The organism is Bradyrhizobium sp. LVM 105 (assembly GCF_003957705.1).
GTDB lineage: Bacteria > Pseudomonadota > Alphaproteobacteria > Rhizobiales > Xanthobacteraceae > Bradyrhizobium > Bradyrhizobium frederickii.
Genome location: NZ_QZMV01000014.1, coordinates 115,343 through 171,589, shown reverse-complemented (window position 1 = coordinate 171,589; position 56,247 = coordinate 115,343). Strand labels below are relative to the sequence as shown.

The window sequence follows — 56,247 nt, the reverse complement described above, 5'->3', positions numbered from 1 at the left end:
GGCCGAGATGTACGATCGCGCCGGCGAGGGCTCGACCTTCCCGCAAATCTGGATCGGCGGAACGCATGTCGGCGGCTGCGACGATCTCTACGCACTCGACCGCGAAGGCAAGCTCGACGGCATGCTCGAAGGCGTGAAAGCCAGCTCATGAGCGAGAACCGCACGTTCACCGCCGCGATGGTGCAGATGCGCACCGGCCTGATGCCGGGGCCGAGCCTCGAACAGGCCACCAAGCTGATCCGGCAGGCGGCAGCCAGCGGCGCCGACTACGTGCAGACGCCCGAAGTCAGCAACATGATGCAGCTGAACCGCAAGGCGCTGTTCGAGCATCTGCAGAGCGAGGAGGACGACACCTCGCTGAAGGCTTACCGGGCGCTCGCTCAGGAGCTGAAGATCCATCTCCATGTCGGCTCGCTGGCGCTGCGCTTTTCGCCGGAGAAGGCGGTCAACCGCTCCTTCCTGATCGGGCCCGAGGGCAATTTGCTCGCGAGCTACGACAAGATCCACATGTTCGACATCGAGCTGCCGGACGGGGAGAGCTACCGCGAATCCGCCAATTACCAGCCCGGCGAGACCGCGGTGATCTCCGACCTGCCCTGGGGCCGGGTGGGCTTGACGATCTGCTACGACGTGCGCTTCCCCGCGCTTTATCGCGCGCTGGCCGAGAGCGGCGCGTATTTCATCACCGTGCCCTCGGCCTTCACCCGCAAGACCGGCGAAGCGCATTGGCACGTGCTGCTGCGTGCACGCGCGATCGAGACCGGCTGCTTCATCTTCGCCGCAGCCCAGGCCGGGCTGCACGAGAACAAGCGCGAGACCTACGGCCATTCGCTGATCATCGATCCCTGGGGCGAGATCCTCGCCGAGGGCGACGTCGAGCCCGGCATCGTCATGGCCAGGATCGATCCGGCCAAGGTCGAGACCGCGCGCCGCGCGATTCCCTCGCTCCAGCACGGCCGCCGTTTCGGCGTGTCCGACCCCAAGGCGGGGCCGGACCATCTGCACCTCGTGCGAGGATCGGCATGATCCGCTACGCGCTTCACTGCGACCGGGACCACAGCTTCGAGAGCTGGTTCCAGAGCTCGTCGGCCTATGACCAGCAGGTCAAGCGCAAGCTCGTGACCTGCCCGATCTGCGGCTCGGCCAAGGTCGAGAAGGCGATCATGGCGCCGCGCATCGTCGGCAAGAAGGACCGCGGGCGTGCGACGCCACCGCCGGAAGCAACGGCAGCTCCCGCGCCCGAAGCCGCGCCGTCAGGTCCGACCTCGCTGCTGATGGCGCAGGAGAAAGAGCTGCGCGCCAAGCTGAAGGAGCTGCGCGATCACATCGTCAAGAACGCCGACAATGTCGGCGAGCGCTTCGCCAACGAAGCCCGCGCGATGCATTACGGCGACAAGGAGCACCGCCCGATCTACGGCGAGGCCTCACCGGAAGAAGCGAAATCGCTGATCGACGAGGGCATCGAGGTCTCGCCACTGCCGACGCTACCGGAAGACCGGAACTGACGTCCTCTCCTCTTCGTCATGGCCGGGCTTGACCCAGCCATCCACGTCTTCCATTCCGACGGCACAAAGAACGTGGATGCCCGGGACAGGCCCGGGCATGACGGCGGTTGAAAGAATCAAACCCCCACCAGCACCGCCACGCCGATCACGATCAGCGCGATGCCGAGCAGCTCACGCGGCGCGACCGGCTGCTTGAACGAGTAATACGCCACGGCTTGCGCGAACAGCACCTCGATCAGAGCGAGCGTGCGGACATTGGCGGCAGCCGTCAGTGCGAAGGCCAGAAACCAGAATTGCGAGGCGAAGGCGCCCGTGAAGCCCGCCAGCATCGACGGCCGCCACAACCCAAGGATTCCCCGCAGCACGTCCGGCGCCCGCCAGAGCAGGTAGATCGTCAGGATCAGCGTCTGCACGAACAGGCCGAGCACCAGCGTGACCGACGCCGCGGTCACGAAGGAGACATCCGGCACATTGATGATGGCGCCGCGGAAGCCGACCGCGGAGAGCGCGAAGGCCGCCGCCGCAACGAGGCCGGTGATGGTCGGCTTCAGCTCCGCAAAGCTCTTCTCGCCGCCTGGCCGGAGCGCCGTGATGACGACGCCGATGGTCGCGATCACGATCGCCAGCACCTTCAGCCAAGTCAGGTGATCGCCGAGGAAGACGAAGCCGAAGATCGCGGTCTGGATCGCCTCGGTCTTGAGGTACGCTGTGGTCACCACGAAGGAGCGGTCGTTCATCGCGAGCAGCATCAGGCCGGTGGCGACGATCTGGCTGAGCGCCCCGAGCAGCAGCCACGGCCAGAACGCGGTCGGCGGCATGCCGAGACGATCGCCGGTCGCAACCACCACCACGCCCAGAAACAGCACCGAGAACGGAAAGCCGAACAGGAAGCGGATATTGGTCGCGCCCCAGGTCCCCAGCGGCTTCGTCAACGACCGCTGCATCGCATTGCGCACGACCTGCCCGAGCGCGGCAATGATGGTGAAGGGAATCCAGAGGCTGGCGACGGTGAACATGGGGTGGTGAGCGGGGGTGGGGCCGAAGACTTTGGCCAACCTGCCGTTAGCCGCGAAGCAGGTCAATCACGCCCACGTCATAGGAGCGATGCTCGCCCTACTTACAGCCCTCACACCATGGCTTCGGCCACCACCATGTAGTTGACGTCCATGTCCGAGGAGAGCGACCATTTGTCGGCGAAGGGTGAGTAGACCACGCCGGTCTGCTCGGTGATGACGAGACGGTTGTCGAGCAGATATTTCGTCAGCTCGTCCGGGGTGACGAACTTGTTCCACTCGTGGGTGCCGCGCGGCAGCCAGCGCAGGACGTATTCGGCGCCGACGATGGCGAGCGCGAAGCTCTTCCAGTTGCGGTTCAGCGTCGAGACCACCATGAGGCCGTTCGGCTTCAGCATCGAGGCGCAGCGCTTCAGGAAGACGCCGACGTCGACGACGTGCTCGACCACTTCCATCGCCAGCACGATGTCGAAGCGCTCGCGCGGGTCGATCTCCTCGACCGTGGTGCAGCGGTAGTCGATCGCAAGATGGCCCCTGTCGGCATGCAGCTTCGCCGCGGCGATGTTGCTCTGGGAGGGATCGACGCCGATGACCTGCGCGCCGAGGCGCGACAGCGGCTCGCACAACAGGCCGGCGCCGCAGCCGATGTCGAGCACGCGCAAGCCGGCGAGGCAGTTGAGGCTGCGCACATTGCGCTCGAACTTGCGGCAGGCGGCATCGCGAATATAGCCGAGCCGCAGCGGGTTGATCCGGTGCAGCGGCGCCATCTTGCCATTGGGGTCCCACCACTCCGCCGAGAGTTTCGAGAATTTGGCGATCTCGGCGGCATCGACGGTCGAGCCCGGCTGCGGGCCGGCGGAGAGGGAAGTATTTTGCTGCATGCTCATGGTTGCGCGCGGTCCTACCGCGTGGTGATCGAACTACGGAAGGCGAGCGGCGAGGCGATGGTCTTGATCGTCTCGAAGCCCTCGCCGACGCCGCGAATCGTCACGTCGCCGTAGTTGAGAATACGCCCAAGAATGGTCTGGTCGACGTCGACGCTCTCGACCTTGTCCAGCGCCATTTCGAAGGTGCGGCGCTTGATGAAGCCGGTCTTGTGCACGACCCGGAGATTGGTGACGTCGGTCTCGGTGGTGAAGCGGTGGAACCAGCCCTTGACGGTCCAGTACAGGGCCGCCAGCGCCGCGACAGCTGCGGCCGCGAGACAAAACAGAACGAGCCAGTCGACGATCGCCTGGCGCGACAGGATCAGCAGGGCCAGCGTCACGATCCAGGCCAGGATGGCCGGAAAATAAAAGATCCAGTGCGCATTGGTCGAATACAGCACCCGCTCGCCCGGTTGCAGGATCTCGTCAATATAGCGCGCCATAACCTCGATTGACCCATTGCCCGGATTGGCCGGAGCAGGAACCCGCTTGCCCCCGGCCCCGCCCCTCTGTATACGCGCGGTCGGTGTCCGCCAGGCCCGTCCAGTGCGGGCCACCATACTGATCCTTATGAGGGAATGCACGCGTCGTCATGAGCCGCCTCGTGATGAAATTCGGCGGCACATCCGTCGCCAACATCGAACGTATCCGCAACGTCGCACGCCATGTGAAGCGTGAGGTCGATGCCGGCCACGAGGTGGCCGTGGTCGTCTCGGCGATGTCCGGCAAAACCAACGAGCTGGTGGCCTGGTGCACCGAGGCCTCGCCGATGCATGACGCGCGCGAGTACGACGCCGTCGTCGCCTCGGGGGAGCAGGTCACCTCCGGCCTGCTTGCCATCGTGCTTCAGGGCATGGGCATCCAAGCCCGTTCCTGGCAGGGCTGGCAGATCCCAATCAAGACCAGCGAGGCCCATGCCTCGGCCCGGATCGAGGGCATTGACGGCAGCGAGATCATCAAGCGCTTTAAGGAGCGCAAGGAGGTCGCGGTCATCGCCGGCTTCCAGGGCATCGAGCCCAAGACCAATCGCATCACCACGCTCGGCCGCGGCGGCTCCGATACCTCGGCCGTGGCGGTTGCCGCCGCCGTCAAGGCCGACCGCTGCGACATCTACACCGACGTCGACGGCGTCTACACCACCGACCCGCGAATCGTGCCGAAGGCCAAGAGGCTCGACAAGATCGCGTTCGAAGACATGCTGGAACTGGCCTCCCAGGGCGCCAAGGTGCTCCAGGTCCGCTCCGTGGAACTCGGCATGGTCCACAACATGCCAATCTTCGTCCGCTCGAGCTTCGACAAGCCCGAGGATATCGACCCGCATGCCAACCAGCCGCCCGGCACGCTGATCTGCAGCGAGGAGGAGATCATGGAAAGCCACGTCGTCACCGGTATCGCCTTCTCCAAGGACGAGGCCCAGATCTCGGTGCGCCAGATCGAGGACAAGCCGGGCGTTGCGGCCTCGATCTTCGGCCCGCTGGCGGATGCCAACATCAACGTCGACATGATCGTGCAGAACGTCTCCGAGGACGGCAAGACCACCGATCTCACCTTCACGGTGCCGGCGGCCGATTATACCCGCGCCAAGGACACGATTACCGCCGCCAAGGGCAAGATCGGCTATGCGCGGCTCGATACCGCCACCGACGTCGCCAAGATCTCGGTGATCGGCAGCGGCATGCGCAGCCACGCCGGCGTCGCCGCCCAGGCGTTCTCGGCCCTCGCGAGGCGGAATATCAACATCCGGGCCATTACAACCTCCGAGATCAAATTCTCGGTTTTGATCGACGCCGCCTATACCGAGCTTGCGGTGCGCACGCTGCACACGCTCTACGGTCTCGATCAGGCCTAGACGAATTTTCTCTTAGCGGTCGCAGCAAACGCCGAGGTGTCCACACTTTCGCGTTTGGCAGGCGTTTTGCTTGGCAAAACAAGCCCCAATTCGCTATACGGCGAACAGGGTGGGCTGCCAGAAACTGTGCCCCAGTTCAGGCGGTGCTGATTCGGCTCAGGCAACCGCCTGAGCCGGCGCCGGACGAGCAAGCTTGTTGTTTTTCTGGATACTGGGCGAGCAGCCGCGGCCCCTTTCGGCCCTGGCAGACGGAGGAGATTGACGGTTCATGCGGAGCGCGTCGGGAGGTCCCCGCGTCTTGTTGAGACGGCTCCGCGAAACCATGGCGGAGCAGGTCTCGGCCCAGGAGCGGCTGGACAAGATCGTGGTGCTGATCGCCGCCAACATGGTGGCCGAGGTGTGCTCGGTCTATGTGCTGCGCATCGACAACACGCTGGAGCTCTACGCCACCGAAGGCCTCAACCGCGCGGCGGTGCACCATACCGTGCTGAGCGCCCATGAGGGCCTGGTCGGCCTCGTCGCCAGCGAGGCGACGCCGCTCAATCTGAGCGATGCGCAGAGCCACCCGGCCTTCTCGTTCCGCCCGGAGACCGGCGAAGAGATCTACCATTCCTTCCTCGGCGTGCCGATCCTGCGGGCCGGCAACACGCTCGGCGTGCTGGTGGTGCAGAACCGCGCCAAGCGCAATTATGTCGAGGAAGAGCTCGAGGCACTGCAGACCACCGCGATGGTGCTGGCGGAGCTGATCGCCTCCGGCGAGCTCTCCGCGCTGGCGCAGCCGGGCCACGAGCCCGCCGCGCGCCATTCCGCGCAGAAGGTCGGCGCCATCCTGTCGGAGGGCATCGCGCTCGGCCACGTCGTGCTGCACGAGCCGCGCGTCGTCATCAAGGACTACATCGCCGAGGACCTGCCGAAGGAGATCAAGCGGCTCGACACCGCGCTCGCCAAGCTGCGCGCCGATCTCGACCGCATGCTGGAGCGCGGCGATGTCGCCGAGGGCGGCGAGCATCGCGAGGTGCTGGAAGCCTACCGCATGTTCGCAAACGACCAGGGCTGGTCGCACAAGCTGCACGAAGCGGTCGCCACCGGCCTCACCGCGGAAGCCGCGGTCGAGCGCGTGCAGTCCGACACCCGCGCGCGCATGCTGCGCTCGACCGATCCTTACTTGCGCGACCGGCTGCACGATCTCGAGGATCTCGGCTACCGCCTGATGCGGCAGTTGGTCGGCCAGGACCACGCGCCCTCACGCGAGCAGCTGCCCGACAACGCCATCGTCATCGCGCGCGCGATGGGCCCGGCGGCGCTGCTCGACTACGACCGCAAGCGCCTGCGCGGCATCGTGCTGGAGGAAGGCACCGCCAATTCCCACGTCTCGATCGTGGCGCGCGCGCTCGGCATTCCCGCGGTCGGCGAAGTCCCCAACGCGCCCGGCATCGCCGATCCCGGCGACGCCATCATCGTGGACGGCACTTCCGGCTCGATCTACGTGCGCCCGTCGCAGGAGGTCGAGGCGGCCTTCGCCGAGCGCGTGCGCTTCCGCGCCCGCCGCCAGGCGCAATATCTGGCGCTGCGCGACCGGCCCTGCGTCACCAAGGACGGCCAGAAGGTCGAGCTGATGATCAACGCAGGCCTCGCCATCGACCTGCCGCATATCGAGGACACCGGCAGCGCCGGCATCGGCCTGTTCCGCACCGAGCTGCAATTCATGGTGGGCCAGAGCCTGCCGCGCACCAGCGACCAGCTGGCGCTCTATCGCACCGTGCTGGATGCCGCGGGCACCAAGCCCGTCACCTTCCGCACCCTCGATATCGGCGGCGACAAGGCGCTGCCCTATATGGAAGCGGTGATCGAGGAAAATCCCGCGCTCGGCTGGCGCGCGATCCGGCTCGGGCTCGACCGCCCAGGCCTGTTGCGCGGCCAGATCCGCGCGCTGCTGCGCGCCGGCGGCGGCCGCGCGCTGCGCATCATGTTCCCGATGATCTCGGAGGTCGCCGAATTCGACGCGGCCAAGGCGCTGGTCGAGCGCGAGCTCACTTACTTGCGCCAGCACGGCCACACGCTGCCTGAAAGAATCGACATCGGCACCATGGTCGAGGTGCCGGCCCTGCTCTATCAGCTCGACGAGCTGCTGCGGAAGGTCGACTTCATCTCGGTCGGCTCCAACGATCTGTTCCAGTTCCTGTACGCGGTCGATCGCGGCAATGCCAAGGTCTCCGAACGCTTCGACACCATGTCGGCGCCGATCCTGCGCGCGCTGCGCCAGATCGCGCACCAGTGCGATGCAGCGAAGAAGTCGCTCTCGCTCTGCGGCGAGATGGCGTCGAAGCCGATCGGCGCGCTGGCGCTGATTGCGTTGGGCTACCGCTCGCTGTCGCTTTCGGCGACCGCCCTCGGCCCGGTCAAGGCCATGGTGCTCGATCTCGACGCCAAGAAGGCCGAAGCCATGCTCGGCCCGCTGCTCGACGCGCCGGCCGGCAGCGTCTCGATCCGGCAGAAGCTGACGGAATTTGCCGAGGCCGAAGGCCTGGCCTTGTAGCGGGCCTGTCGCCGCTTCCTGCCGCCTCGCCTCTTTCCGCCATTTGAGACTGAACCGATGTCGTCACTGCCCGAAGCCAAACTGGACGTCCTGCTCGCCCATCACGCCTCGCTCGAGGCCGAATCACTGGGGCAGCTTGCCTCCGAGCGCTACGTGCAGATCACGCGCGAGCTCGCCGAGATCACGCCGCTGATCGAAGCGGTGAAGGCCTACCGTTCCGCCGTCAAGGAGCTCGCCGACACCGAGGCGCTGATCGCCGATCCCGCGACCGATGCCGAGATGCGGGCCATGGCGGAAGCCGAGCGCGACGAGCTGGCACCGAAGATCGAGGAGCTGGTCCAGAAGATTCGCGTCGCGCTCTTGCCCAAGGACGCCATGGACGATCGCAACGTGGTGCTGGAAATCCGCGCCGGCACCGGCGGCGACGAGGCCTCGCTGTTTGCCGGCGATCTGTTCCGGATGTACGAGCGCTTCGCCGCCTTGCAGGGCTGGAAGGTCGAGGTGATCTCGGCCAGCGAAGGCACCGTCGGCGGCTACAAGGAAATCATCGCGGAGGTGCAGGGCCGCGGCGCGTTCTCCAAGCTGAAGTTCGAATCCGGCGTGCACCGCGTCCAGCGCGTGCCCGACACCGAGACGCAGGGACGCATCCACACGTCTGCGGCCACGGTCGCCGTGCTGCCGGAGGTCGAGGACGTCGATGTCGACATCAAGAACGACGATCTGCGCATCGAGACCATGCGCGCGCAAGGCGCCGGCGGCCAGCACGTCAACAAGACCGAATCGGCGATCCGCATCACCCACATCCCGACCGGCATCGTGGTGATGATGCAGGACAGCCGCTCGCAGCACAAGAACCGCGCCTCCGCCATGAACATCCTGCGCTCGCGCATCTACGACGCCGAGCGGCAGCGCGTCGATGCCGCCCGCTCGGCCGAGCGCAAGGAGAAGGTCGGCTCCGGCGACCGCTCCGAGCGCATCCGCACCTACAATTTTCCGCAAGGGCGCGTCACCGACCACCGCATCAATCTGACGCTCTACAAGCTGCCACAGGTGATCGCGGGCGAATCGCTCGGCGAATTGATCGACGCGCTGACCACCGAGCACCAGGCCGCGCAGCTCGCCGCACAAGGCGTGGCGGCGTGACGCGTGAGTAATCCCCTCACCGGACAATCCATCGAGAGCGCGCGGCGCTCGCTGGCTGGACAGCTGAGATCGGCGGGAATCGAGGAGGCCGAGCTCGATGCCCGTATCCTGGTCGGCGCGGTCCTCGGCCTCGATCTGACCGGCCTGATCGCGCAAGCCGCCCGGCCGCTCACGGACGCCGAGGCGTCGCGGCTCACCGAGCATGCACGGCGCCGCAGCGCCGGCGAACCGGTGGCGCGCATTCTCGGCACACGCGAATTCTGGGGCCTGCCGTTTCGTCTGTCGGAAGCAACCCTGGTCCCGCGCCCCGATACCGAGACCGTGGTCGATCTCGCGCTCGAGATCCTTCGCGAACGGAAAGCCGCACCGCCTCCGCGCATCGCCGACATCGGCACCGGATCGGGCGCGATCCTGCTCGCGCTGTTGCACGAAATTCCCGATGCGTTTGGCATCGGCACCGATATCAGCCTGACCGCGCTCAGCACGGCGCGTGACAATGCCGTCGCTCTCGGTCTCGGCGGCCGCGCCGCTTTCGTCGCCTGCTCCTATGCGTCGGCGCTCCGCGGCCCGTTCGACCTCATCGTGTCGAACCCGCCCTATATTCCCTCGGCCGAGATTCCGACATTGAGCGTCGAGGTGCGCGAGCACGATCCGCATCTGGCGCTCGACGGCGGCAACGACGGATATGACGCCTACCGCGCCCTGATCCCGCAGGCGAGCGAGCGCCTCGCCCCCGGCGGCGCGCTGGTCGTCGAGGCCGGCCGGGGCCAGGCGAAAAATATTGAAACCCTCATGGCGGCAGCGGGGTTAACGATGGACAGGCCACCCAAGGCTGACCTGGCGGGCATTCCGCGGGCCGTTTCGGCCCGAAAAATGCCCCCATAAAAGCCGGATTGGCTTGCAAAAAGCTCTTGGAATATCCCTTGGGAACGACTACGTTCCGATCAACACATCGGTGCCGGCCCCGTAGACTTGCGGGTGAAAGCCGGGCTCTCGGGCGAGAGCTTTACTGATTATAGGTTCCAAGCCGCAGGTCCTGTGAAGCGCGATAGCCAGTGGAGCTGCGCTGCTCTCCGACCGCAACGTGAACGAAAGCCTGATATTGCGCTTGAAGACTTACGCAACACCGCTGGGCTTGTTTCGGCAAGCGAAATGAATGGATTCGCTGGCGATCAATGCTGGCGGGTGGGGAACGCGTCCTTGTTGAACGCGACGGTCGACGAACATTGGCAGGGTTGGATCCGCTCTTGCGCGCGGTGCGCGCATGCGACGTGAAACCGCTGTCACCAGGTCACTCCTAGCAATCAGTAATGCGTGCAACCTTTAGGGCTGGAATTAAAGGCAGGACATGAGAAACGGTCAGAACAAGCAGCGGATGCGCAACCGCAACAACAATAACAACAACAACCGGCGCAGCCAGAACCCGATGACCCGGGTCTACGAGTCCAACGGACCCGACATCAAGATCCGCGGCACGGCTTCGCACATCGCCGAAAAGTACCTCCAGCTTGCGCGCGACGCCCGCTCCTCCGGCGACCCCGTTGCGGCGGAGAACTACTACCAGCATGCCGAGCATTATTTCCGCCTGATCGCGGCGGCGCAGGAGCAGTTCCGCCAGAACCAGCAGCCGCGCGGTGACGAGCCCATCAGCAGCCCCAGCGGCGACGATGAGGACGACGGCGAGAATTTCTCGAATTTCGGCCAAGAGCCGGGCTTCGTCCCGCAGCCGCCGCAGCAGCCTTTCGCGCGCGACCGCGACGGCCAGCGCGATCATCACCAGCGTGATCATCAGCAGCGCGACAACCAGCAGCAGCCCTATCAGCGCGACCAGCAGCCGCGCGAGCACCGCGAACGCGATCATCGTCCGCAGCCGCAATATCAGCCGCAGCCGCTGCCCGCCAACCAGCCGCAGCCCGTCATCGCCGATGCCGGCGTCGATCGCCTGCCGTCCTTCATCACCGGCCCGCAGCCGCAAGTGAATGTCGGCGCAAACGGCGGCCAGCCCGGCTTCGAGGCTGGCGGCGGCGGCGGTGGCGAACGGTTTCCGCGTCGGCGGCGCCGGCCGCATGGCCCGCGCCCCGAGCGCGAGGCAGCGCCAGCTGCCTCGAGCGACGATCTCGCGACCGGCGAGTAAGCCTTTTCTGCTTTTCTGATCTGAACTCGTCCCGGCCTCGCCGGGACGAGTTTTTTCAGCCGCGCGTCACCGTCGAGGACGGCACCAGCACGGGCTTGGCGAGCGAGGGAATCAGCCGCGCCCGCTCGCGCTTGGCGGGGATCGCACGATAGACCTGCTTGGTGGCCTCGACGATGTGCACGCCGGCAAAAGGCAGCGACAGCGCCGCACCGGCGCGCTCCCACATCTGTGCCGATCTCAGCACCCAGCCGCCGGCGTAGGGCGGCATGAACAACGCCTCACCCCACGCGGTCGGCGTGAACCAGGTCTGTCGCAACAGATCGGTGATCTGCGAGCGCGAATAGGGCCGGCCGTGACCGAATGGCGTGCTGTCGGTGCGGGTCCACACCCCGCGCCGGTTCGGGATCACCGCGATCACGCGGCCCGAGGGCGACAGCACGCGCCACACCTCGCGCAGCAGCGCGGCCGGATCGTCCGACATCTCTAGCGCGTGAACCAGCAGGATGCGGTCGACCGCGGCGTCGGGAAGCGGCAGCGAGAATTCGTCGACCAGCGAGGCCAGCGCCGGCCGCCCCGTCGGCCATTTCAGGACGCCCTGGGCCGCCGGCATGAAGGCGATGCAGCGCTCGGCATCTTCGCGGAACAACCCCAGATAGGGCGTGGGATAGCCGAGGCCGAGCACGCGCTGGCCCTCCGCGCCCGGCCAGCGCTCCCTGATGCCGCGATTGATCATTTGCCGCGCCACGATCCCGAGGCGGCGGGAATAGAACTCGCGGAGATCGACGACGTCGATGGTCATGACCGCAATGTAACATGCGCAGGGCCGCGCCTGCGCGCGGAATATTGCATTGCCTGCGCAACGTTAACGCCATATTTGTCTGGCGGGGCTGAGCCCGATGGAGATGACATGGCCGCCGAAATTCGTACTTTCACCTGTTTAAACGACAATTTCGGTTATCTGATCCACGATGTGGAAACCAAGGCGACGGCGTCGATCGACGCGCCCGAGGCCGGCCCCATCATCAAGGCGCTGGAGCGCGAGGGTTGGCAGCTCACCGACATCCTGATCACCCATCATCACGGCGATCATGTCGGCGGGGTCGCCGAACTCAAGCGGAAATACGATTGCCGCGTCGTCGCGCCGCACGACAAGACCACCGCGATCGCGAACGTCGACCTGCGTGTCGCCAATGCCGACGTGGTCAAGATCGGCAATTTGCTGGCGCGCGTCCTGGAGACGCCCGGCCACACGCTCGACCACGTCTCCTACGTGTTCGACACCGAGAAGACGGTCTTCGCCGCCGACACGCTGTTCTCGATCGGCTGCGGCCGCGTGTTCGAGGGCACCTATCCGATGATGTGGGATTCGCTTCTGAAGCTGCGCGCCCTGCCCGACGACTTCAGGCTCTATTGCGGCCACGAATACACCGCCTCCAACGTCAAGTTCGCGTTAACCGTCGAGCCCGACAATGCGGCGCTCCAGGCGCGCGCGGCGGAGGTGGCGAAGCTGCGGGCCGAGAACAAGCCGACCATTCCCACGCTGCTGGGCGAGGAGAAACGCGCCAACGTATTCCTGCGCGCCGACGAGCCACAGGTCGCCGCCAAGCTGCACATGAAGGGCGCCGATGCCGCCGCGGTGTTCGGCGAGCTGCGCGAGCGCAAGAATAAATCCTGACGCTCAAGTCCTGAAGAACAAATCCTGACGAGGATCGATGCCGACCGCAGCCGAGATCATCGCGCGCCTTGAACTGCGGCCGCATCCCGAGGGCGGCCATTATCGCGAGACGTTTCGCGATCAGGCCACGGACGCCAACGGCCGTTCGCGCTCGACCTTGATCTATTTCCTGCTCGCCCGCGGCGAGCGCTCGCACTGGCATCGCGTCGATGCGGTCGAGACCTGGCATTATTATGCCGGCAGCCCCTTGAGGCTGCGCATCGCCCATGACGGCTGCTCCCAGCACGAGGTGCGGCTCGGCACCGACCTCGCCGGCGGCGAACGGCCGCAGGCCATCGTGCCGGCGCATGCATGGCAGATGGCGGAAACATCAGGCGAGTGGACCCTGGTCGGCTGCACCGTCGCGCCCGCGTTCGAGTTCGCGGGCTTCGAACTCGCACCGCAGGGCTGGGAACCGTAACTTCGCACCGTCATTTCCGGGTTCGCGCTTCGTGCGCCCCGGAATGACAATCATCGCTTCCTCAGCACCATATCCTTGGCCGCGATCAGGCCACCGCCGGCAATCAGGATCGCTGCGATGGCGATGTTGGCGCTGGCCTTGGCGAAGCCGGCGGCGATGAGGAAGCCGGTCGAGAGCAGCGGCGTCGCGTAGGAGGCGGCGCCGAGCACGCGGATGTCGCCGCGCTTCATGCCGATGTCCCAGGCGTAGAACGCGGCGCCGACGGGGCCGATGCCGAGCGCGATCACCGAGAGCCATTGCAACGCGGTCTCCGGCCAGACGGTGGTTTCGAACAGGCCATGCATCAGCGCGGCCAGCACGGCGGTGGCCAGGCAGAAGCCCGCGACCGCATCGGTCGGCACGGCTTTCAATCGGCGCGACAGCACCGAATAGGTTGCCCAGACGAACGCGGCGATGAAGGCCGCGATCAGTCCCGGCACCGCTCCCGGCGCGAAGCCGGAGGTGTTGCCGGCGAACAGCAGCACGGTGCCGACGAGGCCGAGCACGGCGCCGACGATGTGATGCAGGGCGAGCCGCTCGCCGGGCAGGAACGACGAGAACAGCACGATCAAGAGCGGCCACATGTAGTTCAGAAGGCCGGCATCGGCCGGCGGCGCGAAGCGCAGCGCGAGGAAATACAGCGCGTGATAGCCGAACAGGCCGCCGACGCCGACGACCCAGACGACCGGCGGCTGACGCAGGCTTTTCGCCGCATCGCCGCGCCCGATCCAGGTGAGCAGGCCGACCAGGCCGCCGATCGCGAAGGTCATTGCGGCGAGCTGAAACGCCGGGATCTTTCCGGTCGCCACCGTCATCACCGAGAGCAGCGACCACATCAGGATCGCGGTCAATCCGATCAGCGTCGCGGTACGGGGAGTCATTCCAGGGCCTCGTCGTTCCGGGGCGGCTCGAAGAGCCGAACCCGGAACCTCGAGATTCCGGGTTCGCCGCTGGCGCGGCGCCCCGGAATGACAGGGCATGAGGCCCGGGACAAGCCCGGGCATGACGATGTGAGAAATATCAGCCGGCGTGATGCGCTCGCATCACACCATGTACTGGCCGCCGTTGACCGTCAGCGTCGATCCCGTGATGAAACCGGACTCGTCGGCGGCGAGGAACACGACCGCGCGCGCGATCTCCTCGGGCTCGCCGAGCCGAGCGGCCGGAATCTGGGGGATCACGTTCTTCTCCAGAACGTCCTTCGGCACCGCCTGCACCATTTCGGTGTTGATGTAGCCGGGGCAGATCGCATTCACGGTGATGCCGCCCTTGGCGTTCTCCAGCGCCAGCGCCTTGGTGAAGCCGATGTCGCCGGCCTTCGCCGCGGAGTAATTGACCTGACCGAACTGCCCCTTCTGTCCATTGATCGACGAGATCGAGATGATGCGGCCGAACTTGCGCGCGCGCATGCCCTCGATGACCTGGCGCGTCATGTTGAACAGCGATCCGAGATTGGTGTTGATGACAGCGTTCCACTGCTCGAGCGTCATCTTGTGGAAGGCGGTGTCGCGGGTGATGCCGGCATTGTTGACGAGCACCTCGACCGGCCCGAGATCGGCCTCGACCTTCTTCACGCCTTCGGCGCAGGCCTCGAAGCTGCTGACGTCCCATTTGTACACGGCAATGCCGGTCTCGGCCTTGAACTTCTCCGCCGCCGCGTCGTTGCCGGCATAGCTCGCCGCGACCTTGTAGCCGGCCGCCTTCAGCGCCTTGCTGATCGCAGCACCGATGCCCCGCGTACCACCCGTGACCAATGCAACACGTGCCATGTCGTATTCCTTCCCTTGGACTCTTCGGACGTTTCTGACGTGATCGCTTTTTTAACGTTGGATTATGCGGTTGGTTTGACGGACATCAAGAGCAAAACGCCCGGCGTCGAGCCGGGCGTTTGTATTTAGTCGAGGCCTGCGCGGTTGCGAAGAATATTTGATTTGCAGCCGCTGCCTTTTTAATCGCGTGCAACGCACTCACTGACGTGTGCAGCGCACGCGCAAACTGCGCGTAAGCTGCACGTCGGCGATCGTCAGTCGCGCGCGATGCACATCGCGATGCCCATGCCGCCGCCGATGCACAGCGTGGCGAGGCCCTTCTTCGAATCGCGCTTCTGCATTTCGTGCAGCAGCGTCACCAGCACGCGCGCACCGGACGCACCGACCGGATGGCCGATTGCGATGGCGCCGCCATTGACGTTGACCTTGGAGGTGTCCCAGCCGAGGTCCTTGTTGACGGCACAGGCCTGGGCCGCGAAGGCTTCGTTGGCCTCGATCAGATCGAGATCGCCGACATTCCAGCCCGCCTTCTTCAGCGCGGCGCGCGAAGCCGGGATCGGGCCCGAGCCCATGATCTTGGGATCGACGCCGGCCTGCGCCCAGGAGACGATTCGCGCCAGCGGCTTCTTGCCTTCCTTGGCCGCCTGCTTGGCGGTCATCAGCACCACGGCGGCAGCGCCGTCATTGATGCCGGACGCAGAGCCTGCGGTGACCGTGCCGTCCTTCTCGAAGGCGGGACGGAGCTTGGCCATCGCGTCGAGCGTTGCGCCATGACGCGGATATTCGTCGGCGCTGACGACGACGTCGCCCTTGCGGGTCTTGATGGTGACGGGGACGATCTCGTCGTTGAACTTGCCGGCCTTCTGCGCCGCCTCGGCCTTCTGCTGCGAGGCCACCGCGAACTCGTCCTGCTGGGCGCGGGTGATCTGCCACTGTCGCGCGACGTTCTCGGCGGTATTGCCCATGTGGTAGCCGTTGAAGGCATCCCACAGACCGTCCTTGATCATGGTGTCGACGAACTCGACGGGTCCCATCTTGACGCCGCCACGCAGATATTGGGCGTGCGGGGCCATGCTCATGGATTCCTGGCCGCCTGCAACCACGATCTCGGAATCGCCGTTGAGCAGCGCCTGGTAGCCGAGTGCGACCGTGCGCAGGCCCGAGCCGCAAAGCTGGTTGACGCCCCAGGCCGGGCTCTCCACCGGAATGCCGGCGGCGATCGAGGCCTGGCGGGCGGGGTTCTGGCCCTGCGCGGCGGTCAGGATCTGCCCCATGATGACTTCCGAGACCCGGCCGGGCTCGATGCCACCGCGCTCCAGCGCCGCCTTGATGGCGATGGCGCCGAGATCGTGGGCGGGAAGGGTCGCGAACGCTCCGTTGAAGCTACCGACCGGGGTGCGGGCGGCGCTGACGATGACGACATCGTCTGACATGGGCATCTCCTGAGGCTTGAGGTTTTTTAAAGGGGGCAGGCGGAGCTTTACGAGAACGGCTCGCCAGTGTCGTGAGCCATCCTGTTAACGTCGTTGAGGCATGTCAATCGGCCGGCGACCGAATTCATGCCGCAGCGCATTCAAAATAGCGTTCTTGGCGCTTTCGCAAGCACGATTTTGCTCTGCGATTAACCGTGCCGCACAAAACGGTAGCGTGCCCCCTTTGAAAATGCTTATTTTGTTGCGTTGCGTACTCTTCCCGCCCTGCGGCATGGCCCGCCGGGTTCCCGTTCTCCGCGCTTGCAAGTGAGAGCCCATGGCGAAATCAGACCAACCCACCACCATCAAGAAATACGCGAACCGCCGGCTCTACAACACCGGAACGAGCACCTATGTGACGCTGGAAGACCTCGCCGCGATGGTCAAGGAAGGCGAGGATTTCCTGGTCTATGACGCCAAGACCGGTGACGACATCACCCGCTCGGTGCTGGCCCAGATCATCTTCGAGCAGGAGAACAAGGCCGGCCAGAACCTGCTCCCGACCACCTTCCTGCGCCAGCTGATCCGCTTCTACGGCGACAGCATGCAGATGGTGGTGCCGAAATATCTGGAGCAGTCGATCGCGACCCTGACCCAGGAGCAAGAGAAGTTCCGCAAGCAGATCGCCAATACCCTGTCCGGCACTCCTTTTGCTCCTTTGGAAGAACAAGTCCGCCGTAACATGGAGCTGTTCCAGCAGACCTTCTCGATGTTCAAGCCCTTCGTCCCGCCGCGCCCGGCGACCACCGCCGAGGCGGGGTCCGACGCGAATGCTGAAACGCCGAAGGACAGCAACATCGACGATCTGCGCCAGCAGATGAAGGAAATGCAGGAGCGCCTGGAGCGGATGTCGAAGAAGGAGGAATAGCTCCTCCTTCGTCCCGGCATCCGGTTGAGCCGGAGAATACGAGATGTCCGACCGAAGCTCGCATTGGGACAGCGTCTACGCCACCAAGGGCGAGAACGAGGTCAGCTGGTTTCAGAATAGCCCGTCGACCTCGCTCGCGATGATCCGGGCCACCAATCCCGATCGCGGGTCGGCCATCATCGATATCGGCGGCGGCGCTTCGCGTCTGGTCGATGCGCTGCTGGCTGACGGATATCGCGACGTCTCTGTGCTGGATCTTTCCGCCCATGCGCTTAACGCGGCGAAGAAGCGGATCGGCGCAAGCGCTTCGATGGTCGACTGGATCGTTGCCGATGCCACCAGATGGCAGCCGGCAAAGACCTACGAGGTCTGGCACGACCGCGCCGCGTTCCACTTCCTGACCGACCCGGGCGACAGGGCGGCTTACGTCGAGCGCCTGCGGTCTGGGGTCGCGCCCGGCGGCCACGTCATCATCGCGACGTTTGCGCCCGATGGTCCGGAGAAATGCAGCGGCCTGCCGGTGCAGCGCCATGACAGCGCCAGCCTCAAGGCGGAGCTCGGGCCGGAGTTCGAGCTGATCGAGACGCGCCGCGAGACGCATCAGACACCGTGGGATTCGACGCAGGCGTTTCAGTTCAGCCGGTTTCGGAAGCGTAGCTCGTAAGCGAAGCCCGCAGGCTCCACCAACTCGTCATTGCGAGCGCAGCGAAGCAATCCAGACTGCCGCCGCGGAAAGATCCTGGATTGCTTCGCTGCGCTCGCAATGACGGAGGAATCGGCGCCTACGCCGCCAGCTTCACCGCATGCGCAAAGTCCCAATAGAGTTTTCGCGCTTTGGCGTAGAACGGACCCGGCTTCAGCTCGCGCGCGTCGATGCGGATCACCGGGGCGACCTTGGCGAAATTGCCGGTGGAGAAGATTTCGTCGGCAGCGAGGAAATCGGCATAGCGTAACGTCTTCTCGACCACATTGACGCCGTCGCCGCGGAGCAGGCTGATGACGCGCTGGCGCGTGATGCCGTCGAGGAACGTGCCGTTGGGAACCGGCGTGTAGACCACGCCGTCCCTGGCCATGAAAACGTTGGAATTGCCGAACTCGGCGACGTTGCCGAGCATGTCCAGCATCAGCGCGTTCTGGAAGCCGCGCGAGGCGGCTTCCGCCAGCGCACGCGAATTGTTCGGATAGAGGCAGGCCGCCTTCGCCTCGACCGGCGCGCATTCGGCGGTGGGCCGGCGGAACGGCGACAGGGTGATGGCGTTGCCGACCGGCTTTGGCATCGGCGCCTCGTAGATGCACAGGCACCAATTGGTGGTTTCGGGATCGAACAGCACGCCGCCGCCCGAGCCGCTCTGCGCCCAATACATCGGACGGACGTAGAGCTCGGCATTGGCCGCAAAGCGTGCGATGCCTTCGGTCGCAAGCCCGAGCCAGGTGCTGGTATCGACCACCGGCTTCAGGCCAAAATTGATCGCGGATTGATTGGCGCGCGCGAGGTGACGGTCGAGATCGGGCGCGACGCCCTCGAACGCGCGCGCACCGTCGAATACCACCGAGCCGAGCCAGGCCGCGTGCGTGCGCGGGCCCATGATCGGCACGTTGCCGTCGTGCCATTTACCCTCGAAGAAGGTCCAGCTCGGCGAATATTCGATCGGCTTCTTGATCTCGGCCATGACGGCCTCCCCTTGGAAATATCCGGGCACTATTGTCCCAATTTCTAAACGATTTGCTGCCGGACCTGCACCCTCCCCTGGAGGGTAAAACGCGCCAAAAAGGCTATAATGCGGGCGATGATACGGAGATTGCCATGCCGCTCGATCCGCTCGCAAAGCGCTTGTTGACCATGATGGCCGCGGCTGCGCCGCAGGCGAAAAGCCGGCCGAGCGTGGAGGCGCGGCGGCAATCGCTGGCCAAGCTGATGCAGTTCGCGCGTGCGGATGCGCCGGATGTGACGACGCGCGATGGCGTGCTGCCCGGCCGCGCCGGCGAGGTGCCCTATCGCCTCTACACGCCTGCAAATGCCGACGAGCTTGCACCGGGCTTCGTGTTCTTTCATGGCGGCGGCCTCGTCGCCGGCGGCATCGCCACGCATGATCGCATCGCGGCGGCGCTGGCGCATGCCACCGGCTGCCGCCTCGTTTCCGTCGATTACCGACTCGCGCCGGAGCACAGATTTCCTGCCGCCGTCGACGATGCCATCGCGGCCACCGAATGGGTCGCGCGCGAGGCCGCATCGCTCGGCATCGACGCGGACCGCCTGGTGGTCGGCGGCGATTCCGCCGGTGCAACGCTCGCTGCGATCGTATGTCAGGAGGCGGCGCAGACCGCGGGCCTTGCCATCGCCGCGCAATGCCTGATCTGCCCGGTGCTGGATTTCGAGGAAACCTCGCCGTCGCGCGAGGCCTTTGCCGAGGGTCATCTGATCGATCGCGTCACGATCGAGGCCGATCTTTCCGACTATCTGCCCGACGACATCGACACCGCCGACCCCCGCGTCTCTCCCCTGCGCGCCACCCGGCTCACCGGCCTGCCGACCGCGATCATCCACACCGCCGAGTACGACCCGATGCGCGATGAAGGCAATGCCTATGCCCGCAAGCTGCTCGCCGCAGGCGTCGCCGTCGAGCATGTCTGCCACGACGGCATGGTTCACAATTTCCACGCCATGGGCGCGATCCTGCCGCAGGCGCAGCTCGTGCTGTCGCAAATCGGCGAGCAGGTGCGGCGAGCGGTGGAGAGGTAGATCACACGCGCGCGCCGAGCACGGCCCTGGCCGCCATGACATAGTCAGGCCAATGCGCGTCCGCATAACGCTCCGCCTGGCGGGCGCAGGTGACGTCGGGCGCATGCGCTGCGGCAATCATGCGCGCAAAGCGTTCTTCGGCAACCGTCGTGTCATCGACCACTGGCGCCGGTGCGGCCGCCGCAGCGGTCGGAGCGAGGGCGAGCCCCGCCATTCCGGCGAGCAGGATGCGGCGTGACGTGGTCATGGCTGTCGTCCTCCGTTGTCTGGCCTGCACTCTGGCCGGCGAGAGTGTCGGTGCAGTCACGACAGGGTAGCCGCGTGCGTCGATACAGTCCATCGTTTGCCGATAGCGCTTGACCGCGGGAGCGATCACGTTCCATCTAGCGTGCGCTTCCGCCACCAGAGCCTCACGCGTCGGATTGTCACGTGTCAACTCGCAACCCACCGCATCGTCCGGCTTTGCGCGCCGTCGCGCTGGGGCTGGCCTGCGTGACGGTTTCAGCAAGCGCGGCCTTCCCCGCCGAGGCGGACGAGGACGCACCGGCAAAGCCGACTGTTCCGAACATCTACCTCGACCTCCGCACCAGCTACGCGACGATCCCCGCAGGCACGCTCGGGCTCGGCTTCGGCACCACCTCGCTGTCGGCCGCGTTCCAAGCCCTGGCGGCGCGACGAAGCACGACGCTGCCGAACGGCCTGCCGGCGGCGAAGTCGATTGCCGTTGACCTGCCGCTGACTGTCGACGTCACCGACCGTGTCTCGCTCTATGGCGGCGTGTCCGGATCGACGACGGATATCGGCGGCGGCTGGTCGTCCTTCGACATCACCAGCTGGAACATCGGCGTGCAGGCCGACCTCCACCAGCAGAATGGCGGCAAGATCCCGACCATCACGCTGCAATCGACGCTGACGCAGTCGGTGCCGAACGAGCAGGGCATGGTGAATTCCTTCAACAACATCCTGGAATTCGACTACGCGCTCGACGAGGACGAGACGCGAGGCTGGTTGGCCGGCATGCAATACACCACCGCCACCATTGCCAGTACGTTCGCCAGCATCCGGCCGAACACGATCCTCTATGCCGGCGGCTACTACCAATGGCCGAGCAACTGGAAGTTCACCGGGCGCCTCGGCATGCAGTCCTTCGGTGGCGCGCAGCTCGCGGGACGGACGATCGCGGAGTCCTTCACCCAGCCGATCCTGCGGCTCGACCTTGACCGCATGGACGACAACGACAACCGCCTGTTCGGCATCACCGCGCTGATCGCGTGGACGCCGAAGCCGTCCTATCAGCTGACCTTGCGAACGCCGCTCTACGCCGTGCGCAATTGAGCATGATCCCGGAAAAGGATCATGCTCAAATGAAACGAAGCCGCTGCTAATCCGGAACCGGCACGTCGAACGTGTTGAGCGTGACCGAGACCATGCAGTAGACGCCGACCAGATAGGACAGCTCGGCCGCACCGTGTTCGCCGAACTCCTTCACCGCCGCACGATAAGTCAGCTCTGGCAGCACGCCACCGCTGACCAGGGCCGAGGCCATGTCATAGGCGACCGCCTCCTGCCTGGTGAGGTCCACCGGCCGCTGCCCCGCAACGATGGTCGCGAGTTTCTCGTCGGAGAGGCCGCGCTGCTCGGCGACAAGCACATGAGCATAGAGTTCGTAACCGGACCGGAAATGCGAGCCGGTGACGAGGATCGCGACCTCGCGCACCGGCGCGGGCAGCAACGGGTTCGACGCGATCGCCTTGACCAGCTCCCACACCGGCCCGCCGAAGCGCGGCTCGCGGATCCAGGGGTTCCAGGGCCCGAGCAGCGCGCCGTCGTCGCGCATGTTCACAAAACCCTTGAAATGGTCGGTGATGCCGGCTCGCATGTCGTCATAGAGCGGCTTCTGTTCGTCGGTCAGATCCTTGGGATCGAGAATGGGAAGGCGCACGGCAGGATCTCCTCGTTGAGACCACAACCGTCACCTGCATGCGTGCGCAGGGCAAGTGAAGTTGCCGTGACGGTCGTGCCAATTTGGAAAACGGCAGGAAGACGCTGCTATGACGCGGCGGGACTTCGTACGCTCTGCGGATTGAAGACGTCGTCGACGGCAAGCGTCAACGGCTCGCCCGTCGTGAGAAACGACGACAGCGCCGCCTCGAACGGCGCCGGATCGAGCCCGCGCGCCTTCAGCCATTCGGGCTCGTAATAGGTCTGGCGGTAGCGCTCGCCGGAATCGCAGATCAGCGTCACCAGCGACCCCGCCACGTTCGCCTGGCGCATCTCCGAGGCCAGCCGGCACAGCGCCAGGAAATTGGTGCCGGTGGAGCCGCCCACCGGACGACGCAGCCGGCGCGACAACACGTTCATCGCCGCGATCGTGGCCACGTCCGGAATCTTCATCATGCGGTCGACCACTTCAGGCACGAAGGAGGGCTCGCAACGCGGCCGGCCGACGCCCTCGATCAGCGACGGGCGGTCGCAGACAGGCGAACGGTCCTGCGAGCGGAAACAATCGAAGAAGGCGGAATGCTCGACATCGGCAACGCATAGCCGTGTCGGATACTGCCGGTAGCGCAAATAGCGCCCGATGGTGGCCGACGTGCCGCCGGTGCCGGCGCCCATCACGATCCAATCCGGCAACGGTCGCGGCTCGCCCTGCAATTGCGTAAAGATCGATTCGGCGATGTTGTTATTGCCGCGCCAATCGGTGGCACGCTCGGCGAAGGTGAACTGGTCCATGTAGTGACCGTTCAGCCGCGAGGCGAGCGCGGCGGCTTCCGCATACAGCGCCCGGCCGTCGTCGATCAGATGGCAATGGCCGCCGTAATGCTCGATGGCGGCGATCTTCTCCGCCGAGGTCGTGCGCGGCATCACGGCGTAGAAGGGCACGCCGATCATCTCTGCGAAATAGGCCTCCGACACCGCAGTCGATCCCGACGAGGCCTCGACCACAGGTGTGCCTTCACGGATGTGACCGTTGCAGAGTGCGTAGAGAAACAGCGAGCGCGCCAGGCGATGCTTCAAGCTGCCGGTCGGATGGGTGGATTCGTCCTTCAGATAGATGTCGATGCCTGATAGCGCCGGCACGATCAGCCGGATCAGATGCGTATCGGCGGTGCGGCACTGGTCGGCCTCGATCGCGGCCACGGCCTCATCGACCCAGCCGCGCCGATAGGCAGGCCCGGCCGGGTGGCGGAAGGGAGGCGGCTCCATCGGCATGACCAGGCGATTCCTTGAAGACTGATGTCCATCTAAAGCGCGATGCGATTAGGATGAATCGTCATCGCGCTTTAGGTTGTTGTTTAAGCATGATCTTTTCGGAAAACCGCTGCGCACTTTTCCGGATCATGCTTTAGCACGCGGGCGCCTTGTGTGCCGCGCTCAAAATTCCAGCGGCGCGTTGTCGACGACCTCCTTCATCACGAAGAATGTGCGGGTCTGGCGCACGCCGGGCAGCGCGATCAGCTGCTCGCCGTGGATGCGGTTGAAATCCTCCATGTCGCCGACCCGGATCTTCAGGAAATAGTCGAAGTCGCCGGCGACGAGGTGGCAGTCGAGCACGAATTTCAGCCTGGCGATCGCCTGCTCGAAGGTGGCAAAGCTCTCCGGTGTGGAGCGGTCGAGCACGACGCCGACCATCACGAGCGTGCCCTTCGCCACCTTCTTGGGGGCGACCATGGCGCGGACGGCCGCGATGAACCCGTCCTCGAACAGGCGCTGGGTGCGGCGATGGCAGGTGGCGGGGCTGATCGCGACTGATACGGCCAGCTCGGCATTGCTGAGCCGGCCGTTATTCTGCAGCAATCTCAGGATCTTAAGGTCAATACGGTCGAGCCGGGCGGGCATGAAAGAAACTTCCATTGCTGGGCGATTTTCTGGAATAATTGTTAGCTCAAGGCGCAAATGCTGCAAGAGAGAGTGCAATATGGGTGCAACATTTGAGAGCACATTTCCTTTGCGCGATGCTAGGCAGCTGCCGCCATCAACGCCAATCGGGATGACCCCATGAAGCTCGACAAATTTCCGCGCTACAAGCTGACCTTCGGCCCGACGCCCATCGAGAAGCTGGAGCGGCTGTCCAAGCATCTCGGCGGCAATGTCGAGATCTATGCCAAGCGCGAGGACTGCAATTCCGGCCTCGCCTATGGCGGCAACAAGCTGCGCAAGCTCGAATACATCATCCCTGATGCGATCGCCTCCAACGCCGACACCCTGGTCTCGATCGGCGGCGTGCAGTCGAACCACACCCGTATGATCGCCGCGGTCGCGGCCAAGATCGGCATGAAGTGCCGCCTGGTGCAGGAAGCCTGGGTGCCGCACGAGGACGCCGTCTATGACCGCGTCGGCAACATCATGCTGTCGCGCATCATGGGCGCCGACGTGCGCCTGGTCGACGACGGCTTCGACATCGGCATCCGCAAGAGCTGGGAGCAGGCGATCGAGGAGGTGAAGGCCGCGGGCGGCAAGCCTTACGCGATTCCCGCCGGCGCCTCCGTGCACAAGTTTGGCGGGCTCGGCTATGTCGGCTTCGCCGAGGAAGTGCGCAAGCAGGAAGCCGAGCTCGGCTTCAAGTTCGACTACATCATCGTGTGCACGGTGACCGGCTCCACCCATGCCGGCATGCTGGTCGGCTTCGCCGCCGACGGCCGCGCCCGCAAGGTGATCGGTATCGACGCCTCGTTCACGCCGGCGCAGACCAAGGCGCAGGTGCTCGAGATCGCGCAGAACACCGCTGAGCTCGTCGAGCTCGGCACGCAGCTCGTCGCCGACGACGTGGTGCTGATCGAGGACTACGCTTATCCCGCCTATGGCGTGCCCTCGGAAGAGACCAAGGAGGCAATCCGCCTCAGCGCGCGTCTCGAAGGCATGATCACCGATCCCGTCTACGAGGGCAAGTCGATGCAGGGTCTGATCGATCTGGCGAAGAAGGGCTATTTCGAGAAGGGCGCGAAGATCCTCTACGCCCATCTCGGCGGCGCCCCCGCGCTGAACGGTTACGCGTATGCGTTCAGGAATGGGTGAGGTAACCCACCTCTCGCCTCGCCTCCGCTGTCGTCCCGGGCAAGCGTCAGCGCCGACCCGGGACCCATACGCCGCAGCAATCGTTTTTGCGACGGCTCGTGGTGGCCTGCCTGCCGTGACCACATCGGCCTGTGGTTATGGATCGCGGATCTGCGCGCGCCTTGGGCGCGCTTGTCCGGGATGACGGCGGAGTATTTGTCGCCTACCGCGTCTTGACGATCTGCAGCAGCTCGTCGCCGTAATGCTCGAGCTTCTTGTCGCCGATGCCGGGCACGTTGCGGAGCTCGTCGAGTGTCGTCGGCCAGGCCCGGACGATGCCGTCGATGGTGGCATCGTGCAGCACCACATAGGCCGGCACGCCGCGCTCGCGCGCGACCTCCGAACGCCACGAGCGCAGCCGCGCGCGCAGTTCGGGATCGACATCGCCTGGCGCGGCGTTGGCGGCGGGCGCAAGGTCGCCGCGGCGGGATTTGCCGCGGTTCGCGCGAATGCGCGTGCCGGGCGCCTCCTCGCGCAGCCAGACTTCGGTTTCGCCGCGCAGCACGCCGCGCGCGGTCTCGGTCAGCTTCAGCGCACCGAACGCTTCGCTGTCGCTCTGCAAATGGCCCATCGCCACCAACTGCCGCAGAACGGTGCGCCACTGCTTTTCGTTGAGCTCGCGCCCGATGCCGAACACGGACAATTTGTCGTGGCCGAACTGCGTCACCTTCTCGGTCAGGCGCCCGACCAGCACGTCGATCAGGTGCATCGCGCCAAAACGCTGCCCGGTGCGATAGACGCAGGACAACAGCTTCTGCGCCAGCACCTTGCCGTCGCGCATCTTCGGCGGCGTCAGGCAATTGTCGCAATTGCCGCAGCTCTCGCCCATCACGATCTCGCCGAAATAGGCGAGCAGCCGCCGACGCCGGCAGTGCGGCGTCTCGGCAAGGCCGACCAGCGCATCGAGCTTGCCGATCGAGACCCGCTTGAATTCGTCGGAGGCGCTGGACTCGTCGATCATGCGACGCTGCTGCACGATGTCCGAGAGCCCATAGGCCATCCAGGCCGCCGACGGCTTGCCGTCGCGGCCGGCGCGGCCCGTCTCCTGGTAATAGGCCTCGATGCTCTTGGGCAGGTCGAGATGGGCGACGAAGCGCACGTCGGGCTTGTCGATGCCCATGCCGAAGGCGATGGTCGCAACGATGACGATGCCGTCCTCGTTGAGAAAGCGGTCCTGGTTGCGCGAGCGCACGCTGCCGTCGAGCCCGGCATGGTAGGGCAGCGCCGCGATGCCGGCGTCCTGAAGCGCGACGGCGACCTCCTCGACGCGGTTGCGCGACAGGCAATAGACCACGCCGGCATCGCCCGCATGCCGCTCCCGGATGAACTCCTTGAGCTGCGACACCGCGTTGCGCTTGTCGACGATCTCGTAGCGGATGTTGGGCCGGTCGAAACTCGAGACGAATTGCGGCGCATCCGCGAGCTGAAGCCGAGCGACGATCTCCTTGCGCGTCAGCTCGTCGGCGGTCGCGGTCAGCGCGATGCGCGGCACGCCGGGAAAGCGCTCGGCGATGATGGAGAGGCCGACATATTCGGGGCGGAAGTCATGGCCCCATTGCGAGACGCAATGCGCCTCGTCGATCGCGAACAGCGCCACCTTGGCTTGCGCCAGCAGCGACAGGCAGCCCGCCGTGACCAGGCGTTCCGGCGCGACATAGAGCAGATCGAGATCGCCCGCGAGCAGGCGGCGCTCGATATCGGAGGCTTCCTGCGGCGTCAGCGACGAGTTCAGCGCAGCGGCGTTGACGCCGGCCTCGATCAGCCCGGCGACCTGGTCGCGCATCAGCGCGATCAACGGCGAGACCACGATGCCGCAGCCTTCGCGCAGCAATGCGGGAAGTTGATAGCACAGTGACTTGCCGCCGCCGGTCGGCATCAGCACCAGGCAATTGCCGCCGTCCGTGACATGCCGGATGATCTCGCCTTGGGCGCCGCGAAAACCCGGCAGGCCGAACACCGAATGCAGCACCGACAACGCGTCGCGGCCGTTGGCCGGCGCAGAGAGCGGAGCGGTGGAGGGAACGGACATGAGGGAGCTGGAACCTGGGCCGTGAGATTGTCACAAGGCCAGTCGCATGGCGGCGGGGGGCGTGGCAAGTCCATCTTCTCCCTCTCCCCGCTTGCGGGGAGAGGGTCGGGGTGAGGGGGAGTTTCTGCAAGGGAGGCGGCAGATGGACGCGCGGGTGGTCCCCCTCACTCGGATCGCATCTGACGATGCGATCCGACCTCTCCCCGCAAGCGGGGAGAGGTGAAAAGAGATGCTGAGCGAAGGCGAAGCTACGCCCCGATTCGCCGCAAGGCCTCTGCGACCGTCACGATCGGCATGTGGCGCTTTCCGGCGGCCTCCAGCGCGTGACGCATCAGGTCCGGAGTGCAGCCAAAGGGGCTCGGCGCACTCGCGACGTCGTGACCATAGAAGATGAGCCATCCGCCTCTCGCGACCGCCTCGTCGAAATAGCGATCGACGCCCGCTTTATCGATCTCGCGATCCACCAAAGGCGAGGCGCGCAGGAACTGGAGGTCGATGACGCCGCTGTTGACGCCTGGAAGGATGCCGCGCGCCGAACGAAATGCCTTGGCGAGTTGCGGCTTGCGCCAGACCGAGGCAAGCCCATAGGGATAGGCGAAGTTCTCCAGCCTGATCGAGGAATCGATCGCGCGAAAATACGAGCGGTTCCGCTCGATCTCGCGCGCCATGGCGGCCTCGTCGAGATCAGCCGAGCTCTTGTGCGAAAAGGTATGGCAGGCAATCTCATGACCGGCGCGATGCAGCCGGACGATCGCGTCGTCCGACAACCCATGCCAGTGGTCCGACGGTTGACCGATCAGGCTACCGGCGAGATAGAACGTGCCCCGCCCGCCATGCCTCTCAAGAAGCTCGGCGCCCTCGCCTGCAGCGCTGTCGGGAGCATCGTCGAAGGTGAAGCTCACGATCGGCATATGCGACGCAGGCAGCCGGTGCGGCGCGGCGCGGAAATGCCGGGCCAGCCGATTGCTCACACGTCCCTGAAGTGCCGACCACACGACTGCGTTTCCCGTGATTGACGTATGTCCGCACTGAAACATTCGCCTGGCGGCTGAGGCAAGCCTAACGCTCGGGTAATCCTAACGCGGAATCAATATGCATTGGCTAGCCCGCGGGGATCGACCCACCGGCTTCCACGCTGAGATAACGCAACCAATTGCGAAAAAGCACTGCCGCCACGCTGCCTGCACCGATATCAGCGCGCAAATTCAGTCCAGGCAGCTCGTTGGTGAGCGCCGGATGGCGCTGGTGCTCCGCCTTCTTCTGGAAGCGAGCCAGTTTCTCTTCCGTCGCTGCGTCAAAGTAGCTCACGGGCAGGCGCGGATAGGTCTCGCGCTCCCGCGCAAGATAGCGGCCGACGTCGCGCAGATATTCGCGCTGGAGCGACAGCGCGTCGTATTCCGGATGGCCCTGGAAGAACACGAAGCGGCTGGCATATTGGCGCATGAAGATGTCGACACCCGCCTGCGCCGAGCGCGTCAGCACCTGATAACCGGCCTGGACCAGGTCGCTCTCCACGATCTCGTTCAGGCGCGAATGCGAGACCTTCAGCGGCGCCGGCGCGGTGCGCGTCAGCGGATCGCGCGTCACCACGTCGCAATCGAAGATGCCGTGGCATTTGGCCGGCAGCCGTCGCCGCGCGATGCCGTCCAGATGCAGCACCGCCGCGTGCGCGGCAAGGCATGACCAGATCGTCGAGCGCGTGTTGGCCTTGGCCCAGTCGATCAGCTCGGTGAGGTCGCGCCAGTACGGCTCCTGGTCGAGCTCGGCTGTGACCGGCTCCGCGCCTGTTACGATCAAGCCGTCGAATTTCCGGCGCTTGAGGTCAGACAGGTCGGAATACTCGCTCTCGACATGCCACTTCGCTTCCGGCGAACGCTTCACGCTGGGAAGCGAGAAGCAGTGGAAGCGGATGCGGCACGGGCCGGCTGCGGCCTGGAGCAGCTTCATGAACTGCCGCTCGGTCGCCTTCAGCGCCGGATCCGGCATGTTGTTGACGAGCCCGATCGTGAGCTCGGCGCCGTGATCGCGCGCAAGATCGCGCTCGGTCGGCACCAATGCCGGGCCCGAGATGACTTGATCCCTGTCGACCAAGATCGTCATTGGCGAGGCGGCCTACTCCGCGGCCTCGAGGCGCGCCGACCGGCAGGCCTTGTCCAGCGCCTGGTCAATGTCCTCGATGATATCGGAGACGTGCTCGATGCCGATCGAGAGCCGGATGGTCTCCGGCAACACGCCGGCAAGGCGCTGCTGCTCCGCCGACATCTGGCGGTGGGTGGTCGAGGCCGGATGGCAGGCCAGCGACTTGGCATCGCCGATATTGACGAGGCGGGTGATCAGCTTCAGCGCATCGTAGAAGGTCTTGCCGGCCTCCATGCCGCCCTTGATGCCGAAGGTGAACAGCGAGGAGGCGTTGCCGTCGAGATATTTCTGCACCAGCGGATAATAGGGACTGTCGGGAAAGCCGGTGTAATTGACCCAGGCGACGCGCGCATCCTTGCGGAGGAATTCGGCGACCTTGCGGGCGTTCTCGACATGACGCTCCATGCGCAACGCCACGGTCTCGATGCCCTGGAGCAGCAGGAAGGCGTTGAACGGCGACAGCACCGAGCCCATGGTGCGCTGATAGACGCTGCGCGCCCGCTCGATGTAGGCGGTGCGGCCAAATCGCTCGGCATAGACGAGGCCGTGATAGGAGGCGTCGGGCTTGTTGTAGGCCGGGAAACGTTCGGCATATTTGGCCCAGGGGAAGTTGCCGGAATCGACGATGGCGCCGCCGAGTGTGGTGCCGTGACCGCCCAGAAACTTGGTCAGCGAGTGCACGGCGATGTCGGCGCCGTAGTCGAACGGCTTGAGCAGGATCGGGGTTGCGACCGTGTTGTCGACGATCAGCGGCACGCCATGCGCATGCGCGACCTTGGCCAGCGCCTCGATATCGCAGACATTGCCGGCGGGATTGCCGATGGTCTCGGCGAACACCGCACGGGTGTTCTCGTCGATCAGCTTCTCGATCGCCTCGGGCTTGTCGCTTTCGGCGAAGCGGCCGGTGATGCCCTGCCTCGGCAGAATGTGCGAGAGCAGCGTATGGGTGGTGCCGTAAAGCTGCGGCACGGAAACGATGTTGCCGCCGTGATCGGCAACGTTGACGAAGGCGAAATGCAGGGCCGCCTGGCCGGTCGCGACCGCGAGCGCGCCGACGCCGCCTTCGAGCTGGGCGATGCGCTTCTCCAGCACCGCGCTGGTCGGATTGGCGATGCGGCTGTAGCGGAAGCCCTCGGCCTCGAGATTGAAGAGCGCCGCGCCGTGGTCGGCGCTGTCGAAGGCGTAGGCCGCGGTCTGGTAGATCGGCACGGCAACCGCGTGCGTGGTCGCTTCGGGCTCGTAGCCGGCGTGAATAGCGATCGTCTCATTGCGCATCGTGCCACCTCCGCGTGGAGCGGTCCGCACTTATTGGCCTAGAATGAGGCATGTGCGTTGTCCGCCGTCCCTCTGTTAGAGGCGGGTGGTAAAGCGGACAATAATTCGCTTAGAGATCGAGGAAGTAACCCTAATGCTTGTTGGCGAATTGGCTGGAATTCGGGTTAAGGCGGATTAACGAAATGGCGAGCTTGCTTGGTGCGATCCTTCTCCCCTTGTGGGAGAAGGTAGCGCGAAGCGCCGGATGAGGGGTATGTCTCCGCTCGCAAAACCGTTCGTGAGGATGGAGACCCCTCACCCGGCTTCGCTTAGCGAAGCCACCCTCTCCCACAAAGGGAGAGGGTGCACCTTCATTGCGTGAACAGCTTGCTTGGTCTCAGCCCATCCGCTCCCACAGCCGATGCGTCAGCACACCGGCGCGCTTCTCGATCGCGGCCGCGGCATCGAGCGCAAGATCCTCGCGATAGCGACCGGCAATGAGCTGCACGCCGATCGGCTTGCCGTCGTGGAGGGCCACCGGCACCACGGCGCCGGGAAGGCCGAGCACGTTGATCGCCGAGATGAAGCGGATCTCGCCCCAGAAGATCTCGCGCACGCGCTCGGCGCTGACGGTGTCCTCGCGCGGGCCCGGCGTCGGTTTCACCGTGGTCGGCGCCAGCACGACCGGATAGTCCTCGAAGAACAATTGCCAGGCGCGGATGTGGCCGTTGCGCGCGGCGGTCGCCTGCATCCAGGCCTTGAGATCGAGCACATTGGCCTTGGCCTTCATGCCGCCCCAGGCCTTGTGAAAGTCCTCCGAGGTCACCTTCAGCATGGCGGCTTCCTGCATCATCACCGTCTCGTTGGTGATGATGTCGCACCAGGTCTGCCAGACGCCGTCGATGTCGGGCACCTCGACCTCGCTGACGCGGTAGCCGGAACGTTCGAGATGGTCCGCGGCCTGGCGCAGCGCCGCCGCGACGGACGGATCGACGTCCATGTCCGCCGGTATCTTGGCCAGCGCGACCTTGATCGGCCGCTTCAGCGTCTCGCCGATCAGCGGCGCCGGCACCCACCAGGGATCGCGCGGATCGCGCTGGCTCATCGCCTCCAGCGCGAGACGGACGTCGGCGACGTGGCGGGCGAGCGGCCCCTGCGCCGACATCAGATGCGCCAGCATCGGCCGCTCGGCCGTTGCGCTCGCGTTGAACGCGGGGATACGTCCTTGCGTCGGCTTGATGGTGGCAACACCGTTGCAATGCGCGGGCCAGCGCAGCGAGCCGCCGATATCATTGCCGTGGGCGATGGTGCCGATGCCGGCGGCGACCGCCGAACCCGCACCGCCCGAGGAGCCGCCACAGGTGATGTCGGGATCCCAGGGATTCAGCGTGAGCCCGTGCAGGGGATTGTCGGTGAAGCCGCGGAAGGAGAATTCCGGGGTGTTGGTGAGGCCGATGACGATTGCGCCGGCCTTTTTCAGATTGCGCACCACCGGGGAATCCGAGGGCGCGACCAGGTCCTTGTTGGCAGGTACGCCGTTGAAGTTCGGCCGACCCTGGTAATCGACGTTTTCCTTGATCGTGATGGGCACGCCGTGCAGGAGGCCGAGCGCACCGCCTTTGGCGCGCTGCTTGTCCGCGGCATGCGCAGCCTTCAACGCCTCCTCCGAGAGATCGACGACGACGGCATTCAGCTTCGGATTGACCGCGCGCATCCGTTCGAGATGCGCCTCGACGGTCTCGACCGCGGAGATCGCGCCGGAGCGGATCGCGGCCGCGGTATCGACCGCGGACCATTGCCAGGCCGGTCCCCTGGGCCGGCGCGCGGTGGCTGATTTGCGCGCGGCGGCCTTCTTGGCTGGCTTGATCGTTTTCGCAGCGACGCCCTTTCGGGTTGAAGTCTTCGTGCTCGATGCCTTCTTGCTCGTCTTCGTTGCCGCCTTCCTGGAAGCACTTTTCTTCTTGGTTGCCGTTTTCTTCGCCACGTCGCATCTCCTGAAATTGTGCGGCGGAGGTTACGGACGACGATGAGGCGTGTACAGCCGCGTTTCTGCATGACGCATTGCAACGGTACACCGATGCGACGAATTGCCTGCGTCCCTTGGACTACACCGGCGGCGGATTCAGCCGGGCAAAGCCCTGCTGGATGCGATAGGGATAGTAGGGATAGGGTGGCATCACCGCGCTGGCGTCGTCGAGACGCTTGATCTGATCCGCGCTCAGCGCCCAGCCTGCTGCGCCGAGATTGTCGCGCAACTGCGCCTCGTCGCGGGCGCCGATGATCACGGAGGAGACGGTGGGGCGGCTCAGCAACCAGGCGATCGCGACCTGTGGCACGGTGCGGCCGGTCTCGGCAGCAATCGCGTCAAGCACGTCGACGACGGAGTAGAGCATCTCCTCGCGCACCGGCGGACCGAACTGTGCGGTCGCGTGCAGGCGGCTGTTCGGCGGCAGCGGCTGGCCGCGCCGGATCTTTCCAGTAAGGCGGCCCCAGCCGAGCGGACTCCACACCAGCGCACCCACCCCCTGGTCGCGCGCGAGCGGCATCAGCTCCCACTCGTAGTCGCGGCCGAGCAGCGAATAGTAGACCTGATGCGCGACATAGCGCGGCCAGCCATGCCGGTCCGCAATGGCTAGCGACTTCATCAGCTGCCAGCCGGCGAAATTGGAGACGCCGACATAGCGCAGCTTGCCGGCCCGCACGAGCGTATCGAGCGTCGACAGCACCTCCGTGATCGGCGTGAATGCGTCGAAGGCGTGGAGCTGAAGCAGATCGATGTGGTCAGTGCCAAGCCGGCGCAGCGCCGCGTCGACCGAGGCCAGCAGTCGCTGCCGCGACGAGCCGGCATCGAGCGGACCGTCGCCCATGGGAAGGCTCATCTTGGTCGAGATCAGCACCTTGTCGCGGCGGCCCTTGATCGCAGCACCGAGGATCTCCTCGGAGGCGCCGTTCGAATAGACGTCCGCGCTGTCGAACAGATTGACGCCGGCATCGAGGCAGATGTCGATCAGCCTGCGCGCTTCGTCCGCATCGCTGCGGCCCCAGGCCGAGAACAGCGGGCCTTGGCCGCCGAACGTGCCGGTGCCGAAGCTGAGGACGGGCACCTTGAGCCCGGAAGCGCCGAGATTACGGTATTCCATGATCGCTCTCCTATTCCGCCGGGCACGCCGCAACGACGGCCTGCCTGCGGTCGAGCTGAAGGCTCCACAGCGCCAGCACGAGGCCGATCGCGGTGATGCCGGACGCGACCAGCGGCAGCGCGGAAAGGCCGAACCCGCGATCGATGGTGACGCCGCCGGCCCAGGCGCCCAGCGCATTGCCGAGGTTGAAGGCGGCAATGTTGAGGCTGGAGGCGAGCGTGCGGCCACTGGGACCGGCAGCTTCCAGCACGCGAAGCTGAAGGGGCGCGACGGTTGCGAAAGCGGCGACGCCGAGCAGCAGGATCAGCACGATCGCGGGGATCTTGGCCGACAGCACCGCGGCAAGGCCGAGCAGAACGATGGCGAGCGCGGCGAGCGTGCCGATCAGGGCGCGCGCAAGACCGCGGTCGGCGAGCTTGCCGCCGGCGACATTGCCAATCGCGAGCCCAACGCCGAACACCAGCAGGATCGGCGACACCGCGGCCTCCGAAAAGCCGGTGAAGCGCGTCAGGATTGGCTGGATGTAGGTGAACACGACAAACAGGCCGGCGAAGCCGAACACGGTCATGGCAAGGCCGAGCAGGACCTGCGGACGGCCGAGCACTGCGGCCTCGTCGGCGAGCGAGACCGGCTTGTCGCCACGGCCGACGTGACCGGGGACGAGCACGGCGACCACCGCGAACGCAATCACGCCGATGGCCGTCACCGCCCAGAATGCCGCGCGCCAGCCGAGCATCAGACCGAACCAGGCGCCGAAGGGCACGCCCAGAAGGGTCGCCACCGTCAGGCCGATGAACATGGTGGCGATCGCGGAGGCGCGCTTGTCCTCGGCGACGAGGCTGGTGGCGACGACCGAGCCGACGCCGAAGAACGTGCCGTGGGCGAGCGAGGTCAGCACCCGCGCCGCCATCAGCAATTCGTAAGTGGGCGCCAGCGCACAGGCCGCATTGCCGAGCGTGAAGACCGCCATCAACGCCAGCAGCACGGCTTTCCGCGGCATTCGCCGCATCGCCAGCGTCAGCACCGGCGCACCGACGAACACGCCGAGGGCATAGCCGGAGATGAGCAGGCCTGCGACAGGCACCGAGACATGCATGTCGGCCGCGACCTGGAGCAACAGGCCCATGATGATGAATTCAGTGGTGCCGATGCCGAAGGCACCGGCGGTAAGAGCTAGAACGGCGGGAGGCATGCGTGGCTCCAAGGGATGAGACGAGCCATGCAGATAGCGGCACTGCGGCAGAACCATTAGAATGTCCGCAATCCAATCATTTGTGACGTGAATTCAACATGGCCCGTTTCGACACCAACCGCGCCGCCGAGATGGAGGTTTTCGTCCGCGTCGTCGATCTCGGCGGCTTCACCCAGGCCGCGAGAAGGCTGCGGCTGACGCCGTCGGGCGTCAGCAAGCTGATCTCGCGGCTGGAGGGGCGCCTCGGCGCGCGGCTCGTCAACCGCACCACGCGCAAGCTGACGCTGACGGAGGAAGGACGGGCCTTCTACGAGCGCGCGGTGCGCATTCTCGCCGAGATGGAGGAGGCCGAGCGCGAGGCGGCCTCGGGGGCGGCGCCGCGCGGCCGCCTCACTGTCAACTGCAACATTCCCTTCGGCATGCTGCATGTGATGCCGCTGATCCCGCGCTTTCTGAAGCAGCATCCCGACGTCACGCTCGATCTCGTGCTGACCGATACCGTGATCGACCTGATGCAGGAGCGCGCCGACGTCGCCATCCGCGTCGGTCCGCTGCGCGCCTCGCGTCTGGTCGCGCGAAAGCTCGGCACCAGCCGCATGGTCGTGGTCGGCGCGCCGGACTATCTCGCCCGTTGCGGCACGCCGAAGATACCGGCCGATCTCGCCGAGCACCGCGGCATCGGCTGGACCTTTCCGCGCAGCATCCGCGGCTGGCCGTTCAAGCGCGGCGACCACACCGAGGAGGCCCTGCCCCCGCCCGTCGCGCGGGTCAGCGACGGCGAAGCCGCCCGCCGCCTCTGCCTCGGCGGCGTCGGTCTCGCCCGCCTCGCGCTCTTCCACATCGGTCCCGACATTGAATCCGGCCGCCTCGTCCCGGTGCTGCAGAACTACAATCCCGGCGACCGCGAAGACATCCACGCCGTCTATGTCGGCCATACCGCGCCGCTGCCCGCACGCGTGCGCGCGTTCATCGATTTTCTCGCCGAGCACGTGCGGGTGAGCGATCCGATGCTGAAGCGTGCGGTTGATGGGAAGTGGAGGGTCGTGGGGTGAGGCGCGATGGCGGAGAGAGTGTCGGTCATTCCAGATTGAAAGATCAGGAATTTTCCGCGAAAATCCCGGCTGTTTCAGAACCTGCCAGGGGAATTCCACACAGATGCAGTTCGATGACGTCATCCTCGGTCGCCGGAGCATTCGCGGCTACAAGCCCGATCCGGTCCCCAAGGAGCTGATTGCGGAAATCATTGGTTTGGCGATGCGTGCGCCGTCGTCGATGAACACCCAGCCCTGGAATTTCTATGTCATCACCGGCGAACCGCTGGATCGGATCCGCGCCGGCAACACCGAACGGATGCTGGCGGGCATCCCGCAGTCGCGCGAGTTCCGCACGGGCCAGGCCTTTGCAGGCAAGCACCGCGACAGGCAGGTCGGCGTCGCCAAGCAATTATTCTCCGCAATGGGAATCGAGCGCGACAACATGGAGCAGCGTCAGGACTGGGTGCTCCGCGGCTTCCGCCAGTTCGACGCGCCCGTCTGCGTGATCATCACCTATGACCGCGTGCTTGACGGTAGCGACGATACACCCTTTGACTGCGGCGCCGTGGCGACCGCCCTGGTCAATGCCGCCTGGTCCCGCGGGCTTGGCGCCGTCATCAACAGCCAGGGCATCATGCAATCCCCCGTGGTGCGCGAGCACGCAGGGATCGCCGACGATCAGGTCATCATGAAAAGCATCGCGCTGGGCTGGCCGGATGAAACTTTTCCGGCGAATGCGGTGGTGTCGGAGCGGAAGTCAGTCGAGGAAGCGACGGTGTTCGTCGGGTTCGAGACGTAGCGGCGCGCAGTCGGAAGGACTGGAGGCACAGCAGTGATCATCCGCGCCCTGGTCCGACGTATCCTTGTGCTGGCGGCGGTTTTTGCCGCTGCCTTGACGCCAGTCATGTGTCTTGGCGAAAGCAGCAAGCCGTTGCCGGCCAAGGCGACGAGGGAACTACCTGATGAGCTGCTCTCGCTGCTCGAGCAGAAGAAGATGCCGAAATATTCACCTATCCTCGTGCGTCTTTTCAAGGAGGAGGCCGAGCTCGAGGTCTGGAAACAGGACGCGACCGGCCGTTTCCAGATCCTCAAGACCTATCCGATCTGTCGGTGGTCGGGCGATCTCGGGCCGAAATTGTACGAGGGCGACCGACAGGCTCCGGAGGGGTTCTATACGATTACACCTGAGATGATGAACCCCAATTCCAACTTCTATCTTTCGATCAACCTCGGCTTCCCCAACACGTTCGACAAGGCGCACAAGCGCAACGGCAGCTTCCTCATGATCCACGGCGACTGCTGGTCGAGCGGTTGCTATGCCATGACCGACGAGCAGATCAGCGAAATCTATTCGCTGGCGCGCGACTCGTTCCTCGGCGGCCGGCCGTCGTTCCAGGTCCAGGCCTATCCGTTCCGCCTGACGCCGGCAAATCTGGCGCGGCATCGAAACAGTCCCAACCTCGCTTTCTGGAACATGCTCAAGATCGGCAACGATCATTTCGAGACGACGCGACTCGAACCGAAGGTGGATGTGTGCGACCGCCGCTATGCCTTCGACGCGCAAGCTCCGCCGCATTCGCCGTCGCCTCCAGTGTTCAACCCCACCGAAAAATGTCCCCCCTTCGTCGTCAATCCGGATACCGCACGGCGGGCGCTTGAGAAGAGGCGCGCCGACGAATTCGAATACGCGCGATTGCTTGAAGACAATTTGCCGGCTGCCCCGATATACAGCGGACTGGACGGCGGAATGAACAAGGCATTCCTCACACGTTTTCCGGGCAGAGTGACGCTTGCGAAAGTCATGCCGTATGCATCCTACCTGCCGCAATTGCCACCGATCCCCTGGATCGATAGGGATGGCTCGTTGACGAGCAGATGGTTTGGCAGCTTGTTGGACAAGCCGCTGGAGTGTAATCCGGCGCGTATCGGCGTCCCGTCAGGTCGGTGCTGAACGCTCGTGAGGCGTCCGATGGATCATCAGCAGACGAAGGCTGGCATCGACATTCCGTCCCAGCGAATGCGCTAGTGCATGCGGTGGCGTCGGAGCCGAGGTCTATCGGACCTGCGGAAAGCGGGGCGAGCCGCAGGTCGTGTACGTCGACCAGGAGGATGACTAGAGCATCGTCGTCATTGCGCCCGACTTCGAGACCTTCATTCGAGGCTCGGTCGAGGAATCCGAGTACGACACTGCTGAGGAGGATCGGGCATCGTCGAGATGGCGGAAGGCTACCGTCTGACTTCCAAGGCCGAGGCGGCCCTAATCGGGCGCTTGGCGACGATTGCTGGCCCCGAAGGCAAATAAGCCGGGCGCGATTGATTTGGGCCAATGGCGGAGAGAGTGTCAGTCAATCCCAATTGAGAGATCAAGCATTATTGTTCTTTCCAGGCCAAAACCCACCATTCGAGCTACTGCCGTAAACAGGCGCTTCACGTCCGATATCTTCATTGAAACTCTCGGGGCACATCGAAGCGAGTGGTCCGATCCCTCAATTTTTCACCGGCGGCATGAGCGCCGCGACGAACTCTCACTTCGGCGCCACCTGGCCTCGATGGAATCTTCGCAACGCCGCACGACTCGAATTCACGCACCGCGCGCTGGAGAAAACCGGCGTCAGCGTATCCTTTTCCGCGCACGTCGCGCATGCCGCACGCAGCGCCCGCGGAATAGGATTTAGACCTGACCGCCCCTAGCGACACTTGCGACCGGCCCGGCGATGATTCGTCTCCGGGCCGGTGCGGTGGAGCGAGGACCGAGAATCTCGGGATGCCCGGCGGCCAACGCCCGTGAAATTAATTGCTTCTGCATTTGCGGCGTCGCTCCCTAAGATCTGTCCACGCTGACGAGTTCCAGCGTCCGAACGAGCACGATCAAGTGCGTGATCCCGGAAAGAGGCGACGACGATCATGAGCAATGCCATCACTGCCACCGGAGAGAAGCCGCTGACTCCAGCCATGCTACGCGAGTTGTCGGTGCGGTCCGATTGGCAGGGTCTGGTCCGTGCGGCCAGCCACTACGGCGTCATCGTCGGTGTCGGCGCGCTGATCTGGCTGGTCTCGTCGCGATACGGTCTAGTCTGGGCGTTGCCGCTGGTCGTCGTCCAGGGCTACTTTGTCGCATTCCTGTTCATGGTGGTCCACGAGACCGCCCACAAGACGGCGTTCCGCAGCCGCGCGCTCAATCTCGCCTTCGGTCATCTCTCCTCGTTCGCGGTCGGCTTGCCTTACGAATATTACTGCCTGTTCCACTGGGACCATCATCGCTATACGCAGGACCCAGCGAGGGATCCGGAACTGCTGTCGGTCCCGATCCCGACCTCGGACGCGCAACTGGTGATCGTCTACAGCGGCCTGCGGCAGGTTGCCTTTCGGGTGCGGCTGATGCTTCGCCATGCGTTGACCGGAAACGCCACGTCGCCTTGGATTCCGGAAAGTAAACGCCACATTGTCGTGACGGAGGCGCGCCTTCATTTGGCAGGCTACATCGCGCTGCTGCTGGCATCCGTCGCGCTGCACAGCTTGATCCTGTTGTGGGTCTGGATCGTTCCCGTAATCATCGGTCAATTGTTTCTGCGTCCGTATCTCCTTGCCGAACACACCGGTTGCGATCGCACACGCAGCGCCTTCCAGAATACCCGCACCACCTATACCGCCAGGTTCGTGCGCTGGTTTGCATGGAACATGCCCTATCATGTCGAACACCATGCCTATCCTTCGATTCCATTTCATGCGCTGCCGAAACTGAACCGGATCGTCGCCGATCAGATCGTCTACCGGGGCCCGGGCTACATCGCAGTCACGCGACAGACGTGGGCTTGGTTTCGCCGCGCACGCAACGGCATCGAAAGCCCGATCGATTCTGATTGAATCGGGATGAGGGCTTGACGAAAGCCGGCAGGGTGCCGTTGCCGCAGGCTATGATGCGCCCAAGGTGCGAGCAGCTTGATGAATTTATTGCCCCAGTCACAGTCGGAAGCTGACCTGCTTGCGCAAAAAATGGACAGCCTCCAGCGTTGTCGATTAATTGCTTCACGGTCTTCCGTCTTGAGACGACGCTCTCGTTACGGTCGATCACTCCGGTCGCCGGCATCACAGGGGTTTGGCATGCGATCAACAACCGCTCTTCGCTCTGCCGTGTTCGTGCTTACTGCGTCGATCCTGTTTGCGGCACCTCAGCGCGCGACTGCCGAAGAATTGCTGAAGGCGCGGCTCGCCCAGAATCTTGGGCCGATCTCGGGACTGGCGATTGTCGCCAATGCGAAGGGTATTTTCGCCAGGCAGGGGCTCGACATCTCGGTCTCCAATTTCACCAGCGGGAAGCAGTGCCTCGATACGGTGCTTGGCGGAGGGGCGGATATCGCGACAACCGCCGAGGCGCCGGTCACGGCGGCCGCGATGGCGCAACAGCCGATCGCCTTCGTGGCGGGGATGGAATATTCGGATCTCAAGACCATGACCGCGGCTTCTGCCGGGATCAAGACGAAGGCCGATCTGCGTGGAAAGCGAGTAGCCTTTACGGCCGGAACCGGCAGCGAAGTTTACACCTCGGTTCTGTTGAAGGCGGCGGGCCTGACCTCGAAGGACGTGACGCTCGTCAACCTGCGACCTCAGGAGATGCTCCCCGCCATGGCGGCCGGCAGTATCGATGCGTTCGATACCTGGGAGCCGCATGTCGCCAATGCGAAGAAGGCTCTCGGCGAAGGCGCGATCGCGCTTGAGACCAAAGGTCTCTATTCGGAGACCTTCAACATTGTCGTGACGCAATCCTACCTCGCGGCCAACCCGGCGATCGTCAGCAAGTTCCTGGCGTCCCTCATCGAAGCCGAGGGCTGGCTCAAGGCGCATCCGGATGAAGCGATCGACGTCATCGCCACAGCGACGGGGATGAAGCGCGAAGAACTGGCGTCAATCTGGCCGGACTATGTCTACCATGTGCGCCTCGACGACCGGATTCTCACGACCCTGAAAACTCACGCCGCCTGGCGGCTCGAGACCGGCAATCATCCTCCCGGAGCGAGCATGCCCGATTTCTCGAAAGTCCTGGTGACGGCGCCGCTTAAGGCGCTCGATCCGGCTCGCGTCACGCTGGAGGCGCGCCCGTGAACATCGGGAGACGCGGCAGCGCGAGCGCGACCGCACGACTGAGCGTACTGGTCGCCGTCCTCTCCGTGCCCGCCTTCACAGGCGCGTGGGAGCTGGTTGCGCGCTCCGGTATCGTGAACGCCGTGCTGTTTCCGCCGCCATCGACCGTTGCTGTCGCCATTCTCGAATGGATTCGCAGCGGACAATTCTTCGCCGACCTGATGGCGAGCCTCTCGCGCGTGGCCGCGGGATTTGCGATCGGGGCCGCGGGCGGCATCGTGCTCGGCGTCCTGACTGGCCGGTTCCGGCTGGTGTCCAGCCTGCTGTCACCCTTGTTTCACATCCTTCGTCCAATTCCTCCCGTCGCCTTCGTGCCGATCGTCATCCTTTGGTTTGGCCTCTCGGAGACAGGCAAGCTTTTCCTGGTCGTTTGGGGCGTGTTCTTTACGGTATGGCTTGCGACCCACATCGGGGTGCAGAAAGTCGACCGCGGACTTATCCGTGCAGCACAGATGCTCGGCACGCCGCAGCCGCAGATGCTGTGGGAGATCGTCCTTCTCGGTGCACTGCCCTATATCACGGTCGGTCTTCGGACCGCGGTGAGCATCTCCTTCTACACGCTGGTCGCCGCCGAGTTGGCGGGAGCGTTCGCCGGCATCGTCTACCGTATCGAGATTGCGCAACAGAACATGCAAACGGGTCAGGTCATGGGCGGGTTGGCGGCTCTCGGCTTGCTGTCCTTCGTCGCCGACCGTGCCTTCGCGACTCTTGCCGAACGTGCCGTGTGGTGGCGATGACCAAAAGCCTGCTTCGTCCAGACCAGCCGCTCAGGCTCGTGGATACGAACTCGCCTTCCGCCCCGGCGCGTCAGGCGATCATCCGGGTCGAGGATTTGAGCATCGTCTTCGATGCGCCGGGCGGACAGGTCATCGCGGTCGATCGCGTATCCTTGGCGGTCGCCCAGGGAGAATTCGTCTCGATCGTCGGTCCATCCGGCTGCGGCAAGTCCACGCTCCTGAATGCGATGGCCGGCCTCGAGCGGCCATTCGAAGGCCAGGTGCTGATTGCCGGCGAAGCAATGCGCGCGCCACGGCCCGAGATCGGGATGGTCTTCCAGCAGCCACATCTGTTTCCGTGGAAATCGGTGCGCCGGAACATCGCGCACGGACCGCGCGCCCTCGGCAAGCCGAAAGCGGAGGCGCTACGGATTGCCGACGACCTCATCGAGATGATCGGGCTGACCAGATTTGCGTCGGCATATCCGCACACGCTATCGGGAGGCATGCAGCAGCGGGTTGCGATTGCTCGCGCCCTCGCCAATCAGCCGCGCGTGCTGTTGATGGACGAGCCGTTCGGAGCGCTGGATGCGCAGACCCGGGCGGTCATGCAGGACAATCTGCTCGAACTCCGCGAGCGGATCAACGCAACGATCATCTTCGTCACACACGACATCGATGAAGCGATCCTGCTCTCTGACCGTGTGCTGATCATGAGCGCGGGACCTGGCCGCATCCTGCGGGATCTTCAGGTGAGCCTGCCGCGACCGCGCTCCAGCGCCATCGTTGCGGAGGCTGCCTATCTTGCCCTCAAGCGGGATTGCCTTGACCTGATCCGCTCGGAGGGCCGCCGGGCCTTCGAGCAAATGGAAGTCAAGGCGTAGGCGCCCGGCGACAGCTCTGGCATGGCTCTTGAATGGCATTCCTTGCGGCGGCAAGGGAGCGCGCAGATGTCAGCAGCAAGCCTCAGGAATACGACCGGCATCATGCTGGCAGGATCGGATGCTCTGGTCGGGTCGCTGCCCAGTCTGCTGGATCCGTTGTGTGAGGCTGACCGGAATCGTGTCCTCGCCATCGGCCGCGAGGAGGTTTTGCCGGCAGGCAAGCATGTCTGGCGTCAGGGCGATCTCCAGACCGGCATTTATCTGATCGAAGAGGGACGTATTCGCAGCTACTACGCGGCTCCTTCCGGACGCGAGGTGACGCTGGCCTACTGGTTCGCCGGCAATTTCGTCGGCGGACCGGATCTGTTCGGTACGGGTGCCCACGTATGGTCTTCGGTTGCCGTGGAACGGAGCCAGGTGACGTTCTTGCCCGGCCCGGCCCTGCGCGCGCTGGCGCTTCAATCGGCAAGCATCGCGGTCGCGCTGCTGGATGCGCTCGCCTTCAAGGCACGGTGCTACTCGGCCATGGCACAAATGCTGGGGACCCGCTCGGTGACCGAGCGGTTGCATCGTCTGCTGGTCTTCCTCTCGAATATCTACGGTTCGCAGCAGGGCCGCGAGATCGTGATCGGGATTCCATTCACGCATGGCGATCTCGCCAATCTGATCGGCTCAACCCGCCAATGGGTGACGGTGCAGTTGTCCCGCATGCAGGCACGGGGCGTCATCCGTTATCACCGCGGCCTGATTGTGATCCTCAATCTGCGCGCTCTCGATCTCGAAGTCGTCTAGGCCGTCGGATATACCTTTAGATCGAACAGTCCGGCCTTCGCATCGGGCAGCCATCGCTCGGCAAGGTCGAGAAGAGCATGGTCGCGCCACGCAGGCGCCAGCAAGGTGATGCCCATCGGCATGCCGTTGCCGAGCGTGGCGTTGGGAACGGCCACCGCGCACAAGTCCAGGAGATTGGCAAAATAGGAGTAGTAACCGAGGCGACTGTTGAGCGTGATGGGATCTTCCATCATCTCCGCGATCGTGAAGGGGCGGGGCGCGGTCGGTACCACCAGGACATCGATCTCCTCGAAAAGCGATTGGATCCGGCGTCGCAGCTTCAAAAGTCGGTGTTGCGCGGTAAACGCATCTGTCGCGTAAAACCGCGCGGCTGCGCTCAGCACGTTGCGGATGACGTCAAGCAAGCCTCCATGATCGATGTCCAGGAGCTTGCTGATCGCCGCATGACGTTCGGCAATCCAGGGCCCTGAAAAGAGCATGTCACCGGCTTCGGCGAACGGCGCGAAGTCGATTTGCCTGGCCTGACCTCCCAGTCCCGAAAGCCTCGTGCAGGCCTGCCTGTAAAGGTCGTTGCATTCGGGCATGCCGAATGAATTCAGATCACCGATGTCGATCTGGCCGAACCGGAATTTGCGAGGAGATGGGGAGGACGAGGGAATTCGCTGGCGGCTATAGGGATCGCTGTCGTCGAATCCTTCAATTAAGGCGAGCAGAATTCGACCCTCGGCAATGGAATTGCAGAAAATCGAGGGGCAATCGAGCGTCGGACAGTTCGGCACGAGCCCCCGGGATGAGACGAGGCCGACGGTTGGCTTGATCCCGATGATGCCGTTGAAGCCTGCGGGAATCCGGCCCGAGCCGCCGGTATCTGTGCCGAGAGCGAAGGCAACATGGCCGGATGCGACGGCAGCAGCCGAACCGGAACTCGAACCGCCGGAAACATAGAGATCGTTGGCCGCGCTGGAACAGGCGCCATAGGGCGAGCGGGTGCCGGACAGTCCGGTTGCGAACTGATCCAAATTGGTCTTGCCAAGACAGATCGCACCTGCGGCCGTCAAACTCTCGACGCATCTGGCCGATTGCGCAGCCACATATTCGAATGACGGACATGCTGCCGTCGTTGGCATGGCCTCGACGTCGATATTGTCCTTGACGCCGAATGGCACGCCGAGGAGCGGCAGGACTTCACCCTCCTCCACTCGCCGCACAAGGGCATCAGCCTCGGCCAACGCTTCTTCCATGGGCCGCACATGGATCCAGCAGTTGCGGCGCCAGTCCCGTTCGATGCGCTCATAGGCGGTTGTAATGGTGGAGGCCAACTCTGCAGACGAGCGGTGAGGTCGGCTCTGCGCGGACAAGATAGCTTGCGGCACGGAATAAACTCCTGAGGGGTATGACCCCATGAATATGAAGCCGCTGCCCAACAATGAAAGCAACTAAGCGCCGGCACGATTCGAACGTGTGGCCTTCACCTTCGGAGAGCAGGCGGCCTGCCGAATTCGTTGTTCCGCATCCAGATCGACCGGCCGCATCGCGATATCCTGAGTCGCTCGTCGGCATGCACCGCGTCCCAGCGAAACTTGCAGTGCTCAAACGTCGGTAAGCGACGGCCCGAAAGCCGCGAACCGGGCGCGGCTAATCGCCTGCTGCTGATTGCGGAGAGGGTCCTCAAGGAGCTTGAGTCGCGCAAGATACCCGGCATTCACGCCGAAAATTGCGCACTTCATAAGGATACTGAATCGCAGTCTGGCGTACAAAATCGCGTAAATGGCGGAGGGAGAGAATCTACAAAAAAACTTGCTCACCCGCTGCATCTCAGGTGCTCTCGGGCGACGAGAGCACCTGAGACTGCACGTATCTCCGATGAGCCAAAGTAGCCCCCCGAGCCGCGGCCGGCCGGCCCTGAATCCGGCGCCTAGGGCCAATGAGAGCCCGTGCAAGGCCGGTCGCGCCACGCCCGCCCGGTCAGCGCGCTACGAAGCGGCTATTAGGTCATCCGGACCCAGGCGCGCTTGGATGCCGAGGGCTTGACCGCAGCATCGATGAAGTTCACGCCTGCCAAGCCATCCTCAAGTGTAAGAAGACTACCCTTTGGCCAGGCTTTTCCCCGACCCTTGCCCGCGCGGATGCGCGCGCTGCCTCAGCATAATCGTCGCGAAACCTTCAAGGTAACCCTCGGGGTGGCCGGAAGGGACGCGGGTAACCCGACTCGCAACGCCCAAAGCGCCGGCGCCGCCGCGGGTCAGGAGCTGCTTGGGCGGCCATAGAGGTGAACCAGAGATGGTTCGGGTTCTCCTGCGCCCATTCGAGGCCGCCCTTGCTGCTGTAGACGCGCAGCGTCAGCCCGTTCTCATTGCCGACGGCGACCTGACTGGCCCACAGCATGCCCTTTGCGCCGCCCTTCCATTTGATAAGGGTTTGAATGTCGTCATCGAGGCGCCTTCCCTCGACGAAGGTCGAGAGCTGCGGGAGCAGTTCGTTTCAACCTCGAGGCAAAGCGTCTAGGCCGTGGCCGCAGATAGCCTGCGTCCTGCAATGAGGTGGGTAATCGGCTTCATCCAAGGGCGCTCCACGAAGACGTAAACGCCATATGCCGCAATCAAGAAGATGAAAGCCCCGATTCCTCGCTCCAGAACGTCACCTAAAGTGGCACCCCACCAGGCGAAAAGCATTGTTCCTAGGTCTTGGTGCAGGAGATAAAGGGGGTAGCTCACCAATCCAACAAGGGCCAAAGGCTTCAAAAACGCAGGCGCGCGGTAACGAGACGCTGCATACAAAGCCGCAGTGCTTATCAGAAGCACCAAAAACCTTGACCAGCCAATCGGTGCGGACGGTTGGCTATAGCCGAGCAGAATGTGACTAAGCTCGAGAACGGCGGCGACAGTCATGCCAATGTAAGCCGCCTTTGTTTCTCCCTTCTGATAGGTTGCAACGCTGAGACCAACGATGAAGAAGGAAAAGAAATCGTTGGAATAAGGATGGGAGGGGTTCGAGAGCAGAAAGCGCACTAGGCAATAGATGCAAACAACCGGCAGCAGATGCTTGCGGAGCCCAACAGCCATAACGAAGGCGCAGAGCGCGTAAAATTGGAACTCCACTTCAAGGCTCCAGAATGCTCCATCCGGCCGGATATAATGGACCTTGGCGATATTGAGCGTCGGCAACGCGACAAGCGTGTATACCGCATCAAACCAGGACGGAACGCGAGCCGGATCTATCATATCCGGAAAGGTGTGCTTCACCGCAGTTATGAAGACAACCGAGATTGCTAGGGCGGGAAGAAGACGCCCAAGGCGCTTGGCGTAGAATTCCCGTGCTGTCTTTGACGAATCGGTGCTGAATGAAATGCAATAGCCGCTGATCGCAAAGAAAAGAAGCACTCCATTGGTGCCCGCCGGGACACCCAGGAAGTGGTAAGCAACAACCCATAAAATAGCGATGCCTCGCAGGCAGTCGATGCCTACTGATCTTTCGGCGGGCAAAATGCTGCTTCCGGCTTGCGCACGAGTCGCGCGCTCGAGTTGGATCCCCTTGCCCGTTTTCACTGATCTCAGCCCCAGTCCAAATCTCGAGTGGAACCCTAGCACTGTCGCGCGGGGCCCGTGAAGCCGGGGCCTTGAATCTAACTGAGGTCCTCCCAGTTCCCTTGGCAGCCCAAGGTGCAACTGTAGCCCCGCAGTACGATGGAGCACCTATCGTTTTCGAAATACCGAAATTTTCCCTTGCGCCGTCGGGCAAAACAGTGGTTGATAGGGTGCTGGTAGTCGCAATGGGAGCCAGCATCGTGGCCGACGGATACGAAAATTCCTCCGAGCTATCAAAGATAGCTAAGCTAAATGGAGACTTCAGAAGGAATTACGGAACGCTCCTCGGAGCGTTCCTTTATCTACGCTCCATTAGCGCGGCCCGCGGTCGCTCTTGGTTCTGGGCCGGCTTGGTCTCGCTCACTTGCTCGGTAGCGTTGACCTGGCTCGGCCGCCACGGTCTGTCTTGGTTAGCCGCCGGGTGATTGCTCGAACAAGAGCATCAAGCGTCTTAAAGCAAACGATCGCGCCACGTCCACGAGCCCGCTCCGAGAATCTTATGGTGCGTTTCACTGTCCCATCCGTTGGTAGCAGGACGTAGTCAAAGATGGCCTGGTTATGCTCAGAAAGCCGAATGGCAGCAATCCATCCAGCGGGAACATGGGAATCACACTGGATCGTCCAATGCGGTGAATGACTGTCAATCTTTCCGGGCGTCCAGCGCGCCGCTCTTACGGATACACACGTTGTGTTGTTTACACGTAGTGAGTCAGTCCATCCGCCAGTGGTGGTTCGACCACCGGCTCTCCTGATTGCGGCGCTGATCCGCGACGCAAGTAATGTCTTCTGCTCGGACCACATTCGACGCGAGTCAAGAAATTCGTAATTTCGCTTTGGGGTGTACCCAAGCAATCGATAGAGGTTCCGCATGCTACCGAAGTGGGTTTGGCATGTCGCTACACAGGGCAGGCCCGGCGTTCGATCAATGATGTTAGTGCTGAGGCGCCCTTCCTTGAGCAATGTCTGGCGTAAACGGATGAGCATCTCTTGCTCGGTGAGGTCGACCCGACGCTCTTTGATGAACTTATTGGCCTTCAAGAAGGTGTCGCGATCAACGATCGGCTCGATGCAACCTTCGCTTCTGATCCACTGTTCCGGAGGATTGTACGTGCGAGCTTGACGAAGCTTCCATGACCGTCGATTAAAAATGAGATTCCCAATGTAGCTTTCATCTCGGAGAACGGCGCCGATCATAACTCGGGTCCACGGCTTGCCGGATCTCGACGGTACCTTTGCCTTGTTGAGCTCCCACGCAATGACCGTCTCGCACTTCACCTTGAGGAAGCGGTCAAATATCCACTTGACTATGGCGATCTCCTTAGGGTCGCCCGGGCGCACTCGGATATGATCGGTAGTGAGGTATTTGCGGTCGCCATTCCTCATAACTCCCTTTGATTGATCCTTCTCGTCAACGAGTTCCCTTACGAGGCCGTAACCGACCTTACCGCAGGGCTTATAGCCGAGCCGAGCAAATCGACACTGACCCGCATAAACCTTAGCAGAGAGCTCACGGCTGTACTCGGCCGCCATCACGCGCTTGATGTTCTTGATGATACTCGCAAGCATGCTGTCATCATTTTCAAATTGCTCAGCGCAATAGGCGATTTTGATGCCAGCGCGCTTGCAAATGAATTCATAATGCGCGCTTTCGTCGACGTCTTGGAAACGCCCCCACCGACTGACGTCGTATACAAGGAGATGACCAAAATCGGTCTGTCCGGCTTCGACATCTTCCAGCAACTGTAGGAGACCAGCCCTGTTTTTGATGAGCAGTCCGCTTTCGCCCTCGTCCTTATAGGTTCTCACGAGCGTGAGATTATGGGCGTATGCGTAGGCTGCGATTGCTGTCGCTTGATTTTGGATCGAGTATTGCTGCCGATCGGTGGACATTCGGACATACTGAGCGGCACGAAGTCCGAGAACCGCCTTCGGCAAATGAGATTTGTGAAGGACCAAAGCCTTACTCATTTCACGCCTCCAGTGGCGGACAAATATCCAGGAGAGAGAACAGAACTCCGGAGTCTTTGGCTGCTCAAGGCCTTCGGCTCGTCACCCTACTTAGGTCTACGCCGGCCGGCCCCTCGCCGGCGTCGAAGTTGGATTCCAGTACACCCGTAGTCCGAAAGGCTCATGCTGGAGCCCTCCGTGTGGGAATGGCAGCCTCCGTCCAGGCGGTGCCTCGAAATGCAAGCCGCACCCGACTAGGCGACCTTCTGCTTAGTCTTCCTGCAAACTCTCGTGTGCATCCCCCAGTTGTACACTCCGTCCTTAGCCAGCAGCATCGCGGAAGCACAAGCCATTTTGCTGGCCTACTTTCGTGCCCCCGCCATTTAGAATGGCATGTCCGTCTTACAGTAAGATGTGTTCAACGCTTCTTCGCAAAGCGTCGAAGGCACTGAATTTTGGTGGCACTCAGGGAGGAGCGACTCTCGCTCGTTTGAGACGTCCGCGCTTTTAGATGATCGCAGTCGTCTCAGGACGCCATCAAACATCTTCAGAAGGACAGTCGGGGCAAGTGTCGCCGATCGAGTCCAGTACGTCCCGCATCTCAGCGGCCGCTTGGTCCGGAGACAGCCCGGCGGGGGGATTCTGTTTCGCGACTTCCATTGCTCTGTGGCGCGAGTGCGGGTCGGCGCGGTCCTGCATCCAACCATGCTCCTCGCACTCGCGGATGGCGCCAGCGTCTTGCAGCACGGAGATCGCCCAACCGCGCAAGGCACGGATTGCCCGCCGTCTTTCTCTTGTCATCAGCATGAAGATCACTCCTGCCGGCAACGAATCGCACCGCCCATCGTTCGTTCCGCGCGGCTAGCACGGGGCAGGGATTCCGTTTTGCCGCGTCTCCAGCTTGTCCACGTGTTCCGTCGGTCTGTGCAGAACCTAAGCTGTGGTAGCTGGGTCTTCCTTCTCGCCGGTAGCGACGATCTTAAGCGCGCCATCAGGAAGAGGCCGCTGCAGTGCTTTGGCCTCGTCCCAGGGAGCACGGAGCCAGGTGTCGTATTCTGCCGTTGTCGTCAGAATCACCGGCATTGCTGTTGGGTGGACGCGTTTCACCTCCGCATTTGGCTCGCAGGTCAGGAAACCGAAAACATCGATCGTGACTGCGCCTTCCTTGACCTTCCGCACTGATGTCCAATTGGTCCAGATCCCAGCAAAGGCAACGAGGGGACGAGACTCGTCGAAGGCGAACCACACCGGCACCCGCTTGCCCTCAATAGTGTCGTACTCTGAAAACGACGTCAGGGGGACAAGACAGCGGCTGTCGCGCCCGAGCCATCGCTTCCAATGCTTGCTGCTGGTATTGCGAATGTTGGTGGTGCCGCCATCCGGTTCCCTCTGCAGCAATTCCTTGAAGTCGACGGTCTTGCCCTTCGACTGGATCTTCTCGGCTCGTCTCTTCGCTGCCTTCATCAGCGCCTCCGATGAAGAGGGCATGCCCCAGCGCGCCATCGCGACTTCCCTTCCGTCAGGCCCATTGCGGACGATCGGAGCCGGGTAGTCAGGAAAGATGCCTGGCATGCTAGGCAAATTGCCGACGCTGCTGTTCAGCGCGCCGAACAGGCGCCGGATCGCCTCCACATTCTTTGTCATCGAGTAGAGATTGCACACGTTCAGGTCTCCGGAAGTGCCAGGCGGGGACGAGGCGTCAGTTGCAGGAGAGTGGCTGTTGGTCGTCGGCCTATCTCAGCACACTTGCTGCAGCGAAGCCTGCTAGCAAGGTCGTGGATGAATGTGGTTGGCGGATGCCGCACCGCAGCCAAATCGACGTCCCTCTTTGTTTTGCACCGCGAGCATTCGATCTCAAGCCACGAGTAGCCACCGTTCACGGCTTGGTCGATCGTGGGGGATGGATCGATCGGGCCTCCATCCGCCCACATCTTCTCGTTCCAGGATTCGCACACCAACTTGTCAGCCTGACGGATCAGAGCTTCGCCCTTGGCGCGGGCGTCAGCCGCTTGCGAGGCGAGGATAGCGGTCATCGCACGGGCCCGGTCCAACTCTTTGCCAAGTGCTTTTCGGTCGGTCCCGGAGAGGGGCGTCGGATGATGCTTGGGCGCCATGGCCTAGTCGAACTTTGGCCAGCAGCCATCCTCTTCGTAACGTCCCGTACGCTGAGTACACGTATTGTCCAATAGCCGCTGACCGACCTGCCGCCAAACAGCGTCTGCACCGTACAGGCGGGTGGCGTCGGCTTTCTGGATCTCGACCATCCTGCCGCACCGGCCGCAGCCCACCCGCAAAACATGTTGAGAAATTTGGCCTAACCGCAGCGCCTGGGTGGACTTGTCCGGCTTGGTCTGCGCGCAAGCGTCATCCAGCAGAGCCTGCCAATATTCGGCCGGCAAATCAGCGCCTGGGGCCAATCCAGGCACCCGCGGCAGGTTTCCGCCGGCCGCAGCGTCCATCTTTTCCATTTGCTTGGGGGTTGGCATGCGCCAGCTCGCGGGTCGATTGGTCATGCCCGATTAGAACATAACATGAACACGAGAGTCGACCCCTTCTCAGGAAAAATGATCCTGCGCGTGCTGTCGCGCGTCGGAACCCGGCACGACCGATCGTCTTGAATCCAGGCGTCCAAACGGAGTTCTGCGTACATGGCACCGCGCGCGAACTGGAAGGGCTTCCTGCGCCTATCCCTCGTCACCTGCCCGGTGGCACTCTATCCTGCCACCTCAGAGAGCGAAAAAATTTCGTTCAACCAGCTCAACCGACAGACCGGCCACCGCATCAAATACCTGAAGGTAGACGCAGACACCGGCGACGAGGTGCCAAACGAGGACATCGTCAAGGGCTACCAGATCGAGAAGGACCAGTTCATCGAGGTCACGAAGGAAGAACTTGAGGAAGTCGCGCTGGAATCCACCCGCACCATCGAGATTGACGAGTTCGTCGACAAGTCTGACATCGATCCCCGTTATCTGATCCGGCCCTATTACCTCCGTCCGGATGGAAAGGTCGGGCATGACGCCTTCGCTGTAATTCGAGAAACAATCCGCGAGATGAATAAGGTGGCAATAGGGCGGGTGGTGCTGACCAATCGAGAGCACATCATCGCGCTTGAACCCATGGACAAGGGGTTGGTCGGCACCCTGCTCCGCTATCCCTATGAGGTGCGCAGCGAGCAAGAATATTTTGACGAAATCCAGGACGTCAAAGTCACAAAGGACATGCTCGATCTCGCGAAGCACATCGTCAATCAGAAGGCTGGCCGGTTCGAGCCTGAAAAGTTTGAAGATCAGTATGAAAGCGCCTTGATTGAACTCATCAATCAAAAGCGAGCCGGCAAGCCGATCACGCCGAAGGAGCGACCACGCGGAGAGAACGTCGTTGACCTGATGGAGGCGCTGCGCCGAAGCGTCTCTGGTGGGGGGGAGAAGCCGAATGCCAAGAAGAAGCCAGTAAAGAAGCCGCGAAAGGCTACGGCCGGCCAAAAAGAAATGCTGATGCCCATCGAAGGCAAGAGGCCGGCGAAAGAGGCAGCGGCAAAGAAGTCCTCCACCAAATCGCAGCGCAAATCAGCATGATGTTCGGTGGCTGCGGATGATGCGATCCGACGTCGCCGGATTGGCAATGTCACCGGCGATGTTCAGAACGTTCTCGTCCGATGACGGCTTGATCGAGCGCGAGTTCGCGATCACGCGGTAATCGCGATCGTGAAACGCCTTGATGAGCTCCGCACCGATCCCTTGGCTTGCGCCGGCGACGATGTTTTGTTGAATACCCATGATATTCTCCGTTGTGTTTGAATGGACGCCTTTCCTAAGATCAATACGGTGGTTGCTTTCGCTGCCGCTGCGCCTTGCCGGCCTCGACCCACCACGTCAGGTCGTCGGCAAAGCGCGGAAACGACTGCTCGAGCGCCTTGCCGCCCTCGCCGGTCGGCAGACCGTCGACTGACAGGGCCTTGCCGATCGGGCCAACCGCGATCGTGCTCGAGATCACCACCATGCCCATTTCGGACAACGTGCCGTGCCAGGCGGTGGCGGCGCGCGCGCCGGACAGGCGCCCGGCCGAATAGCTGACAATGGCGGCGGGGCGCCAGAACCACTCCTCAAGGAAGTGATCGGTGAGATTCTTCAGACCGGGCTGGACGCCCCAATTGTATTCGCCGGTGACGAAGATGAATCCGTCCGCCGCCTTGATCTTCTGCGCCAGCTGCTCAAGCACCGCGGGCGCATGGCCCTTCGGATACTCCTTGTACATGCGGTCAAGCATCGGAAGGTTGACCGCCTTGGCGTCGATCAGTCCGGCGTCGTCACCTCGGCAGCGCAGCTGGTCGACAACGTACTCGGCGAGCCGGATACCCGTCCGGTCAGAGCGATAGGAGCCGTAGAAGACGAGGATTCGGTTGCTCATGGGTGCTACTCCGCAGCGGGCTTGTGAAGGTGCGGTTCGCCGACTCCGGCGAACCGCTGAAGAGTCACTTCGGCAGTGGCTTGCCCGCCTGCTCGTTGACGATGTACTCGGCGTACCAGTCCGGCCAGTTTACGTCGTGCTCCCCGGTCAGCTTCTCATGATCGCCATGGGCTGCCGCCGCGCGGCGGAGCGTCGCCGCGAGCTCGGAGACAGAGGCGAAGGTCGTGTCGCCCTCGACCCGGCCAGGCAGGCGGTTGGTGACTTCCTGCAGCACCCAGCCATTGCCGTCCGGATCGCTGAAGGATGCGAACGAGTGGTAGGTGCGGCGCTGCGGATCCAGGCCGCTGACCCGGACACTTCCGAACAGGTAAGGTTCGTCGGTGCCGGTGTGGACGTTGTCATCGCCGTGAAACACCTCGCTGACCTTGACGCCGCGCGCCAGCAGCTCCTTCCGGGCGGCCTCGATGTCGGACACGATCAGGTACAGACCCTGGGAGGCACCCGGCTTCGCTGGCGTGACGTTCTTGCCGAAAATTACCGAGGCGCCGGAGCCCGGAGGCGTGAACTGGATCACATGGAAGTCGCTGCCATTGGTGAATTCGGCGTCAAAGCGCCAACCAAGGCTCGCGTAGAACTCCTTGGCCCGCGCAACATCCGAGACCGGGATGACGGCGATCTCGAATTTCATGTCCGCCAAACGGACCTTGGCGGGATTGATTGCTACTGTCATTGTTTTCTCCTGTTGTGTGCTGGGTGAATACGTCACGGCGGTCACACTTGCGCTGCGACGTCGAGAACGGCCTGCGCGAATGCGTTCGGCGCTTCCTGGGGAAGATTGTGGCCGATACCACCGGGGATATGCCGGTGCTCGTACTTGCCGGCAAACTTCTTCGCATAGACGGCGGGGTCGGGATGCGGCGCGCCATTGGCGTCGCTTTCCATCGTGATGGTCGGCACGCCGATGGTCGGAGCCTTGGCCAGTTGGGCCTCGAGCGCGTCGTAGGCTTGTTCGCCTTCGGCCAATCCAAGCCGCCAGCGATAATTGTGAATCACGATTGCGACGTGGTCGGGATTGTCCAAGGCCTGTGCGCTGCGCCCGAAGGTGGCGTCGTCGAAATTCCATTTCGGCGATGCAAGCTGCCAGATCAGCCTTGCGAATTCGCGCCGGTTGTTTTCGTAGCCGATACGGCCTCGCTCGGTGGCGAAATAGTATTGATACCACCACTCATGCTCGGCCTTCGGCGAAAGCGGCATCTTTCCGGCCTGTTGGTTTCCGATAAGGTAGCCGCTGACGGAGACCATCGCGCTGACGCGCTGCGGCCAGAGGGCAGCCAAGATATTGGCGGTGCGGGCGCCCCAGTCGAATCCTCCGACGATTGTCTTCTCGATCTTCAGTGCGTCCATCAGCGCGATGATGTCGACTGCAAGAGCCGATTGCTGACCATTTCGAAAGGTCGCGGTTGAAAGAAAGCGGGTGGTGCCGTAGCCGCGCAGATAGGGTACGATGACGCGATAACCTTGGGCCGCCAGGAGAGGCACGACTTCTTCAAAGCTGTCGATATCGTAGGGCCAACCGTGCAGCAGCAAGACAGTCGGCCCACTAACCGGCCCGCTGTCGGTATATCCGACGTTCAGAAGGCCAGCGTTGATCTGCTTCAGATGCTCAGGAGACGCATTGATTGCCAGCGTCCGTGTCGTTGCATTTGTAACTTCCGCTCGGCTCAGATGCGCGACGGCAGAGCCGGTCAATCCAATGCTGGTTGCGAGCGCAGCAGCAGCACCGACGAACTCGCGGCGAGTCTGATTGGCGTCCTTGTGCATAATCTTTACTCCCCGTTGAGGCGTCGTCTCGAACGACATCGGCCTCGTTTGGAAGCGATATGCACCGGATCAGGGACGTTAGCTCGTTAAGGGTTGTTAGACGTTGTCACGCGACGTCGCAGCGACGGAAACTGCGCGCCGGCAATGCGGCCCGATGGTTCCCCCCAACAATCAGAAAGCTTGGGCGTCAGCGACCAGACAAGGCATTGAGGCAAAGGGATTTTGTTACCCTCTGTGCCCTCCAACAGCGATTAACAACACCTAACGGGCCAATTAGAGGCCTTTGCCCGATTGTCTGAGCTATCAAGGCGAACGCTGAAAGGACCCGAAATGATACCGCTGCTCACTGATGCAATCGAGGCCCATGGAGGCCTGAACCGCTGGAAATCTCACCACGCGCTCACCGCCACCATCGTCAGCGGCGGCGACCTATGGGCACTGAAGGGCGTCCCGCAGGACCCTGTCGCGCGAACAATGCGGGTCGAACTGCATCGGCAATGGGCCTCGGTAGCGCCGTTCGGAACTGGCCGGCATACCGACTTCACATCCGATCGCATCGCCATTCTTGCGGCCGACGGCAGCTTGGTCGCCGAACGATCCAATCCCCGGTCTTCGTTTGCGCGGCACGACCTGCGGACGAGCTGGGACCCGCTGCATCGCGCTTATTTCAACGGATATGCGCTCTGGACTTATCTCACCACACCGTTCCTGCTCGCCATGGACGGCTTCGAGGTCGAGGAAATCGAGCCTTGGCGCGAAGGAGCGGAAACCTGGCGCGGCTTGAGGGCCACCTTTCCTGCGAAGATCGCCAGCCACAGCTCTGAGCAGGACTTCTATTTCGGCGAGGACATGCTCATCCGCCGGCACGACTATCACGTGGATATCGCCGGCAGTTTTCCGGCGGCGCAGTATGTCACAGACCCCGTGAACGTGGACGGCATCTGGATCCCCACGCGGCGAAGGGCCTATCTGCGCGGCGACG

At 63.6% G+C, this 56,247-nt stretch carries 55 protein-coding genes and 1 pseudogene (2 of these 56 only partly in view); 25 read left to right on the top strand and 31 right to left on the bottom strand.

Translation table 11 applies throughout. The annotated features are described in order from the left end of the window. The 3 genes in view from grxC to D6B98_RS30400 are tightly spaced (each overlapping or abutting the next) and all read left to right on the top strand, a layout consistent with a single transcriptional unit that may run on beyond the window. Positions 1–151, top strand: partial view of a glutaredoxin 3 gene (grxC, locus tag D6B98_RS30410; protein WP_126260706.1) — the 3' portion only. The gene continues 125 nt to the left of window position 1, outside the view; 151 of the gene's 276 nt are visible here — the last part of the coding sequence; the start codon falls outside the window, past its left edge; it ends in the stop codon at positions 149–151. Beyond that, positions 148–1,026 (top strand): carbon-nitrogen hydrolase family protein, encoded by an 879-nt coding sequence (locus D6B98_RS30405; RefSeq protein ID WP_126260705.1) that lies wholly within the window; start codon positions 148–150, stop codon positions 1,024–1,026. Before grxC ends, D6B98_RS30405 begins: the two co-directional genes overlap by 4 nt. Continuing rightward, a complete protein-coding gene (locus tag D6B98_RS30400) occupies positions 1,023–1,505 on the top strand; it encodes a DUF1178 family protein (protein WP_126260704.1) in 483 nt (160 codons plus the stop codon). Before D6B98_RS30405 ends, D6B98_RS30400 begins: the two co-directional genes overlap by 4 nt. Positions 1,506–1,621: 116 nt before the next feature. Here D6B98_RS30400 and D6B98_RS30395 read toward each other — a convergent pair whose 3' ends face one another. The 3 genes from D6B98_RS30395 to D6B98_RS30385 form a co-directional block, all read right to left on the bottom strand. After that, positions 1,622–2,521 (bottom strand): EamA family transporter, encoded by a 900-nt coding sequence (locus D6B98_RS30395; RefSeq protein ID WP_126260703.1) that lies wholly within the window; start codon positions 2,519–2,521, stop codon positions 1,622–1,624. A gap of 110 nt (positions 2,522–2,631) precedes the next feature. Beyond that, positions 2,632–3,405, bottom strand: a complete 774-nt coding sequence (gene ubiG / locus D6B98_RS30390; RefSeq protein WP_164718962.1) for a bifunctional 2-polyprenyl-6-hydroxyphenol methylase/3-demethylubiquinol 3-O-methyltransferase UbiG — start codon at positions 3,403–3,405, stop codon at positions 2,632–2,634. 14 nt (positions 3,406–3,419) lie between these two features. Then, a complete protein-coding gene (locus D6B98_RS30385) occupies positions 3,420–3,887 on the bottom strand; it encodes a PH domain-containing protein (RefSeq protein ID WP_126260702.1) in 468 nt (155 codons plus the stop codon). Positions 3,888–4,036: 149 nt separating this feature from the next. On the opposite strand from D6B98_RS30385, the gene D6B98_RS30380 reads away from it, so the two are divergent. The 5 genes from D6B98_RS30380 (at position 4,037) to D6B98_RS30360 (ending at position 11,106) form a co-directional block, all read left to right on the top strand. Continuing rightward, positions 4,037–5,293: an aspartate kinase gene (locus tag D6B98_RS30380; RefSeq protein WP_126260701.1), complete on the top strand. Its 1,257-nt coding sequence runs from the start codon at positions 4,037–4,039 to the stop codon at positions 5,291–5,293. 268 nt (positions 5,294–5,561) lie between these two features. Next, the gene (ptsP, locus tag D6B98_RS30375) at positions 5,562–7,829 is read left to right on the top strand and encodes a phosphoenolpyruvate--protein phosphotransferase (RefSeq protein ID WP_126260700.1); all 2,268 of its coding nucleotides are present in this window, start codon (positions 5,562–5,564) and stop codon (positions 7,827–7,829) included. A 57-nt stretch (positions 7,830–7,886) separates the two neighbouring features. Continuing rightward, positions 7,887–8,972: a peptide chain release factor 1 gene (gene prfA, locus D6B98_RS30370; RefSeq protein WP_126260699.1), complete on the top strand. Its 1,086-nt coding sequence runs from the start codon at positions 7,887–7,889 to the stop codon at positions 8,970–8,972. Positions 8,973–8,975: 3 nt separating this feature from the next. Next, the gene (prmC, locus tag D6B98_RS30365) at positions 8,976–9,857 is read left to right on the top strand and encodes a peptide chain release factor N(5)-glutamine methyltransferase (protein ID WP_126260698.1); all 882 of its coding nucleotides are present in this window, start codon (positions 8,976–8,978) and stop codon (positions 9,855–9,857) included. A 463-nt stretch (positions 9,858–10,320) separates the two neighbouring features. Continuing rightward, entirely contained in the window at positions 10,321–11,106 is a 786-nt protein-coding gene (locus tag D6B98_RS30360; protein WP_126260697.1) for a DUF4167 domain-containing protein, read from the top strand. 55 nt (positions 11,107–11,161) lie between these two features. Here the strand turns inward: D6B98_RS30360 and D6B98_RS30355 are convergent, their stop codons facing one another. Then, on the bottom strand, positions 11,162–11,905 hold the full coding sequence (locus tag D6B98_RS30355; RefSeq protein WP_126260696.1) for a methyltransferase domain-containing protein: 744 nt from the start codon (positions 11,903–11,905) through the stop codon (positions 11,162–11,164). A 108-nt stretch (positions 11,906–12,013) separates the two neighbouring features. Between D6B98_RS30355 and gloB the strand changes: the two genes are divergently transcribed. Together gloB and D6B98_RS30345 are read left to right on the top strand one after the other, a co-directional pair. Next, complete coding sequence (gene gloB / locus D6B98_RS30350; protein WP_126260695.1) at positions 12,014–12,781, top strand: hydroxyacylglutathione hydrolase; 768 nt, start codon at positions 12,014–12,016, stop codon at positions 12,779–12,781. Between the two features lie 37 nt (positions 12,782–12,818). After that, on the top strand, positions 12,819–13,241 hold the full coding sequence (locus D6B98_RS30345; RefSeq protein WP_126260694.1) for a cupin domain-containing protein: 423 nt from the start codon (positions 12,819–12,821) through the stop codon (positions 13,239–13,241). Positions 13,242–13,291: 50 nt separating this feature from the next. Here the strand turns inward: D6B98_RS30345 and yddG are convergent, their stop codons facing one another. The 3 genes from yddG to D6B98_RS30330 all read right to left on the bottom strand — a co-directional run bounded on the left by yddG (position 13,292) and on the right by D6B98_RS30330 (position 16,482). Continuing rightward, positions 13,292–14,161, bottom strand: coding sequence for an aromatic amino acid exporter YddG (gene yddG / locus D6B98_RS30340; protein WP_126260693.1), 870 nt, complete (start codon positions 14,159–14,161; stop codon positions 13,292–13,294). Positions 14,162–14,323: 162 nt separating this feature from the next. After that, complete coding sequence (gene phbB, locus D6B98_RS30335) at positions 14,324–15,049, bottom strand: acetoacetyl-CoA reductase (protein ID WP_126260692.1); 726 nt, start codon at positions 15,047–15,049, stop codon at positions 14,324–14,326. 254 nt (positions 15,050–15,303) lie between these two features. Continuing rightward, entirely contained in the window at positions 15,304–16,482 is a 1,179-nt protein-coding gene (locus D6B98_RS30330; protein ID WP_126260691.1) for an acetyl-CoA C-acetyltransferase, read from the bottom strand. 316 nt (positions 16,483–16,798) lie between these two features. Here D6B98_RS30330 and phaR point away from each other — a divergent pair, with 316 nt between their 5' ends. Both phaR and D6B98_RS30320 read left to right on the top strand, forming a co-directional pair. Next, positions 16,799–17,389, top strand: coding sequence for a polyhydroxyalkanoate synthesis repressor PhaR (gene phaR, locus D6B98_RS30325; protein WP_126260690.1), 591 nt, complete (start codon positions 16,799–16,801; stop codon positions 17,387–17,389). Between the two features lie 43 nt (positions 17,390–17,432). After that, entirely contained in the window at positions 17,433–18,053 is a 621-nt protein-coding gene (locus D6B98_RS30320) for a class I SAM-dependent methyltransferase (RefSeq protein WP_126260689.1), read from the top strand. A gap of 118 nt (positions 18,054–18,171) precedes the next feature. Here the strand turns inward: D6B98_RS30320 and D6B98_RS30315 are convergent, their stop codons facing one another. After that, positions 18,172–19,059, bottom strand: a complete 888-nt coding sequence (locus D6B98_RS30315) for a branched-chain amino acid aminotransferase (protein WP_126260688.1) — start codon at positions 19,057–19,059, stop codon at positions 18,172–18,174. Between the two features lie 134 nt (positions 19,060–19,193). Here D6B98_RS30315 and D6B98_RS30310 point away from each other — a divergent pair, with 134 nt between their 5' ends. Next, the gene (locus tag D6B98_RS30310; RefSeq protein ID WP_126260687.1) at positions 19,194–20,129 is read left to right on the top strand and encodes an alpha/beta hydrolase; all 936 of its coding nucleotides are present in this window, start codon (positions 19,194–19,196) and stop codon (positions 20,127–20,129) included. A 1-nt stretch (position 20,130) separates the two neighbouring features. On the opposite strand, the gene D6B98_RS30305 is transcribed toward D6B98_RS30310, so the two are convergent. After that, entirely contained in the window at positions 20,131–20,376 is a 246-nt protein-coding gene (locus tag D6B98_RS30305) for a hypothetical protein (protein ID WP_126260686.1), read from the bottom strand. Positions 20,377–20,591: 215 nt separating this feature from the next. On the opposite strand from D6B98_RS30305, the gene D6B98_RS30300 reads away from it, so the two are divergent. Then, complete coding sequence (locus D6B98_RS30300) at positions 20,592–21,464, top strand: hypothetical protein (RefSeq protein ID WP_126260751.1); 873 nt, start codon at positions 20,592–20,594, stop codon at positions 21,462–21,464. Positions 21,465–21,510: 46 nt separating this feature from the next. Here D6B98_RS30300 and D6B98_RS30295 read toward each other — a convergent pair whose 3' ends face one another. From D6B98_RS30295 to D6B98_RS30285, 3 genes are all read right to left on the bottom strand, one after another. Then, the gene (locus D6B98_RS30295; RefSeq protein WP_126260685.1) at positions 21,511–22,071 is read right to left on the bottom strand and encodes a carboxymuconolactone decarboxylase family protein; all 561 of its coding nucleotides are present in this window, start codon (positions 22,069–22,071) and stop codon (positions 21,511–21,513) included. A 107-nt stretch (positions 22,072–22,178) separates the two neighbouring features. Further along, positions 22,179–23,336, bottom strand: a complete 1,158-nt coding sequence (locus D6B98_RS30290) for a PLP-dependent cysteine synthase family protein (RefSeq protein ID WP_164718972.1) — start codon at positions 23,334–23,336, stop codon at positions 22,179–22,181. A gap of 168 nt (positions 23,337–23,504) precedes the next feature. Beyond that, positions 23,505–23,969 carry an Lrp/AsnC family transcriptional regulator gene (locus tag D6B98_RS30285; protein WP_126260683.1) on the bottom strand — a complete coding sequence of 155 codons (465 nt, stop codon included), beginning with the start codon at positions 23,967–23,969 and terminating at the stop codon, positions 23,505–23,507. Positions 23,970–24,128: 159 nt separating this feature from the next. Here D6B98_RS30285 and D6B98_RS30280 point away from each other — a divergent pair, with 159 nt between their 5' ends. Continuing rightward, positions 24,129–25,145, top strand: a complete 1,017-nt coding sequence (locus D6B98_RS30280) for a 1-aminocyclopropane-1-carboxylate deaminase (protein WP_126260682.1) — start codon at positions 24,129–24,131, stop codon at positions 25,143–25,145. A 202-nt stretch (positions 25,146–25,347) separates the two neighbouring features. Here D6B98_RS30280 and recQ read toward each other — a convergent pair whose 3' ends face one another. From recQ to D6B98_RS30245, 7 genes are all read right to left on the bottom strand, one after another. Then, a complete protein-coding gene (gene recQ / locus D6B98_RS30275; protein ID WP_126260681.1) occupies positions 25,348–27,213 on the bottom strand; it encodes a DNA helicase RecQ in 1,866 nt (621 codons plus the stop codon). Positions 27,214–27,461: 248 nt separating this feature from the next. Next, entirely contained in the window at positions 27,462–28,208 is a 747-nt protein-coding gene (locus D6B98_RS30270) for a polysaccharide deacetylase family protein (protein ID WP_126260680.1), read from the bottom strand. Between the two features lie 106 nt (positions 28,209–28,314). Continuing rightward, positions 28,315–29,313, bottom strand: a complete 999-nt coding sequence (gene metA, locus D6B98_RS30265) for a homoserine O-succinyltransferase MetA (protein ID WP_126260679.1) — start codon at positions 29,311–29,313, stop codon at positions 28,315–28,317. Between the two features lie 12 nt (positions 29,314–29,325). Then, positions 29,326–30,627 carry an O-acetylhomoserine aminocarboxypropyltransferase/cysteine synthase family protein gene (locus D6B98_RS30260; RefSeq protein ID WP_126260678.1) on the bottom strand — a complete coding sequence of 434 codons (1,302 nt, stop codon included), beginning with the start codon at positions 30,625–30,627 and terminating at the stop codon, positions 29,326–29,328. Positions 30,628–31,003: 376 nt separating this feature from the next. Next, positions 31,004–32,590, bottom strand: a complete 1,587-nt coding sequence (locus D6B98_RS30255; protein ID WP_126260677.1) for an amidase family protein — start codon at positions 32,588–32,590, stop codon at positions 31,004–31,006. Positions 32,591–32,711: 121 nt separating this feature from the next. After that, positions 32,712–33,746: an aldo/keto reductase gene (locus tag D6B98_RS30250; protein WP_126260676.1), complete on the bottom strand. Its 1,035-nt coding sequence runs from the start codon at positions 33,744–33,746 to the stop codon at positions 32,712–32,714. Positions 33,747–33,756: 10 nt separating this feature from the next. Next, positions 33,757–34,938: an MFS transporter gene (locus D6B98_RS30245; RefSeq protein ID WP_164718961.1), complete on the bottom strand. Its 1,182-nt coding sequence runs from the start codon at positions 34,936–34,938 to the stop codon at positions 33,757–33,759. Positions 34,939–35,036: 98 nt separating this feature from the next. Between D6B98_RS30245 and D6B98_RS30240 the strand changes: the two genes are divergently transcribed. The 8 genes from D6B98_RS30240 to D6B98_RS30205 all read left to right on the top strand — a co-directional run bounded on the left by D6B98_RS30240 (position 35,037) and on the right by D6B98_RS30205 (position 43,503). Continuing rightward, positions 35,037–35,990, top strand: a complete 954-nt coding sequence (locus D6B98_RS30240) for a LysR family transcriptional regulator (RefSeq protein ID WP_126260674.1) — start codon at positions 35,037–35,039, stop codon at positions 35,988–35,990. A 103-nt stretch (positions 35,991–36,093) separates the two neighbouring features. Continuing rightward, a complete protein-coding gene (locus D6B98_RS30235; protein WP_126260673.1) occupies positions 36,094–36,771 on the top strand; it encodes a nitroreductase in 678 nt (225 codons plus the stop codon). 33 nt (positions 36,772–36,804) lie between these two features. Next, positions 36,805–37,923 carry a L,D-transpeptidase family protein gene (locus D6B98_RS30230; protein ID WP_245481492.1) on the top strand — a complete coding sequence of 373 codons (1,119 nt, stop codon included), beginning with the start codon at positions 36,805–36,807 and terminating at the stop codon, positions 37,921–37,923. A 953-nt stretch (positions 37,924–38,876) separates the two neighbouring features. After that, entirely contained in the window at positions 38,877–39,836 is a 960-nt protein-coding gene (locus D6B98_RS30225) for a fatty acid desaturase (protein ID WP_126260672.1), read from the top strand. 78 nt (positions 39,837–39,914) lie between these two features. Then, positions 39,915–41,072, top strand: a complete 1,158-nt coding sequence (locus tag D6B98_RS30220; RefSeq protein ID WP_245481494.1) for an ABC transporter substrate-binding protein — start codon at positions 39,915–39,917, stop codon at positions 41,070–41,072. After that, the gene (locus tag D6B98_RS30215; protein ID WP_245481491.1) at positions 41,069–41,848 is read left to right on the top strand and encodes an ABC transporter permease; all 780 of its coding nucleotides are present in this window, start codon (positions 41,069–41,071) and stop codon (positions 41,846–41,848) included. The genes D6B98_RS30220 and D6B98_RS30215 overlap by 4 nt, the downstream gene beginning before the upstream one ends. Next, the gene (locus tag D6B98_RS30210) at positions 41,836–42,711 is read left to right on the top strand and encodes an ABC transporter ATP-binding protein (protein WP_430644606.1); all 876 of its coding nucleotides are present in this window, start codon (positions 41,836–41,838) and stop codon (positions 42,709–42,711) included. Before D6B98_RS30215 ends, D6B98_RS30210 begins: the two co-directional genes overlap by 13 nt. Before the next feature lie 102 nt (positions 42,712–42,813). Further along, complete coding sequence (locus D6B98_RS30205) at positions 42,814–43,503, top strand: Crp/Fnr family transcriptional regulator (RefSeq protein ID WP_245481490.1); 690 nt, start codon at positions 42,814–42,816, stop codon at positions 43,501–43,503. Here D6B98_RS30205 and atzF read toward each other — a convergent pair. The 8 genes and pseudogenes from atzF to D6B98_RS30160 all read right to left on the bottom strand — a co-directional run bounded on the left by atzF (position 43,500) and on the right by D6B98_RS30160 (position 51,520). Continuing rightward, positions 43,500–44,876, bottom strand: coding sequence for an allophanate hydrolase (gene atzF, locus D6B98_RS30200; RefSeq protein ID WP_164718960.1), 1,377 nt, complete (start codon positions 44,874–44,876; stop codon positions 43,500–43,502). The two genes, D6B98_RS30205 and atzF, sit on opposite strands and share 4 nt — an antisense overlap. A 614-nt stretch (positions 44,877–45,490) precedes the next feature. Further along, a pseudogene (locus D6B98_RS41010) lies at positions 45,491–45,981 on the bottom strand (gfo/Idh/MocA family oxidoreductase); the annotation flags it as partial. 23 nt (positions 45,982–46,004) lie between these two features. Beyond that, the gene (locus D6B98_RS30190) at positions 46,005–47,048 is read right to left on the bottom strand and encodes an acyltransferase family protein (RefSeq protein ID WP_164718958.1); all 1,044 of its coding nucleotides are present in this window, start codon (positions 47,046–47,048) and stop codon (positions 46,005–46,007) included. A gap of 399 nt (positions 47,049–47,447) precedes the next feature. Further along, complete coding sequence (locus D6B98_RS30180; RefSeq protein ID WP_126260668.1) at positions 47,448–49,055, bottom strand: recombinase family protein; 1,608 nt, start codon at positions 49,053–49,055, stop codon at positions 47,448–47,450. A gap of 516 nt (positions 49,056–49,571) precedes the next feature. Then, on the bottom strand, positions 49,572–49,841 hold the full coding sequence (locus D6B98_RS41005; RefSeq protein ID WP_126260667.1) for a hypothetical protein: 270 nt from the start codon (positions 49,839–49,841) through the stop codon (positions 49,572–49,574). Between the two features lie 126 nt (positions 49,842–49,967). Continuing rightward, positions 49,968–50,696, bottom strand: coding sequence for an SOS response-associated peptidase (locus D6B98_RS30170; protein ID WP_126260666.1), 729 nt, complete (start codon positions 50,694–50,696; stop codon positions 49,968–49,970). Between the two features lie 2 nt (positions 50,697–50,698). Further along, positions 50,699–51,148: a hypothetical protein gene (locus D6B98_RS41000; protein WP_126260665.1), complete on the bottom strand. Its 450-nt coding sequence runs from the start codon at positions 51,146–51,148 to the stop codon at positions 50,699–50,701. Positions 51,149–51,151: 3 nt separating this feature from the next. Then, positions 51,152–51,520, bottom strand: coding sequence for a hypothetical protein (locus D6B98_RS30160; protein ID WP_245481489.1), 369 nt, complete (start codon positions 51,518–51,520; stop codon positions 51,152–51,154). A 162-nt stretch (positions 51,521–51,682) separates the two neighbouring features. Here D6B98_RS30160 and ku point away from each other — a divergent pair, with 162 nt between their 5' ends. Further along, a complete protein-coding gene (gene ku / locus D6B98_RS30155; protein WP_126260663.1) occupies positions 51,683–52,612 on the top strand; it encodes a non-homologous end joining protein Ku in 930 nt (309 codons plus the stop codon). Here ku and D6B98_RS30150 read toward each other — a convergent pair. The 4 genes from D6B98_RS30150 to D6B98_RS30135 all read right to left on the bottom strand — a co-directional run bounded on the left by D6B98_RS30150 (position 52,604) and on the right by D6B98_RS30135 (position 55,265). Next, positions 52,604–52,813: a Rossmann-fold NAD(P)-binding domain-containing protein gene (locus tag D6B98_RS30150; protein ID WP_126260662.1), complete on the bottom strand. Its 210-nt coding sequence runs from the start codon at positions 52,811–52,813 to the stop codon at positions 52,604–52,606. The genes ku and D6B98_RS30150 overlap by 9 nt on opposite strands. A 40-nt stretch (positions 52,814–52,853) precedes the next feature. Continuing rightward, on the bottom strand, positions 52,854–53,444 hold the full coding sequence (locus tag D6B98_RS30145; protein ID WP_126260661.1) for an NADPH-dependent FMN reductase: 591 nt from the start codon (positions 53,442–53,444) through the stop codon (positions 52,854–52,856). A 64-nt stretch (positions 53,445–53,508) separates the two neighbouring features. Then, positions 53,509–54,174 carry a VOC family protein gene (locus D6B98_RS30140; protein WP_126260660.1) on the bottom strand — a complete coding sequence of 222 codons (666 nt, stop codon included), beginning with the start codon at positions 54,172–54,174 and terminating at the stop codon, positions 53,509–53,511. 41 nt (positions 54,175–54,215) lie between these two features. Beyond that, complete coding sequence (locus D6B98_RS30135) at positions 54,216–55,265, bottom strand: alpha/beta fold hydrolase (protein ID WP_126260659.1); 1,050 nt, start codon at positions 55,263–55,265, stop codon at positions 54,216–54,218. Positions 55,266–55,595: 330 nt separating this feature from the next. Here D6B98_RS30135 and D6B98_RS30130 point away from each other — a divergent pair, with 330 nt between their 5' ends. Then, positions 55,596–56,247, top strand: the 5' portion of a protein-coding gene (locus D6B98_RS30130; RefSeq protein WP_126260658.1) for a hypothetical protein. 65 nt of this gene lie beyond the right edge of the window; 652 of the gene's 717 nt are visible here — the first part of the coding sequence; it begins with the start codon at positions 55,596–55,598; its stop codon lies off the right edge, out of view.

What these genes read in the sequence shown, in the direction of transcription:
- D6B98_RS30405 (WP_126260705.1), top strand. Translation starts at nt 148, where the DNA reads ATGAGCGAGAACCGCACGTTCACCGCCGCGATGGTGCAGATGCGCACC.
- D6B98_RS30400 (WP_126260704.1), top strand. Translation starts at nt 1,023, where the DNA reads ATGATCCGCTACGCGCTTCACTGCGACCGGGACCACAGCTTCGAGAGC.
- D6B98_RS30395 (WP_126260703.1), bottom strand. Translation starts at nt 2,521, where the DNA reads ATGTTCACCGTCGCCAGCCTCTGGATTCCCTTCACCATCATTGCCGCG.
- ubiG (WP_164718962.1), bottom strand. Translation starts at nt 3,405, where the DNA reads ATGAGCATGCAGCAAAATACTTCCCTCTCCGCCGGCCCGCAGCCGGGC.
- D6B98_RS30385 (WP_126260702.1), bottom strand. Translation starts at nt 3,887, where the DNA reads ATGGCGCGCTATATTGACGAGATCCTGCAACCGGGCGAGCGGGTGCTG.
- D6B98_RS30380 (WP_126260701.1), top strand. Translation starts at nt 4,037, where the DNA reads ATGAGCCGCCTCGTGATGAAATTCGGCGGCACATCCGTCGCCAACATC.
- ptsP (WP_126260700.1), top strand. Translation starts at nt 5,562, where the DNA reads ATGCGGAGCGCGTCGGGAGGTCCCCGCGTCTTGTTGAGACGGCTCCGC.
- prfA (WP_126260699.1), top strand. Translation starts at nt 7,887, where the DNA reads ATGTCGTCACTGCCCGAAGCCAAACTGGACGTCCTGCTCGCCCATCAC.
- D6B98_RS30360 (WP_126260697.1), top strand. Translation starts at nt 10,321, where the DNA reads ATGAGAAACGGTCAGAACAAGCAGCGGATGCGCAACCGCAACAACAAT.
- D6B98_RS30355 (WP_126260696.1), bottom strand. Translation starts at nt 11,905, where the DNA reads ATGACCATCGACGTCGTCGATCTCCGCGAGTTCTATTCCCGCCGCCTC.
- gloB (WP_126260695.1), top strand. Translation starts at nt 12,014, where the DNA reads ATGGCCGCCGAAATTCGTACTTTCACCTGTTTAAACGACAATTTCGGT.
- D6B98_RS30345 (WP_126260694.1), top strand. Translation starts at nt 12,819, where the DNA reads ATGCCGACCGCAGCCGAGATCATCGCGCGCCTTGAACTGCGGCCGCAT.
- yddG (WP_126260693.1), bottom strand. Translation starts at nt 14,161, where the DNA reads ATGACTCCCCGTACCGCGACGCTGATCGGATTGACCGCGATCCTGATG.
- phbB (WP_126260692.1), bottom strand. Translation starts at nt 15,049, where the DNA reads ATGGCACGTGTTGCATTGGTCACGGGTGGTACGCGGGGCATCGGTGCT.
- D6B98_RS30330 (WP_126260691.1), bottom strand. Translation starts at nt 16,482, where the DNA reads ATGTCAGACGATGTCGTCATCGTCAGCGCCGCCCGCACCCCGGTCGGT.
- phaR (WP_126260690.1), top strand. Translation starts at nt 16,799, where the DNA reads ATGGCGAAATCAGACCAACCCACCACCATCAAGAAATACGCGAACCGC.
- D6B98_RS30320 (WP_126260689.1), top strand. Translation starts at nt 17,433, where the DNA reads ATGTCCGACCGAAGCTCGCATTGGGACAGCGTCTACGCCACCAAGGGC.
- D6B98_RS30315 (WP_126260688.1), bottom strand. Translation starts at nt 19,059, where the DNA reads ATGGCCGAGATCAAGAAGCCGATCGAATATTCGCCGAGCTGGACCTTC.
- D6B98_RS30310 (WP_126260687.1), top strand. Translation starts at nt 19,194, where the DNA reads ATGCCGCTCGATCCGCTCGCAAAGCGCTTGTTGACCATGATGGCCGCG.
- D6B98_RS30305 (WP_126260686.1), bottom strand. Translation starts at nt 20,376, where the DNA reads ATGACCACGTCACGCCGCATCCTGCTCGCCGGAATGGCGGGGCTCGCC.
- D6B98_RS30290 (WP_164718972.1), bottom strand. Translation starts at nt 23,336, where the DNA reads ATGGAGCCGCCTCCCTTCCGCCACCCGGCCGGGCCTGCCTATCGGCGC.
- D6B98_RS30285 (WP_126260683.1), bottom strand. Translation starts at nt 23,969, where the DNA reads ATGCCCGCCCGGCTCGACCGTATTGACCTTAAGATCCTGAGATTGCTG.
- D6B98_RS30280 (WP_126260682.1), top strand. Translation starts at nt 24,129, where the DNA reads ATGAAGCTCGACAAATTTCCGCGCTACAAGCTGACCTTCGGCCCGACG.
- recQ (WP_126260681.1), bottom strand. Translation starts at nt 27,213, where the DNA reads ATGTCCGTTCCCTCCACCGCTCCGCTCTCTGCGCCGGCCAACGGCCGC.
- metA (WP_126260679.1), bottom strand. Translation starts at nt 29,313, where the DNA reads ATGACGATCTTGGTCGACAGGGATCAAGTCATCTCGGGCCCGGCATTG.
- D6B98_RS30260 (WP_126260678.1), bottom strand. Translation starts at nt 30,627, where the DNA reads ATGCGCAATGAGACGATCGCTATTCACGCCGGCTACGAGCCCGAAGCG.
- D6B98_RS30250 (WP_126260676.1), bottom strand. Translation starts at nt 33,746, where the DNA reads ATGGAATACCGTAATCTCGGCGCTTCCGGGCTCAAGGTGCCCGTCCTC.
- D6B98_RS30245 (WP_164718961.1), bottom strand. Translation starts at nt 34,938, where the DNA reads ATGCCTCCCGCCGTTCTAGCTCTTACCGCCGGTGCCTTCGGCATCGGC.
- D6B98_RS30240 (WP_126260674.1), top strand. Translation starts at nt 35,037, where the DNA reads ATGGCCCGTTTCGACACCAACCGCGCCGCCGAGATGGAGGTTTTCGTC.
- D6B98_RS30235 (WP_126260673.1), top strand. Translation starts at nt 36,094, where the DNA reads ATGCAGTTCGATGACGTCATCCTCGGTCGCCGGAGCATTCGCGGCTAC.
- D6B98_RS30225 (WP_126260672.1), top strand. Translation starts at nt 38,877, where the DNA reads ATGAGCAATGCCATCACTGCCACCGGAGAGAAGCCGCTGACTCCAGCC.
- D6B98_RS30220 (WP_245481494.1), top strand. Translation starts at nt 39,915, where the DNA reads ATGAATTTATTGCCCCAGTCACAGTCGGAAGCTGACCTGCTTGCGCAA.
- D6B98_RS30205 (WP_245481490.1), top strand. Translation starts at nt 42,814, where the DNA reads ATGCTGGCAGGATCGGATGCTCTGGTCGGGTCGCTGCCCAGTCTGCTG.
- D6B98_RS30180 (WP_126260668.1), bottom strand. Translation starts at nt 49,055, where the DNA reads ATGAGTAAGGCTTTGGTCCTTCACAAATCTCATTTGCCGAAGGCGGTT.
- D6B98_RS41005 (WP_126260667.1), bottom strand. Translation starts at nt 49,841, where the DNA reads ATGCTGATGACAAGAGAAAGACGGCGGGCAATCCGTGCCTTGCGCGGT.
- D6B98_RS41000 (WP_126260665.1), bottom strand. Translation starts at nt 51,148, where the DNA reads ATGGCGCCCAAGCATCATCCGACGCCCCTCTCCGGGACCGACCGAAAA.
- D6B98_RS30160 (WP_245481489.1), bottom strand. Translation starts at nt 51,520, where the DNA reads ATGCCAACCCCCAAGCAAATGGAAAAGATGGACGCTGCGGCCGGCGGA.
- ku (WP_126260663.1), top strand. Translation starts at nt 51,683, where the DNA reads ATGGCACCGCGCGCGAACTGGAAGGGCTTCCTGCGCCTATCCCTCGTC.
- D6B98_RS30150 (WP_126260662.1), bottom strand. Translation starts at nt 52,813, where the DNA reads ATGGGTATTCAACAAAACATCGTCGCCGGCGCAAGCCAAGGGATCGGT.
- D6B98_RS30145 (WP_126260661.1), bottom strand. Translation starts at nt 53,444, where the DNA reads ATGAGCAACCGAATCCTCGTCTTCTACGGCTCCTATCGCTCTGACCGG.
- D6B98_RS30140 (WP_126260660.1), bottom strand. Translation starts at nt 54,174, where the DNA reads ATGACAGTAGCAATCAATCCCGCCAAGGTCCGTTTGGCGGACATGAAA.
- D6B98_RS30135 (WP_126260659.1), bottom strand. Translation starts at nt 55,265, where the DNA reads ATGCACAAGGACGCCAATCAGACTCGCCGCGAGTTCGTCGGTGCTGCT.